The following is a 56,038-nucleotide window of genomic DNA, read 5'->3' as shown; positions in this document are numbered from 1 at the left end:
GAGAACATGATCGTCATGCAGGAGATGGGGCGGTCCCTGGTGGTCGAGCCCTATCTCGGCACGGTGGTGATCGGCGGCGGGTTCCTGAAGCACTCGGGCCATGCGGGCGCCGAGGCCCTGATCGGCCAGATCATTTCCGGCGAGGCGATCTTCGCCTTCGCCTATGCCGAGCCGCAGGCGCGCTACAATCTCGCCGACCTCAAGACGACGGCGAAGAAGGACGGGGCCGGCTGGGTGCTGAACGGCGCCAAGGCCGTGGTGATCGGCGCCCCCTACGCCAGCCACCTGATCGTCACCGCGCGGACCGGCGGCGGCCAGCGCGACCAGGAAGGCGTCAGCGTCTTCATCGTCGAGAAGGCCGCGGCGGGCGTCTCGACCCGCGACTATCCGACGGTCGACGGCTTCCGCGCCTCGGAGGTCGTCTTCGAGAACGTGAAGCTCGGCGCCGACGCCCTGGTCGGCCCCGAAGGCCAGGCCATGCCGCTGATCGAGAAGGTGGTGGACGAGGCGGTGGTCGCGACCTGCGGTGAGGCCTGCGGGGTGCTTAGCAAACTGCACGAAGGCACGCTGGAGTACACGCGCCAACGCAAGCAGTTCGGCCAGCCGATCTCCGCCTTCCAGGTGCTGCAGCACCGCATGGTCGACATGTTCATTCAGGTCGAGCAGGCGGTCTCCATGACCTACATGGCCACCATCAAGCTCTCCGACGACAAGCAGCGCGCCAAGTCGGCGGCGGCGGCCAAGGTGCAGATCGGCAAGGCCTGCCGCTTCGTCGGCCAGAACGCCATCCAGCTGCACGGCGGCATGGGCATGACCGACGAAATGGCCATCGGCCACTACTTCAAGCGCGCCACCATGATCGAGAGCGCCTTCGGCTCCACCGACCACTTCCTGGCCCGCTACGAGTTCCTGAGCCTGGGGCAGGCGGCTTAGTGCTATAGGCCTGCGTTCGTCTCGCGCGGCCATCCGCCCGGCGGGATCGAGCGGAGAGATATCTTGGGAAAAGAAGCCACGGTCCAGGCGACGTTCGCCGAAGGCCCCGACGAGGGCCGTCTGCAGTACGAGCCGCCGAAGCTGCTGTTCCGGGGCGCGCAGCGACGGGTGTTCGAGGGCGAGGCGTTGCAGGGCGTGACAGCTGATGGCGCCGATCTCGTGCTGGCCGACGGCTCGCGCTTCACGCTCGGCGAAAAGCAGGCGGCGAGCTGGGTCGACGCGATCCTCAATCCCAAGGGCCGGATGGACAAGATCGGGGTGAAGCCCGGCATGCGCGCCGCCGTCCTGGGCGTCGCGGACGGCGCCCTTTCGGCGGAATTGAGCGAGCGCGGGGCGCAGCCGGTGACCGAACTCGCGGACCTGGACCTGTTGTTCTACGCCGCCGACAGCGCCGAGGAGCTGGCCCGCGTCGAAGCGCTCGTCCCTATGCTGGCCGAGAAGGGCGCGCTGTGGATCGTCTCGCGCAAGGGCAAGGCGGCCACGTTGAAGGACGTCGAGGTGATGGCCGCCGCCAAGGCCCATGGCCTGGTCGACAACAAGGTGGTCAGCTTCTCCGACACCCACACGTCGCTGCGCTTCGTGCGGCGCCTGACCTAGATTCATGAGCGAGGACCGGACACCCGAGGACCTCGCCTCGATCATCCCGCCGCTGCTGGCGGCGCTGGAGGCCCTGGGCCTGGTCGCCCGCTACCTGACCCCGCCGGACCTCTCCGGCGTGCTGGCGGCGGTCGGCGAGCCGGAGGCGCCGCTGCGGGCGGCGATGGGCGGCCTCTCGGACTGGCCGGTGGAACTCGTGTTCCTGCGCGGGCGGCTCGACTCCGCCTGTGGCCATGTGCTGGAGGCTTTCGCGGGTCTGCGCGCCGCGGAGGCCGCCGGCGGCGACATGGGCGCGATCTTCCGGGCGCTGCGCGGCCTGCCCCGGGCGCAGGAGGCGCTGTATCCGTTCGCCGCCGGCCTGCCGCCGGTGAGCCGCTTCTTCCTGTCGCCCGCCCTGCGCGGCGACGCGGCCTTGGTCGCGCGGCTGGCGGATGCGCCGGAGCGCGGCGACACCGGCGTGATGCACATTGGCGAGCCGGGCGCCCGCGGCGGGGTCTCGCTCTATGTGCCGGAGACCTATTCCCCGGACAGCCCATGCCCTCTGGTGGTCGCCCTGCACGGCGGCGCGGGCAGCGGGCGATCTTTCCTGTGGAGCTGGCTACGCGACGCCCGCGGCCAGGGCGCGATCCTGGCCGCGCCCACCGCCATCGGCCAGACCTGGGCCTTGACGGGCGAGGACCCGGATACGCCGAACCTGGCGGCGATCGTGGAGGCGGTGCGCGGGCGCTGGCATGTCGATCCCACGCGCCTGCTGCTGACCGGCATGAGCGATGGCGGCACCTTCAGCTATGTCAGCGGCCTGGAACCGGGATCGCCCTTCACCCACCTGGCGCCGGTGGCCGCCGCCTTCCATCCCATGCTGGCCCAGATGGCCGATCCCGACCGGCTGAAGGGCCTGCCGGTCCACATCGCCCACGGGGCGCTCGACTGGATGTTCCCGGTGGAGATGGCGCGCGGAGCCGAGCGCGCGCTCGCGGCGGCGGGGGCTCAGGTGACCTATGTCGAACTACCCGACCTCAGCCACACCTACCCGCGCGAGCTCAATCCGCAGATCCTGGGCTGGCTGGACGAGACCGCGCGGCGCTAGTCGGCCGCCGCGCGGGTCCGTGGCGGCCGATGGCTGGTCAGGCGGTGACGTCGAGCAGATTGCTGCTGGACGAGGCGGCGGCGGTCGCCGTGGTGTCGGTCGTGGCCGTGCTGTCGGCGGACGCCTGCGCCGGCTGAGAGCTCGCGGCCGGCTTGGCGCCGTGATGGTGGTGATGGCGATGCGTCTTCTGGATCCCGTCACTGGTGGTGGGATCCTGAACCGGCGGCGCGGGCGGCGTAGGCGGAGTGCTGGAGATGGACGACACTGACATTTGAAAGCTCCGTAAAGTTGACGACCCCCGAAAGCATTATTCAATCAAAATAATAATGGCGGGTTATTGTAATGTATCCGTAGGATGTCCCGAATACTGACCAAACAACTCATTTCGTAACCTTAGAAACATTCGCGACGGATTTCGGGGTTGGCGGGGAGGGGCTGACGCGGTCCTGTCGCATCCAGCGGCGGCGCACCGGCGAAGGTGACCGCGCGCACGACGCAGCTTAAGGGCAATTCTCATGTCCCTGCGCGACTTCGGGCTGCTCACGCTGGTCTGCCTGGTCTGGGCCTCGAACAACATCGTCTCGAAGTATGTGGTGAGCCATCTGGGCTTGCCGCCGCTGTTCTATGCGGCGGTGCGGTTCGGGATCGTGGCGGCCGCGACCCTGCCGTGGCTGTTGCCGATGCCGCGGCCCCGCTGGCGGCTGCTGGCGGTCGCCTCGCTGATGGGCGGCGGCAATTTCGCCCTGCTGTTCCTGGGCCTGAAGACCTCGACGCCGTCGGCGGCGGCGGTGATCGGCCAGATCGGCGTGCCGATCACGACGCTGCTTTCCATGGTCATGCTGGGCGAGAAGATCCGCTGGCGGCGCGCGCTCGGTATCACGCTGACCTTCGCGGGCTGCCTGGCGGTGATGTACGACCCGCGCGGCTTCGCGCTCTCGCCCGGGCTGCTCTACGTGGTGGCCTCCGCCTTCGCGGGCGCCTTGGGCGCGGTGATGATGAAGCAGATCGAGGGCGTGAAGCCGCTGCAGTTCCAGGCCTGGGTGGGTTTCGCCTCGGTCCTGCCGTTGGCGGCGCTTTCGGCCTGGCTGGAACCGGGGCAGGTGGGCCAGGCGCTGGCCGCGGGATGGCCGTTCGCCGCCGCCGTGCTCTATTCGGGGCTGGTGGTCTCGGTGGGCGCGCACACCGGCTACTACTTCCTGATCGGCCGCTATGAGGCGAACCTGATCTCGCCTTTGACCCTGATGACGCCGCTCGCGACGATTGCCCTGGGCGTCGCGATCTTCCACGATCCGTTCGGCCTGCGGATGGCGGCGGGCACGCTCCTGGCGCTCACCGGCGTCCTGATCATCGCGGTCCGAAGGAACCACGTCATGCCGCTGCTGCTCGCCATCCGGAACCGCGCCCAATGAGCCTGGACTTCATCGAAGCGCCCAGTCCGAACTTCGACGCCCGCGTCGGCGTGCCGGACATCCTGGTGCTGCACTACACCGGCATGAAGACCGGCCCGGAGGCGCTCGACCGCCTGCGCGATCCCAACGCGCCCCGGGTGAGCTCGCACTACGTCGTCGAGGAGGACGGCCGCATCTTCCGCCTGGTGCCCGAGGAGCGGCGCGCCTGGCACGCGGGCGTCAGCTACTGGAAGGGCGAGCGCAACATCAACGGCGTCTCCATCGGCGTGGAGATCGTCAATCCCGGCCACGAGTTCGGCTACCGGCCGTTTCCCGACGCGCAGATCGCCGCGGTCATCGCGCTGACGGCCGACATCCGCAGCCGTTGGCAGATTCCCGACGACCGCATCGTCGGCCACTCCGACGTGGCGCCCGCGCGGAAGGACGATCCGGGCGAGCTGTTCCCCTGGAAGCGGCTGGCCGAGGCCGGCCATGGACTCTGGGTGGAAGCGCCCGCCGCGCCCGGCCTGCCGCTGGCGCTGGGCGTGGAAGGCGTCGAGGTCTTCGCCCTGCAGGCCGGCTTCACGCGGCTCGGCTACGACCTGCCGCCGTCCGGTAAGTTCGACGAAGCGACGCAGCAGGTGGTCACCGCCTTCCAGCGCCACTGGCGCCAGGAGAAGGTCGACGGCGTCGCCGACGGTGAGACCCGCGCGCGGCTGATCGCGCTCTTGAGGCTCGCGGGCTGATGCATCCGGGAGGACTCTACAGGGTCACCGATGAGGCGCCCTTGCTGGAGTGGCTGCGGCGCCATGCCTTCGTGACGCTCTGCGCCGCACCGGCAGGCCGCCCGCTCGTCGCGCACGCGCCTGTCGTGGTGGGTGGCGCGGGCGAAGATCTCACGCTCGACTTCCACCTGGCTCGCGGCAATGCGATCGCGCCCTATTTGGCGGACGGTTTCCAAGCCTTGGCGGTTGGCCTGGGGCCCGACGCTTATGTCAGCCCCGACTGGTACGAGAGCGTCGACCAAGTCCCGACCTGGAACTATCTGACCGTCGAGGCCGAGGGGCGGGTCGAGGCGCTGGACGAGTCCGAACTGGTGCGCCAACTCGACGAACTTTCGGCGCAGGAGGAGGCGCGGCTGGCGCCGAAGCCGGCGTGGACGCGGCATAAGATGTCGCCGGGGCGGTTCGGCGGAATGCTGCGTGGCATCATCGGCGCGCGGATGGTCGTCGAACGGCTGGAGGGGACGTTCAAGCTCTCCCAGAACAAGACCGAGACCGACCGCCAAGGCGTCATGGCGGCGCTCGGCGACCACCCAGTGGCCGCCCTGATGCGCGCCGCAATCCCGCCACCTTGATGAACGGCGCGAATTCCTAGCCCTCAGATCGGGTTCAGCAGCTGAGCTGCATCTTGTGCGGGCTTGGCGACGGCTACGGCCCGCCGCGCAAGCGGAACCTGATCAAAGGAACTGCGACATGACCTTCAAGACCACCGCCATCGCCCTGATCCTGGGCGCGACCGCCCTGGGCGCCGCCGCCACCGCGGCCTCGGCCCAACCGCTTGCGCCGCCCGCCCGCGCCGAGATCGCCACCCACCGCGCGCAGATCAACACCGAAGAACGCCGCGGCGAGATCAGCCGCGTCCAGGCGCACCGCATGCGCGTCGTCGACCGCCACATCGCGCGGCGCGCGCGGATGCACGGCGGCCACCTGACCCGCGTCCAGGCTCATCGCCTGCACCGCCAGGAAGTCCGTCTGCGCCGCCACGAGAGCTAGGATGCGGCGACGCCGGGCCGCCTCTTCCCCCGGAGGCGGCCCGGCCCTTCGCTTGACCTCCGCGCCACGAACCCTCAGGTTCCGCGCGGACCAGACGGCCGGGCGATCGCGGCTCCCGCAAGGGGGTCGAGGAAAGTCCGGGCTCCACGACGACATGGCGGCGGGTAACGCCCGCCGGGGGCGACCCCAGGGATAGCGCCACAGAAAGCAAACCTCCCTCCTTCGCCTAGGCATCGGAGGGGAAGGGTGAAAGGGTGGGGTAAGAGCCCACCGCGCGGCTGGTAACAGTCGCGGCATGGCAAGCCCCGCCAGGAGCAAGACCGAATAGGGACCGTGCGTCCTCCGTAGCCTTGGCGAAGGAGGATAGGGCTGTCGTAGGCCTGAGCGGTCCGGGTAGGTCGCGAGAACCGTCCCGCGAGGGGCGGTCCAGAGGAATGATCGCCAATGTCCGGGACTTCGGTTCCGGGCGGCACAGAACCCGGCTTACAGGCCGTCTGGTCCATCGCCTCAATGGGACGCAATGACACCGCGCCGCCGGCTACGGCCCAGTTCGTTAACAGCTGTGGCAGAAGTTCGCTGTATGTTCTGTGGATAACAATATCCGGTTAACCATACTTGCCTGCGACTCGTTGGTTTCTCTAACAAAAGGTCAATTGGAGTCATTTACTCCCAATTCATCCCATGTTACCCCGTTCGTACTTCGCTAACCAAACCCGGACGTTGGGGCGGCCGGTTGGAGGGCGAGGCGCGGGACCGCTGGCGGGGCGGTTGGTTTTGGGGCTTGGGCTGTGTTTCTCTCCACCTTCGAGAAACAGCTGGACGGAAAGCGGCGCATCGTGGTGCCGGCGGATTTCCGCGCCCAGACCGCAGGGCCCTTTGACGGCGTCTTCTGCTTCCCCTCCATCGAGGCCGACTGCATCGAGGGTGGCGGCAAATCCTTGTTCGACCGTTACGTGGGCGTGATCGAGGAGCTGGAGTTCGGCGACCCGATCCGCAGCGCCCTTGAGGTCTCGGTGCTGGGCGGCATGGCCCAGCTCTCCTACGACACCGCCGGGCGCATCACGCTTCCGGAAATCCTCTGCGAGCAGTTCGGCCTGACCGACTGGGTCGTGGTGGTGGGGCTGGGCGACCGCTTTCAGATCTGGAGCCGCGAGGCCTTCCAGGCGCACCGCGCCGCCCAGCGCGAGGTGGCCCGCGAGGGCCTGGCGACGATGCGCGCCCAGCAGCGCGCCGCGAAACTGGCTGCGGGATCAGCCGGATGAACGCACCGCATGTGCCCGTCCTGCTCGACGAGGTCGTGGATGCGATGCAACCCCGCGCCGGCAAGCTTCTGGTCGACGGCACCTTCGGGGCCGGCGGCTACAGCCGCGCCCTGCTGAACAAGGGCGCCAGCGTCATCGCCTTCGACCGTGATCCAAGCGCGGCGAAGTTCGCCGGCGGCCTGCCCGCCGACCGCTTCCGCCTGGTCGAGCGCCGCTTTTCCGAACTGGACGAGGAGACCGGCCTCGCTGCCGTCGACGGCGTGGTGCTCGACATCGGCGTCTCCTCCATGCAGCTGGACGAGGCCGAGCGCGGCTTCTCCTTCATGCGCGACGGCCCGCTGGATATGCGCATGGCGGCCGAGGGGCCCACGGCCGCCGACCTCGTGAACGAGGCCGACCCCGCCGAGATCGCCCGCATCCTGTTCGTCTATGGCGAGGAGCGCGAAAGCCGCCGGATCGCCCGCGCCATCGCGCGCCGCCGCGACGAGCAGCCCTTCACCCGCACTCTGGAACTGGCCGAGTTCATCGAGAAGACGCTGGGCGGCCGGCGCGGCGCCAAGGTGCATCCGGCCACCCGCTCCTTCCAGGCGATCCGCATCGCAGTGAACGAGGAGCTTTCCGAGCTGGAGGCCGGGCTGGCTGCCGCCGAGCGGGCGTTGAAGACCGGCGGCCGCCTCTGCGTCGTCACGTTCCATTCGCTGGAAGACAGAATCGTGAAGACCTTCTTCGCGGTGCGGGCGGGCAAGACTCCGGCGGGATCGCGCCATGCGCCGCCGCTGGCCACCGCCGCGGCGCCGAGCTTCCAGCTGCTGTTCAACGGCGCCCAATCGGCGTCGGAGGCGGAGCTGGCGGCGAACCCCCGGGCGAGGTCCGCGAAGCTGAGGGCGGCGGTGCGCACCGACGCGCCGGTGTGGAGGGCTGCAGCGTGAATTGGCTCAATCGCAGGGTCCGCGGATTCCGCCTGGTCGACCTCATCGCGCTTGGCCTGCTGGCCGTGTTGATCCTGGGCGTCTACCTGGCCAAGACCATGGCCGGCGGCGAGCGGGCGAAGATCGCCGCTGTCGAACGCCAGATCGGCGAGGAAAAGGCCCGCGTGCGCCTGCTGCAGGCCGAGGTCAGCCACCTGGAGCAGCCGGCGCGCATCGAGCGTCTGTCGGAGACCTATCTTGGCCTGGCGCCGGTCTCCGAGCGGCGCGTCGCCGATCTGGACGCCCTGCCGGAGTTGGCGCGCAAGCCCATCGCGCCCTCGGCCAAGCCGATCGACGTGACGCCTGACCCCATGGCGCTGGCCCCGGCCGAGCCCGCCGCGCCGCTGGCCGCTCCGACCCAGGTGGCCGCGCGATGAGCCTGGGCCAGCTCAGCTTCGGGCCTTCGTGGTTCTCGCGCCGCCTGGCCGGAATGATGTGGCGTTTCGAGCACGCCTTCGAGCGCGCCCGCGCCTCCGGCCGGGCCGAGGACGACACCCGCATCCGCATCTTCTTCGTCCTGATTCTGTTCAGCCTGGGCTTCGTGGTGCTGGCGATCGGCGCGACCCGCGCGGCGCTGTTCTCAAAGGCCGGCGAGGGTGACGGCTATTCGACGCCGATCGGGGCGGCGCGGGCCGACCTGGTCGACCGCAATGGCCAGATGCTGGCCGCCGACCTCCTGCACTATGGCCTCTACATCGACCCGCGCGAGATCTGGGACGCCGGCGAGACGCGCCGCGTCCTGGCCGCCAACCTGCCGGACCTGACGCCGGAGCGGCTGGAAAAGGCCTTGCGCGCCGGGCGCCGCACCTTCGTGATCGGCGGCCTCACGCCGGAGGTCCGCGCCCAGATTCACGACCTCGGCCTGCCGGGCGTAAGCTTCGAGCCGGAGCAGAAGCGGGTCTATCCGCTGGGCTACACCGCCGCCCACCTGGTGGGCTTCGCCGACACCGGCGGCCAGGGCCTGGCCGGCGCGGAAGCCGCCCTGAACCAGGAGGTCCGCGAGGCCGCCGCCAGCAATGGCGCGGTGCCGCTCTCCATCGACCTGCGCATCCAGGCGGCCCTGGAAGACGAGCTCTACAAGGCCACCGCCCAGTTCCATCCCAAGGGCGCCGCGGGCGTGGTGGTCAATGTCCACACCGGCGAGATCCTGGGCCTGGCGAGCTTCCCCACCTACGACCCCAACAAGCCGGGCGCCTATAGCCTGAGCGCGCGCCAGAACCGGGCGGCCAACGCGATCTATGAAATGGGTTCGACGTTCAAGGGCTTCACCATCGCCACCGGCCTCGACCTCGGCATCGCGACGCCCACCTCGACCTTCGATGCAACCCACCCCTTCATGGTCGGCAACCGCCCGATCACCGACTACCACGCCACCCACGCCGTCCTGACCCTGGTCGAGGTGTTCCAGCACTCCTCCAACATCGGCACCGCGCGGCTGGGCGAGTCCATCGGGCCGGAGCGGCTGCATGCCTATTTCGACAAGTTCGGCCTGACCCAGCCGGCGAAGACGGAGCTGCTGGAATCGGCGCGACCGCTGACGCCGCGCATCTGGAACGAAGACGCAATCGCCTCAACCTCCTTCGGGCACGGGATCAACGTCACGCCGCTGGCGGTGGCCCGGGCCTATTCCGGCCTGATGAACGGCGGAGAGCTCCTACCGCTGACGATCAAGAAGCTGCCGGCCGGCACGGTGGTGCATGGCCCGCGGATGGTGTCGGAGCAGACGGCGCTCACCTTGCTGCAGATAATGCGCTCAAACGTCAGCTGCACCTGCGGCTCGGGCAAGTCGGCGAACATTCCGGGGCTGAACGTCGGCGGCAAGACCGGCACCGGCGAGAAGTGGGACCCGGCGATCAAACACTATTCGAACACCCGGCAGGTTTCATCCTTCGCCGCCGTCTTCCCGACCGACGGCCCGCTCACCGCCCCGCGCTACTTCGTGCTGGTGCTGCTGGACGAGCCGCAACGGACCGCGACCAGCGGCGACCCCACCGGCGGCATCGTCGCCGCGCCGGCCGCGGGCCGCGTGATCGAGCGGATCGCGCCGATCCTGGGCATCCAGAAGCGCGCCGAGACCAATCCCTTCCCGCCGCCCGACTCCCAGGCCGCCCCTGACGTGGGAGAGGAGCATTGACCATGCGCCTGTCCGACCTCGTGAAGCGCGACCTGTCGGTCGACCCGCAGATTCAGGGTGTCACCGCCGACAGCCGCAAGGTGCGGCCCGGCTGGCTGTTCGCGGCGCTCCCGGGCGCCAAGGTCGACGGCCGCAGCTTCGCGCCGCGCGCGCTGGAGCAGGGCGCCGCCGCCATCCTGGCCGGCCGCGAGATCGAGGGCGTCTCGGCGCCGCTGGTGATCGCGTCCGACCCGCGCCGCGCCTATGCCCTGGCCGCCGCCGCCTTCTGGGGCGCGCAGCCGGCGACCTGCGTCGCGGTGACCGGCACCAACGGCAAGACCTCGGTGGCGGGCTTCTGCCGCCAGATGTTCGCGTCCGCCGGCTTCAAGGCCGCCTCTATGGGCACGCTGGGTGTCCGCGTCAGCGCGCCGGGGATCGCGGACGAGCAGGTGACCCCGCCGGGGCTCACCACCCCCGACGCCGCCGACGTCGCCGAGCTGATGGCGCGCGTGGCGCAGTCCGGCGTCACCCACCTCGCGTTGGAAGCCTCCTCGCACGGCATCGATCAGCGGCGCCTGGACGGGGTGAAGCTGACGGCGGCTGGGTTCCTGAACCTGACCCAGGACCATCTGGACTATCACGGCACCATGGGCGTCTACCGCGCCGCCAAGCTGCGCCTGTTCGAGACCCTGCTGACGCGGGGCAAGACCGCGGTGCTGAACGCCGACAGTGACGCCTACGCAGCGTTCGCCGGGACCGCCGTCAGCGCCGGCCAGGGCGTGATGAGCGTCGGCGAGGCGGGGCAGGGGCTTCAACTGCTGGACCGCCGCCTGCTGCCCAATGGCCAGGCGCTGAAGATCGCCCATTTGGGCAAGACCTATGACGTGACCCTGCCGCTGGCCGGCGCGTTCCAGGCCTCCAACGCGCTGGTCGCCGCGGGCCTGTGCATCGCCGCGGGGCTCTCGCCCGAGCAGGCCTTCGCGGGGCTGGAAAAGATCGAGGGGGCTCCTGGCCGGCTGCAGCGGGTCGGGACCGGTCCGCGGGGGGGCGAAGCCTATGTGGACTACGCCCACACGCCGGACGGGCTGGAGACGGTGCTCAAGGCCCTGCGTCCTCACGTGCGCGGCAAGCTGATCGTGGTGTTCGGCGCCGGCGGCGACCGCGACCGCGGCAAGCGCCCGCTCATGGGCAGGATCGCCGCCGACCTCGCCGACCTCGCCATCGTCACCGACGACAACCCGCGCAGCGAAACCCCCGCCGCCATCCGCGCCGAGATCATGGCCGGAAACGCTGGCCTCAAGGAAATCGGCGACCGGCGCGAGGCGATCCGCGCCGCCGCCGCCGAGCTCTCCGAGGGCGACATCCTGGTGGTCGCCGGCAAGGGTCACGAGCAGGGCCAGACCGTGGGCGACGTGGTCCATCCCTTCGACGACGTTTCCGAAGCCGCGGAAGCTCTCCATGGCTGAGCCGCTCTGGACCTCTGCCGAGATCGCAGCGGCCACCGGCGGCAAGCTCCGCGGCGACGCCTTCGTCGCCAGCGGCGTCTCCATCGACACCCGCTCCATCGAACCTGGCGACCTGTTCGTGGCGCTGGGCGGCGTCCGCGACGGCCACGAGTTCGTAGATGAAGCGAGGGGCAAGGGCGCGGCCGGCGCGCTCGCCTCGCAAGCCGTGTTGGGCTCGGCGGTGATGGTGGACGATACGCTTGCGGCCTTGGAGCGGCTGGGCGAAGCCGCCCGCGAGCGCGCGCCCAAGGCCAGGCGGGGCGCCGTCACCGGTTCGGTGGGCAAGACCAGCGTGACGCAGGCGATCATGGCGGGGCTGAAGCTGGCCGGCCGGGCGCACTCGTCGGTCAAGTCCTACAACAACCACATCGGCGTCCCGCTGACGCTGGCCCGCATGCCCAGCAACACCGAGCGCGCGGTGTTCGAGATCGGCATGAACCACGCCGACGAAATCCGCCCGCTGACCCGCATGGTCCGGCCGCACGCCGCGGTGGTGACCACCGTCGGGCCCGTCCACACCGAGAACTTCCCGGACGGCGAGACCGGCGTCGCCCACGCCAAGGCCGAGGTGTTCGAGGGCCTGCAACCGGGCGGCGTCGCCGTGCTGAACGCCGACGACCGCTGGTTCGGCCTCTTGAAGACCGAGGCGGAGAAGGCCGGCGCCGAGGTCCGCACCTTTGGCCGGGCAGAAGGCTGCGACGCGCGGCTGATCGATTTCCAGGGCGATGAGGGTCATGCTGTGGTGCAGGCCCGCTGGCACGGCCAGGGCCTGGACTTCCCGATCCTGCAGACCGGCCAGCACTGGGGCCTGAATTCCATGGCCGTGCTGCTGATGCTGGAAGCGCTCGACGTCAGCCTGAGCGACGGCCTGGCCGCGCTCGGCAGCTTCGAGCCGCTGGAGGGCCGGGGCGCCGAGCGCACCGTGACCCTGGCCCAGGGCGGCTTCACGCTGATCGACGAGAGCTATAACGCCAACCCCGTCTCCATGGCCTCGGCCATCGCCACGCTCGGCGCCCGCAAGACCGCCGGGCGGCGGATCGTGGCCCTGACCGACATGCTGGAGCTGGGCCCCCATGCGCCCGGCTACCACGCCGCCCTGGCCGAGCCGCTGAGCGACGCCAAGGTCGACCTGGTGTTCGCCGCCGGCCCTCTGATGCAATCGCTGTGGGACGCCCTTCCGTCGACTCGGCGCGGCGGCTACGCCGGGACAGCGGCGGAGTTGGCGCCGCTGGTCGCGCGGACCGCAGAGCCCGGCGACGTGGTGATGGTGAAGGGCTCGAACGGATCGAAGGCGGGGCTGATCGCCCAGGCCTTGCGCTCGCTCGACGTCCGGCCAGGGGAGGCCGGCTGATGTTCTATTGGCTCTATGAGCACTTCTCGATGGGTGGCCACAGCCACGTGACCATCCTGAACCTGCTCCGCTACCTCACCTTCCGCACCATGATGTCGGTGCTGACCGCCCAGGTGGTCGTCGTGGCCATGGGCTCGCGCTTCATCCGCTGGATGCAGGCCAAGCAGGGCAAGGGCCAGCCGATCCGCGCCGAGGGCATCCAGCGCCACATCGTCGAGAAGGCCGGCACGCCGACCATGGGCGGGGTGATGATCCTCGCCGGGCTGGGTGTCGGCACCCTTTTGTGGGCGGACCTCTCGAACATCTACGTCTGGGCGGTGCTGTTGGTGACCGCCGGCTACGGCCTGCTGGGCTTCCTCGACGATTATTCCAAGGTCACCAAGCGCTCGACCGACGGCATCTCCGGCAAGGCGCGCCTGGTCATGGAGAGCGCTATCGCCATGGCCGCGATCGCGCTGATCATCCTCTTCGCCGCCAAGCCGCCCGAGGCGCCGAACCTGCTCACCTCGGTGGCCTTCCCGCTGCTGAAGGGCGTGGTGGTGAATCTGTCGTGGTTCTACCTGGTGTTCGGAGCCTTCGTGATCGTCGGCGCCGCCAATGCGGTCAACTTCACCGACGGCCTGGACGGCCTGGCGACCGTGCCGGTGATGATCGCCGCCGCCGCCTACGGCCTGATCGCCTACCTGGTCGGCAACTTCATCTACGCCAACTACCTGCAGCTCCACTTCGTGCCCGGCGTCGGCGAGATCGCCATCTATCTGGGGGCCATGATCGGCGCTGGCCTGGGTTTCCTTTGGTACAACGCGCCGCCCGCCCGCATCTTCATGGGCGACACCGGCTCGCTGGCCTTGGGCGGCGGCCTGGGCGCGGTGGCCGTGGCCACGCGCCAGGAGATCATCCTGGCCCTGATCGGCGGCCTGTTCGTCGCCGAGACCCTGTCGGTGATCATCCAGGTCGCCTGGTTCAAGCGGACCGGGCGCAGGATCTTCCTGATGGCCCCGATCCACCACCATTTCGAGAAGCTCGGCTGGTCGGAGTCGACCGTCGTGATCCGCTTCTGGATCGTCTCGATCATGCTGGCCCTGCTGGGCCTGGCCACCCTGAAGCTGCGGTAGGGGAGGCCAGGCGCACGCCATGATCCCGGTCCGCGGCTTCGAGGGAAAGACGGTCGCCGTGTTCGGGCTCGCCCGCACGGGCCTCGCCGCCGCGCGGGCGCTGGTGGCCGGCGGCGCGCAGGTGGCGCTGTGGGACGAGAAGCCGGAAAGCCGGGCGGCGGCGCAGGCCGAGGGCCTGCCGCTGGTCGACCTTGCCACCGCCGACTGGTCGCAGTTCGCAGCCCTCATGCTGTCGCCCGGCGTGCCGCTGACCCATCCGGCCCCGCACTGGACCGTGGAGAAGGCCAAGGCCGCCGGCGTCGAGATCGTCGGCGACATGGAGCTTTTCGCGCGCACCGTGAACGCCGCGCCCGAGCACAAGCGCCCGAAGATCGTCGCGGTCACCGGCACCAACGGCAAGTCGACCACCACCGCGCTGATCGGCCACGTCTGCGCCCAGGCCGGCCGCGACGTGCGCATCGGCGGCAACATCGGCGTCGGAGTCCTCGACCTCGAGGACATGCACGGGGGCGCGGTCTACGTGCTGGAGATGAGCTCCTACCAGCTCGACCTGACCTCCAGCCTGCACGCCGATGTCACCGTCATCCTCAACATCTCGCCCGACCATCTGGAACGGCACGGGACGATGGAAAACTACGTCGCCGCCAAGCGCCGGATTCTCGCGAACCAGGGCAAGGGCGACACCGCGGTGATCGGCGTCGACGACGCCTGGGGCCAGCAGATCTGCACCGAGATCACCGCCGCCAACCGCCGCACCATCGTGCCGGTCTCGGCGTCCAAGGCCATGGGCCGCGGGGTCTATGTGCTGAACGGCCTGCTCTATGACGCGATGGGAGAGCGCGCCCAGGAGGTCGCCGACCTCAACCGCGCCCGCTCGCTGCCGGGCCGCCACAACTGGCAGAACGCCGCCGCCGCCTATGCCGCGGCCAAGGGCCTGGGCATCGATCCGCAGGAGGCCGCCGAGCACCTGCTGACCTTCCCGGGCCTGGCGCACCGGATGGAGACGGTGGCGACGCTGGGCCGCGTGCGTTTCGTCAACGACAGCAAGGCCACCAACGCCGACGCCGCGCGTCAGGCGCTCTCCAGCTATCCCAAGTCCTACTGGATCGCCGGCGGCCGGGCGAAGACCGGCGGCATCGAGCCGCTGGAAGACCTCTTTGGCCGCGTCGCCAAGGCCTATCTCATCGGCGAGGCCTCCGCCGATTTCGCCAAGACCCTGAAGGGCAAGGCGCCGGCCGTCGAATGCGGCGCGCTCGATGTCGCGGTGGCCCAGGCCTACGCCGACGCGTCGAAGGCCGGCGGCGACGCCATCGTCCTGCTGTCGCCCGCCTGCGCCTCCTTCGACCAGTACCCGGACTTCGAGGCGCGCGGCGAAGCCTTCAGAGCCGCCGTGCAACGACTCACGCATGCTGCCAAAGGTGCGGCATGACCGTGGCCACGCCCGATCAGCCCCGCACGCCGTCTTCGCGCGCCCAATCGTCTCGCGCCCAATCTTCGCGCGCCCAAGCCACCCACGCCTTCGCCCGCTCCGACCGCTCGCCGGTGGGCGTGTGGTGGTGGACGGTGGATCACTGGATCCTGGGCGCCGTCGCGCTGCTCATCGCCATCGGCATGGTCATCGCGTTCGCCGCCAGCCCGGCGGCGGCGGCGCGGATGAACATCGGCGACCCCTTCCACTTCGCGGTGCGCCAGTGCGTCTTCGCGGCTGGAGCGGCGATGATCCTGATCGTCGTCTCGATGCTCGACGTGAAGAACGTCCGACGAAGCGCCTTCTTCATCTGGCTGATCGCCATCGCCATCATGGTGGCGTTGCCCTTGCTCGGCCACAACGCCAAGGGCGCGACGCGCTGGGTGGAGTTCGGCGGCTTTTCGCTGCAGCCGTCGGAGTTCATGAAGCCTGCCCTGATCATCCTGGTCGCCTGGATGTTCTCCGAGGGCCAGAAGGGCAATGGCGTGCCCGGCGTCTCCATCGCCTTTGGGCTCTATTTCGTCTCGATCGCTCTGTTGCTGATCCAGCCGGACATTGGCCAGACGGTGCTGATCACGGTGGCCTTCGGGGCGGCGTTCTGGATGGCCGGCGTGCCGATGTCCTGGGTGATGGGCCTGGGCGCGGCGGCGGTCGCGGGCCTGGGCTCGACCTATTTCCTGTTCCCCCACGTGGCCAGCCGGGTCGACCGGTTCCTGTCGCCGGACAAGGCCGACACCCACCAGGTGGACGCCGCCAAGGTGGCCCAGGCGGCCGGCGGTTTCTTCGGGCGCGGCCCGGGCGAGGGCGTGCTCAAGCGCGCCATCCCCGACGCCCACACCGACTTCGCCGCCTCGGTGGGCGCCGAGGAATTCGGCCTGGTGTTCCTGATCCTGGTGATCTCGCTGTTCTGTTTCGTGGTGGTCCGCGGGCTCTACCGGGCGATGAAGCTCAACGACCCCTTCGAGCAGGTGGCGGCCGCCGGCCTCTTCGTGCTGGTCGGGCAGCAGGCGATCATCAACATCGCGGTGAACCTCGACCTGATCCCGACCAAGGGCATGACCCTGCCGTTCATCAGCTATGGCGGCTCGTCCATGCTGGCCATGGGGCTGACGCTCGGCATGGCGCTGGCGCTGACGCGGCGCCGGCCCGGCGCCTATACCGTCGGCGAAGGCCTCGCCAAGGCCGGCGCGTTCGCCTAAGCGAACCCATGCGCCAGAAGCTTCATGCGTAAGACAGCCGTTCTCGCCGCCGGGGGCACTGGCGGACACCTGTTCCCCGCCCAGGCGCTGGCCGAGGTGCTGATCGCGCGGGGCTGGTCGATCGTGCTGGCCTCCGACGAGCGGGTGGCGGGCCTGTCGCAGGACTTCCCGGCCGAGCGCCGCATCGGGCTTTCCGCCGCCACCTTCCGCCGCGGCGACCCGATCGGCATGGCCCGCGCCGGGATCGCCGTGCTGCGGGGCGCGATGCAGGCCCGCGCCCTCTACCGCGAGATCGGACCGCGCGTGGTGGTGGGCTTTGGCGGCTACCCGTCCGCCCCGGCCCTGGTGGGCGCGCTGATCGACAGGCGACCGACGGTGATCCACGAGCAGAACGCGGTGATGGGCCGCGCCAACCGGATGCTGGCGGGCCGGGTGACCCGCGTCGCCTGCGCCTTCCCGACCCTCCTCAAGGCGCCAGCCGACGTCGCCGGCCGCGCCACCGTGGTCGGCAATCCGGTGCGCCCGGCGATCCGGGCGCTCGCCGATCTGCCCTATACGCCGCCGGGCGCGGAGGGGCCGATCCGCCTGCTGGTCACCGGCGGCAGCCAGGGTGCGCGCCTGCTCTCCGAGCTGGTCCCGGAGGCTATCGCCGCCCTGCCGGACGGCCTGCGCCAGCGGCTGATGGTGCAGCAGCAGACCCGACCGGAATCCATGGAGGTCGCGCGGCGCACCTACCGCAACGCCGTGGTCGACGCCGAGATCGCGCCGTTCTTCCGCGACATGGCCAGCCGCCTGGGGTCAGCCCACCTGGTGATCGGCCGCTCCGGCGCGGGCTCGGTCTGCGAGTTCGCGGTGGCCGGCAAGCCCGCGATCCTGGTGCCGCTGGCCATCGCGCTCGACGACGACCAGGGCCAGAACGCCAAACTGCTGGCCGACGCCGGTGGCGCGGAGGTGGCGCGCGAAAGCCAGCTCACCGTCGAGAGCCTGTCCGGCGCGCTGGAGAAGCTGCTGACCAACCCCGCGCGCCTGGCGCGCATGGCCGCGGCCTCCCGCGCCGTCGCGATCCCCGACGCGGCCGAGCGCCTCGCCGACGTGGTCGAGCAGACCGCCGGGGTCTAGGCGATCGCCGCGCGACGCCGCCGCAGCGCCGCGCCGGCCAACCCGAAGCCCGCGATCATCAGCGCCCAGGCCGAGGGCTCAGGAACCGTGACGTCGTAGCCGATCGCCTGCAGGGCGGTCACCTCGGGAGAGCCGAGGTTCAGGTGCAATTGCGGCTTGCCCGGGCAGCCGAACGCGTCCTGGACGTTCTGCGGGCCGCTGCAGCTTGTCTTCCAGTCCGCATAGTCGGAGCCGCCGCCCACCTGGTTGAAGTCCTGGACGTCGGTATTGCCGCCATCGTAGGAGAAATACGACTTGGCGTGGGGATCGGTGGTGAAGCTGGCGACGCCAGGCGCGCCGTAGCGATAAAGGTCCTCGGCGCCCATGTAGGTCAAATTGCCGCCGAAGGGATGCGCTCCGAAGGGTTGAGAGACGAAGGTGCCGGGGCCGCCAATGCCGAGCACCTCGTCCACCTCATGCTGGATCACGTTGTTGGCCGGGTAGAGGCCGCCGTTCGGGGTGTTCGTGAAGTCCATGATCGCCGTGTTGAGCGAGACGACGCCGTCGAACGTTCCATCGCCCGCAAGGCCGTCGGCCCCCAGGAAGCCGGGCGCGTCATAGCCAAGCGCGCGGAAGCCGGCGGCGGTCGCGATAATGATGTCGGCCTTGTTGCCGGCTGCGAGGTTTGCGGGCTGGAGCGCGGTCGACAGGACGGTGTTTTGCGGATTGCTGAGCGAGTTGCCCGTCAGGCCGCCGAAAACGTAGTCCGAGTAGCTGTCGAAGTAGAGAGCCGTATTGCTGCTGCCCAACCCACCGCCGGTCTGGAAGTCGATGCTCACTGTCGCTGGGTTGGTGAACACGCTGTAGAAGCTGACGGCGTTGTTAATCGCGGCCTCGACCGCGGCCGCGTTCGACAGGCTCGTGATCGACGAGTCGAAGGTGGCGTTGATCGTCAGGGCGTGGCCCTGGCTTGCCGCCGCGAGCAGTGCCGAGGCCGCGACGGCGCCGAGCAGGCGCTTACGGTCAAAGAGCCGAGTCCGGGACATCTGCTGCCCTCCCCAAAAGCGGTGTGAGCGGAACCCCCCGATCACCCCAAAACAAGCGGCCGCGCACGGCCCGTCGAACGAGGGAAACGGCAACTGTCGGCGCCAATCCGCATCCGCCGCGCAGCCCTCGACCTGGGGTAGTGTCGCCCGGTCTGAAATATTGTCAATTCTGTTACCGTCACAGGCGAATTCGGCCCATTTGATACGTGTTTGCAACGGCGTCGACCTGCGCCAACGACGGTGCCGCCGAGCTCGCGAGCGGCTATGATCCGCCGTCGGGCCGTTCGGCCTCGGGGAGAGCGTCCATGAGAATCACCGCGGCGGCCCTGGTCTCATGGCTGTGTCTGGCCGGCCCCGCGGCCGCCGCGCCGCTGGCCGCCTGGGTGCAGATGACCGGGGCCGGCGCCCAGGTCCGCGCGGTCGCCGAGGGCGAGGCCTGTCCGGTCCTGGAGGTGGACGGCAAGGCCGCGCGCATGACGCTGCGCGCCGCGCCGAGCGAGGCCTTCGCCAACAGCGTCTGCGAAGCCGCGTTGCCGAGCGGGGTGAAACACGCATCGGTTGCAGGTCAGGCCCTGCCGCTGCCACGGACCCTGCCGCAGCGGATCGTGATCCTGGGCGATAGCGGCTGCCGGCTGAAGGGTAAGGTGATCCAGAACTGCAACGACCCGGTCGCCGGCTGGCCCTTCGCCCGGGTGGCCAACCTGGCGGCGGCCCAGAAGCCTGACCTGGTGATCCACGTGGGCGACTACTACTATCGCGAGACGCCGTGCCCGGCCGGGGCGGCGGGCTGCGCGGGCAGCCCCTACGGCGACCGCTGGCCGTCGTGGAAGGCCGAGCTGTTCGACCCGGCGGCCGGTCTGCTGGCCGCGGCCCCCTGGGTCTTCGCGCGCGGCAACCACGAAGACTGCCAACGGGGCGGCGCGGGCTGGTTCCGCCTGCTGGACGCCGACCTCAAGGTGAGGGCCTGCCCCGCGCACAGCGACACCTTCTTGGTGGACATCGGCGGCGTGAGCCTGGGCGTCCTAGACAGCGCCGACCCCGACGACAGCAAACCGGTCCCCGCCGAGGCCGAGGCCTTCGCGCACGACCTGAAACCGCTGGCGGCGGCCAAGCAGCCGGTCTGGCTGATCACCCACCGGCCGCTCTGGGAGATTTTCCGCACCGGCCCGGCGCTGACCGACACCGGCGGCAACGTCAACGAGCGCCAAGCCGTCAAGGCCCAGGGGCTGGGCAAGACCGAGACCATCCTCGCCGGTCACCTGCACACCTTCTACAGCTTGGATTTCGGGGCCGGACGGCCGAGCGAGCTGGTGGTCGGCACCGGCGGCGACGTGCTGGACTCAGACAAGGCCTCGTCTGTGGTCCAGGCGACGATCCCGGTGGACGGAAGCCAGGCCCAGGCCTTCGGCATGGACCGCTTCGGCTATTTCGTCCTCGACCGGCAGGGGCGCGGCGACGACTGGATCGGCGTCTTCCACGACCTCACCGACAAGCCGATCGCCCGGTGCGCGCTGCACGCCGGGCGTCTGACCTGCGCGGCGGTCTAAGCCGGGGCGAAAGCCGCGCGCCGGCGGCGGAGCGCGGCGCCGGCCAAGCCGAAGCCCGAGATCATCAGCGCCCAGGCGGCCGGTTCCGGCACGGCGCCCAGTTGCGCCTGGAAGGTCGCCGTCTCGGCCGTGGTGCGGAAGCTGAAGGCGCCGGCGGTGGTGTTGTAGCTGGCGCCGAGGTTCTTCTGGGAGATGCCGGTCAGCGAGAAGTTGCTCTGCAGGTCGTAGCCGCCAAGCGGGCCGCCGACGTACAGGAGGGCGAGGCCAGTCGTGATGTCGCCCATGCCGATGTTGGGGCCGTTGTTGTTGGCGTACAGCAGGAAGTCGTCGGTGAACGCAGCCGACCCCAGGCCCGCGACGTCGACGCTGATCGGCAGGTGGCTGATCTGGTAAGCCCCGACCACGTCGGTCGTGTCCGCCGTTCCGGTGAAGGTCACCAGGGCGTCGGAGAAGACGTCGGCGCCGAGCATGCCGCTGGCGTTCACCGTCTCGATGAAGGTGATCGGCGTCGCCTGCGCCGATTGGGCGGTCAGGCCGAGTGCGCCGGCGATCGCCGCCAGCGCGATTGAAATTCTACGCATCTTGGACTCCACGCGCGGTCGCCCCCAGGCGTGCGCTTCGGGCGGCAACCTGACAGGCCGCGCTCGCATAACAACGGTTCACACCCAGGATGCGAAGTTTTCGCCATTCCGAGGACGTGCGAAAAACGCTAGCACCGGACCATGACCCGCCGCCCCGTGCCTTTCGACATCGGCCCCGTGCACTTCATCGGCATCGGCGGCATCGGCATGAGCGGCATCGCCGAGATCATGCTGCGCATCGGCTATCAGGTGCAGGGCTCCGACGCCAAGGCCAGCGCCAACACCGAGCGGCTGGAGAAGCTGGGGGCCAAGGTGTTCATCGGCCATGACGCCGCCTATGTGGATGGGGCTTCCGCCGTCGTCTATTCCACCGCGGTGAAGGCCGACAATCCGGAGATGGTCGCCGGCCGCGAGCGGCGCCTGCCGCTGGTGCGCCGCGCCGAGATGCTGGCTGAGCTGATGCGGCTGCAGTTCTCCGTCGCCGTGGGCGGCACGCACGGCAAGACCACCACCACCTCGATGGTCGCCTGCCTGCTGGACGCCGGCGGGCTCGATCCTACCGTCGTCAACGGCGGCATCATCAACGCCTACGGCACCAATGCGAAGGTCGGCGCCGGCGACTGGATCGTGGTCGAGGCGGACGAGAGCGACGGCACCTTCCTGAAGCTCAAGTCGACGGTCGCCATCGTCACCAACATCGACGCCGAGCACCTGGACCACTGGGGCGACTTCGAGGCGGTGAAAAAGGGCTTCCGCGACTTCGTGGAGAACATCCCCTTTTACGGCTTCGCGGCGGTCTGCACCGACCACCCGGAGGTTCAGGCGATGGCCAGCCGGGTGGAGAACCGGCGCCTGGTCACCTATGGCGTCAATCCGCAGGCCGAGGTCCGGGCGGAGAACCTGACGATGGGGCCGGATGGCTGCCACTTCGACGTGGTGATCCATCCGCTCCCCCAGGCCGGCAAGGATGGAACGGCGATCCGCTACGACGGCCTGCACCTGCCGATGGCCGGCCACCACAACGCGATGAATGCGCTGGCCGCCATCGCCGTGGCGCGCGAGCTGGGCGTGAAGCCGGAGGACATCCGCAAGGGCCTGGCGGGCTTTGGCGGCGTGCGGCGGCGCTTCACCACCACGGGCGTGGCGAACGGCGTGCGGATCATCGACGACTACGGCCACCATCCGGTGGAGATCGCTTCCGTGCTGAAGGCCGCGCGCGCGGTCACCGACGGCCGGGTGATCGCGGTCGTGCAGCCCCACAGATACTCCCGGCTGAACGACCTCTTCGACGACTTCTGCCACGCCTTCAACGACGCCGACGTGGTGATCGTGGCCGACGTCTATGCGGCCGGCGAGGCGCCGATTCCGGGCGTCGACCGCGACGCCCTGGTGGAGGGCCTGCGCCGCTACGGCCATCGCCGCGTGCTGGCCCTGGAGACGCCCGCCGACCTGCCGCGGATCGTCGGCGAGGAGGCCAGGGCCGGCGATCTCGTGGTCTTGCTGGGGGCCGGCGACATCACCGCCTGGTCCTATGCCCTGCCGGATCAGCTGACAGCCCTTTCGGCGGCGAACGGGGCTGCCGCGGAATGACCTGGCGCGACCGGCTGCCGGAGGTTCGCGGCAAGCTGATCCGCGACGAGCCGCTTGGCCCCTTCACCTGGTTCCGGGTCGGCGGCCCGGCCGACGTGCTGTTCCTGCCGCAGGACGAGGACGACCTCGCGCAATTCCTGAAGGGCCTCGACGCCAGCGTGCCGGTCACCCTGCTGGGCGTGGGCTCCAACACCCTGGTGCGCGACGGCGGGGTCGAGGGCGTGGTGATCCGGCTGGGCAAGGCGTTCGCGGCCACAGAGCCTCGCGATGGGAGCCGCATCTTCGCCGGGGCCGCGGTGCTGGACGCTCTCCTGGCGCGCGAGGCGGGCAAGGCCGGGATCGCCGGGCTGGAGTTCTATCGCGGCGTGCCGGGTTCGGTCGGCGGCGCCCTGGTCATGAACGCTGGCTGCTACGGGTCGGAGACCAAGGACGTGCTGGTCGAGGCCTATGCGCTGACGCGCGACGGGCGACGCCTGACGCTCAGCAACGCCGACCTTGGCTACAGTTACCGCAGGTCGGCCCGCGCGGCGGCCGAGCCGCTGGTCTTCCTGGGCGGCCTGTTCCAGGGCCGGCCCGACGACCCCGCCGCCATCGCCGCGCGCATGGACGAGATCACCGCGCGCCGCGAGCAGACCCAGCCAATCCGTGAGAAGACCGGCGGCTCGACCTTCAAGAACCCGCCCGGCCATTCCTCCTGGAAGCTGGTCGACGACGCCGGCTGGCGGGGCAAGCCTTATGGCGGGGCGATGTTCTCACCGCTGCACGCCAACTTCCTGATCAACACCGGCGAGGCCACCGCCGCCGACCTGGAGGGCCTGGGCGAGGCGGTCCGGGCCGACGTGCGCGCCAAGACCGGCGTCGATCTGGAATGGGAGATCAAACGGATCGGGCGCGCTTGACCCGGTCTGCCGTCTCGGTCACCGGCGTGTCATCCTCGCCGAACCCTCTGTCCCTGAGTCGAAGCCGATGACCGCACCCCTTTCAGGCGTCCATGTCGCCGTCCTCCTGGGCGGGCTCTCGTCCGAGCGGGAGGTGAGCCTGGTCTCGGGCCGCGAATGCGCCGACGCGCTCAAGCGCCTGGGCGCCAGGGTCTCCAGGGTCGACGCCGGCCGCGACCTCGCCCAGGTGCTGACGAAGCTGAAGCCCGACGTCTGCTTCAACGCCCTGCACGGCGAGTGGGGCGAGGACGGCTGCGTGCAGGGCGTGCTGGAGACGATCGGCGTCCGCTACACCCATTCCGGCGTGCTGGCCTCGGCGCTGGCCATGGACAAGGCCAAGGCCAAGGCTGTCCTCTCCGCCGCTGGCGTCGCCGTGCCGGGCGGCGGCCTGTTCAACCGCTTCGAGGCCGCGGCCGACCACGTCATGGCGCCGCCCTATGTGGTCAAGCCGAACGCCGAGGGCTCGTCGGTCGGCGTGTTCCTGGTCTTTGAGGGCGCCAACCGTCCGCCGCAGGAGCTCATCGCGCCCAGCTGGACCTTCGGCGAGGAGGTGATGATCGAGCCCTACATCGCCGGCAAGGAGCTTTCGGTGGGCGTGATGGACGGCAAGGCCATGACCGTCACCGACATAATTCCGCGCACCGGATTTTATGACTACGAGGCCAAGTACGCCGATGGCGGATCGACACATGTCGTGCCCGCGCCCATCCCGCCGCATGCTTTTGAAAAGGCGCTGAAACTCGCCGAGATGGCGCACGCCGCGCTCGGTTGTCGCGGGGTCACCCGATCCGACCTTCGTTACGACGATGTTAACGATGTTCTTGTCCTCTTGGAGGTGAACACCCAGCCCGGGATGACGCCCACTTCGCTCGTGCCTGAGCAGGCGGCTCTGCAGGGCGTGGATTTCGACCGGCTGGTGCTTTGGATCACGGAGGACGCGTATGGCGGCGGCGGTGCGGGGAGGGTCGCGCGTACAGGCGAAGTCCCCGGCTAGAGCGCCCCAGAAGGCGGCGCGCTCAGGTCCGGCCGCCGCACCGGCCAGGGCCGCGCGCCGGGCGCCCAAGCCGGCCCGCGACCATCACGGCCCGTCGGCGAAAGTCGTCCTGATCGGCGCCGCTGCGATCCTTGCCCTCGCCACCGTCGGCGCGCTCGCCACCGGCCACCGCGGCCAACGCCTGGCCGAGGCCATCGGAAGCGGCGTCGACGCCCGCTTCGGCGCCGCCGGCTTCCGGCTGAAGACCATCGAGGTGCAGGGCGCCTCGCCAATGGCCACCGCCGACATCGTCAAGGCGGCCGGCGTCTACAAGAACCAGCCGATCCTGGGCCTCAACCTCACCGACCTACGCAAGAGCGTGGAGAGGGTCGGCTGGGTGAAGGAGGCGCGCGTCGTGCGCCTGCTGCCCGACACTCTGGTGGTCGCGGTGGTGGAGCATCGCCAGCTCGCCGTCTGGCAGCACGCCGGGCGCCAGTTGGTGATCGACGACCACGGCCAGGTGATCAAGGAAGCCGATCCGGCGCGCTTTGCGACCCTGCCGCTGGTGGTGGGCGACGGCGCCGCGGCCCACGCGCCGGAGATCCTGCCGGTGATCGCCCAGCGCCCGCGCCTGATCGGCCAGATGGACGCGCTGGTCCGCGTCGACGACCGCCGCTGGGACGTGCGCATGAAGGACGGTTCGCTGATCCAGCTGCCCGCCGACAATGTCGAAAGCGCGTTGATGCATCTGGAGCGCCTCGACCAGCGTTCGCGCATCCTCGAACTCGGCTTCGACCGCATCGATCTGCGCAATCCCGACGTGGTCTCGGTCCGCCCAAGGCCCAACCAGGCGCTGCCTGTCCAGACGCAACAACCCTCGCCGACCGCGGCGGGGCAATGACCCAGATGGAAGCCTAGTCGATGTTGAAGTTGGCCACCCGCGCGGAAGCGCCCCCAGAGCGGCAGGCCGAGCGCCGCAAGTCCCAGGGGCCGGTCCCGGCCAGCGGCGATAGGCGCGATGGCCGCGACGGGCTGAAGGCGGCCCTGGTGCGCCCGCCGGTGGTCGCCGCCGTCGACCTCGGCGCCTCCAAGGTCACCTGTTTCATCATGAAGCCCGAGGGCGTCCACAAGGGCGACCGGACGCTCACGACGGCTGGGGTTGGGTACGTCCAATCGCGCGGCGTGCGCGGCGGCTCCATCGTCAACCTCGACGAGGCCTCGGAAGCCATCGCTCAGGCCGTCGAGCGGGCCGAGAACGTCGCCGGCGTCAACGTCCAGAGCGTGACTGTCGCCACCGCCGGCGGCCAGCTCACCTCCAACCGCGTCGCCGGCCGGGTCTCCATCGGCGCGCGGCCGATCAGCGACCACGACCTGGTGCGCGCGATCAGCAATGCGCTCGCCCAGATCAAGCTGCCGGGCCGGCGCGCCGCCCACATCCTGCCGATCTCCTGGTCGGTGGACGGGCAGGGCGGGGTGCGCGACCCGCGCGCCATGTTCGGCCGCACGCTCGGCGTCGAGCTGCTGGTCGTCTCCGTCTCGGAGGCCGTGTTCCAGACCCTGGGCGCCTGCGTCGAGCGCGCGCACCTGCAGTTCGAGGGCGTCGTCGCCGCCCCCTTCGTCTCGGCGCTCGCCGCGCTGGAAGAGGACGAGATGGATCTGGGCAGCGTCTGCATCGACATGGGCGGCGGCTCGACCTCCGCGGCGGTGTTCACGGCCGGCTCCCTGGTTCACGTGGAGACCGTGCCGGTCGGCGGCCAGCACGTGACCCAGGACATCGCCCGCGGGCTTTCCACCTCCATCGCCGGCGCAGAGCGCATCAAGACACTGCACGGCAGCGCCATCGCGTCGGCCAACGAGGACCGCGAGATGATCGAAGCCCCGCCGCGCGGGGACGATCCCGGCGCGGGCCCGGTCATCGCGCCGCGTAGCCTCCTGAAGGGAATCATCGCGCCTCGCGTCGAAGAGACCCTGGAACTGCTCCGCGACCGCCTGAAGAACTCCGGCGCCCCGGTCGAGCCGGGCGCGGGCCTGGTGCTGACCGGCGGCGCGAGCCAGCTGGCCGGCGTCCGCGAAGTCGCCGTCCGCGTCTTCGACCGCCCGGTGCGTCTGGGGCGGCCGCGCCGCGTGCCGCACCTGGCCGACGCCGCGAGCGGGCCCGCCTTCACCGCCGCCGCCGGCATCCTGCACCGCGCCGCCTTTGGCCCCCGCGAGGCGGTCAGCGCCAAGGCGCTCGCCTCGGCGAAGCTGCGCCGCGAGCCGCTGGACCCGCGCGCCAACCCGGTCGCCAAGGCGGCGAGCTGGCTTCGGGAAAACCTCTAGCGTCTAGCCGACTGCAGGCCGCGATCCGGCGCCGCGGCGCAGGGCGGCGCCCACGAGGCCAAAGCCCGCCAGCATCAGACCCCAGGCCGCGGGCTCGGGAACCCCGCCTGGCGGGGCGTCGAAACTGCCGGCGACATGGACGCCGCCGGTAAAGGTCTCGCTGTAGGCTTCGAAGCTGGCCTCAAGGCCGAGGGTCGAGGCGTCGAATACCTTCACATGCGGGTCCGCGCCCGCGCCGGCCCCGACGATGATGCTGTCATGGCCGTCGAACAGCCCGCCCGCCACCGAGACACCGCCCAGGAAAGTCGGCGCAAAGGCGTCGAAGCTGTCGAGCGGGGCGAGCGTGTCGGCGTCGTAGACCTTGACCTGCGGCCCGCCGCCGGCGCCCGCCCCGACGATGATCGCGTCCTTTCCGTTCACTTCGCCGAAGGCCACCGAGACGCCCCCCGTAAAGCCCGGGTCGAAGGCGTCGAAGCTGTAGACCGGCGCCAGGGTCGCGGCGTCGAACACCTTGACATGCGGCCCGCCGCCCGCGCCCGCGCCGACGATGATCACGTCCTTGCCGTTCACATCGCCGGAGGCCACCGAGACGCCGCCTGTGAAGCCCGGGTCGAAGGCGTCGAAGCTGGCGAGAACGTTGAGGCTGCCGGCGTCGAAGACCTTCACGTGCGGGCCGCCGCCGACGCCCGCCCCGGTAATGATCACGTCCGTGCCGCCGAAATTGCCGGTGGCCACCGAGACCCCGCCGGTGAAAGATGGCGCGTAGGCGTCGAAGCTCTTGAGGAGGGTCTGGCCACTCGCGTCGAAGACATTGACGTGCGGGCCGCCGCCGGCGCCCGCTCCGGTCACGATCACCGACTGGCCTCCCTCGGTCCCCGCCGCCACGAACGCCCCGCCCGTGAAGCTGGGTGCGTAGGCGTAGAACGAGGCGTCGGCCGCCAGGCTGGGCGTGGCGAAGCTCTTGACCTGCGGGCCGCCGCCCGGTCCCGCGCCGGTGATGATATCCGCCGCCAGGGCGCCGCCGGCGGCCAGCGTCAAGCCAGCGGCCAGGGCCGCGACAACAACTCGCTTCATAGCCATCCTCCGTCGCCCGGGACGGAACCTGGCCCCCTCAGCGGACGCCGTTTGTGGCGAAAAACCTCACACGCGGGCAGTTGCAGCGCACGTCAGCGAGTTGCATGCAGGCGGTCCGCAGCCCGGCGATCTGGCTTGGGGGAGACCTCCCGGCCTGCGCCGAACCGACGCCTTTCACCGCGCCTCTGTCCCGACGCGGGGTCAAGAGCCTAACCTGCCCTGAAACGCCGGCGTTCCTGCAGCGCGGCAGTGGGAGGTTTCGCCATGTCGGGCGCCTACGAACACATCCTTTGCGAGGTCGAGCAGGGGATCATGCAGATCACCCTGAACCGGCCCGAGAAGCTCAACGCCTACACCGCCACCATGGGCGCCGAGCTGGCTCGGGCCTTTGACGCGGCCGACCTGGACGACGAGGTGAGGGTGGTCTTGGTCACCGGCGCTGGCCGCGGCTTCTGCGCTGGCGCCGACATGTCCGCGGGAGCCGACGCCTTCGACACAACCTCGGCGGAGGGGTCGGTTTCGTTTGGCGATGTCTCGCAGGGGCGCCAGGGGCGAGCGGGCGGCGCGGGGATGGTGGGGGCGATCTTCGAGTGCCGCAAACCCTCCATCGCCGCCTTCAACGGCGCCGCGGTCGGCGTCGGCCTGACGCTGACGCTGCCCATGGATATCCGCATCGCCGCCGACACGGCGAAGTTCGGCTTCGTCTTCGCCCGCCGGGGCCTGGTCCCCGAGGCCGGCAGCGCCTGGTTCCTGCCGCGTCTGGTGGGGCTGCCTCAGGCGCTGCGCTGGTGCCTCGACGGGGCGCTGTTCTCTGCGGGCGAGGCGCTGACGGGCGGCCTCGTCAGCGAGGTGGTCTCCGCCGACGAGTTGCTGCCGCGCGCCCGGGCCATCGCACGCTCTATCGCCGACAACACCGCGCCGATCTCAGTGGCCATCACGCGCCAGATGCTGTGGCGCCTGTCGCCGGAGCCGGCGCCCTGGCCGGCGCTGAAGGTCGATGGTGCGCTCGCCATGGCCCTGGGCGCCACTGACGACGTCCGCGAGGGCGTCTCGGCCTTCCTCGAAAAGCGGCCGCCGGTCTTCCCGGGCCGGGTTTCTTCAGACATGCCCAAGGGTTACCCGTGGTGGGACCGATAGGGCCGCCTTTCCCGACTCAAGGCGGTCGTCCACAGTCTTGAGGCGAGTCACCTTGCCGCAGGCGCGCGCCTGATTCGGCTTACGCCTTGTGACGCAAGGATATTTTTCCTCACCGCAGCGCTCGACCCCGGCCCGACTCACGGTATGCGGTTAACGCTCGATTAAGGATGTGGGCGCGTACTTAACGCTTCCTTACGAGGGCGCTTCGGTCGGTTAACCGGGGCGCGTCGGGCCGCAGAATCGGGAAGGACGCAGGGGTCCCATGAGCATCTCTCTCTCAGCGCCACGCGCGACGGAACTGAAGCCGCGCATCGTGGTGTTCGGCGTCGGCGGGGCCGGCGGCAATGCGGTCAACAACATGATCGAGGCGGGACTGGAAGGCGTCGAGTTCGTCGTCGCCAACACCGACGCCCAGCAACTGGCCTTCGCCAAGACCGACCGCCGGGTCCAGCTCGGCGTCCTGGCGACGCAGGGTCTGGGCGCCGGCGCCCACCCCGAGATCGGCATGAGCGCGGCCGAGGAGAGCATCCCGGAGATCGGCGAGCACCTCGACGGCGCCCACATGGTGTTCATCACCGCCGGCATGGGCGGCGGCACCGGCACCGGCGCCGCGCCGATCATCGCCAAGTGCGCCCGCGAACGCGGCATCCTGACGGTGGGCGTGGTCACCAAGCCTTTCCACTTCGAGGGCCGCCACCGCATGCGCCTGGCCGATGCCGGCATCGGCGAGCTGCAGCGCTACGTCGACACCCTGATCGTCATCCCGAACCAGAACCTGTTCCGAGTCGCCAACGAGCGGACCACCTTCGCCGAAGCCTTCGGCATGGCCGACCAGGTGCTGCACTCGGGCGTCCGCTCGATCACCGACCTGATGGTCCTGCCGGGCCTGATCAACCTCGACTTCGCCGACGTGCGCACGGTGATGACCGAGATGGGCAAGGCGATGATGGGCACCGGCGAAGCCACGGGCGAAGACCGCGCCCTGATGGCCGCCCAGAACGCCATCCAGAACCCGCTGCTGGACGAAGTCTCGCTGAAGGGCGCCAAGGCCGTGCTGGTCAACGTCACCGGCGGTCTCGACATGACCCTGCTGGAAGTCGACGAGGCGGCCAACGCCATCTCCGAACAGGTCGATCCGGAAGCCAACATCATCTTCGGCGCCGCCTTCGACCCGTCGCTGGACGGCATGATCCGCGTCAGCGTGGTCGCCACCGGCATGGACGGCGCCTCGATCGCCGCCATCGAGCCCAAGCTCGAGCGCCGGCCGATGACCGCGCCGCCGCTGATGATGCCGGAACGCGCCGCTGCGCCCGAGCCCGCCGCGGCCCCGGCCTACGCGTCGTCGCCGGAACCGGTCGCCGAGCCCGTGCTCGCCGCCGAGACGGTCGAGGAAGAGCAACCCGACCTCTACGCCGCGCCCGTGGCCGCGACCCCGGCCGCGCCGGTGGTGGTCCAGCCCGTGGCCCGTATCGTCGATCCGGCCGCCGCCGAGACCGAGGACGAGCCGCTGTTCGCCGAGCCCGCCTACGAGGAGCGCAAGCCGCGCGGCGGGTTCCTGTCGATGTTCGGTTCGCGGCCGCGCTACGACGCCCCGCAGCCGGCGCCCCAGGCGGCCCAGCCGCGTCCGGCGCCCAGCCGTGGCGGCGCGGCCACAGCGGAGGCCATCGAGCCCGAGCAGGAGGCGCATCAGGGCGAGGATTTGGAGATCCCGTCGTTCCTGCGGCGTCTCGCGAACTAACTGAAAATCTTAACGAACCACAGAGCGCCGCGGCGGCCTTGAAGGGCTTCCGCGGCGCTTCTGTTTTCGGACTCCGTTAACCGAAACATTGCGAAACAGGGATTGTTTTGCTGCGGCGCACCACTTTGCTTAACCGCAAGACTGGGTTCGCGTGTAGGGCGAACGCCTGAGTTTCCAGGGGAAGGCTTCAGCGTGGCGGCAGACGGTTTCCAGAGCGGCGCCTTCCAGCACACCGTCAAGAGCCCGGGGCTGTTCGCCGGCGTCGGCGTCCACACCGGCGCATACACCCAGGTCGCCGTCCGCGCCGGCGACACCGACAGCGGCATCGTCTTCGTCCGTACCGACGTCCTAGACCGCGACAACCGCGTTCCCGTTTCGCCGGAAGCGGTCTGCAAGACCCAGCTTGGCACCGTCATCGAGAACGCCGCCGGGGTCACCGTCGCCACCATCGAGCACCTGATGGCCGCGCTGGTCATGAGCGGCATCGACAACGCGGTGGTCGAGCTCGACGGGCCGGAAATGCCGATCATGGACGGCTCCTCCTGGCCGTTCCTGCAGATCCTCGACCGCGCGGGCCGTCGTCCGCAGGCCGCCGCGCGCCGCTTCATCGAGATCATCGACACCGTCGAGGTCATCGACGGCGACAAGCGCGCGGCGCTGAAGCCGGCCCTTCAGTTCGAGGTCGCCTTCGCCATCGAATTCCCCACCGCGGTGATCGGGCGCCAGGAAATCGACCTGGCCATGGACGAGAACGCCTTCCGCCGCGAGCTCGCCGACTGCCGCACCTTCGGCTTCCTGCACGAGGTCGAGGCCTTGCGCGCCATGGGTCTCGCGCGGGGCGGCACCATGGAGAACGCCGTGGTGATCGAGGGCGACCGGGTGCTGAACCCCGAAGGCCTGCGCCGGCCCGACGAGTTCGTGCGCCACAAGGCGCTGGACGCCATCGGCGACCTCTATGTCCTGGGCGCGCCGATCCTCGGCCGCTTCGAGGGCGAACTCGCCGGGCACAGCATCAACAACGCGCTCGTCCGCGCGCTCGCCGCCCGCCCCGACGCCTACCGCATCGTCACCTTCGCCGACGAGATCGCCGTCGCGGTCTGATCACTGCGACCCTGCCGCCGTTTGCGCGCCACAGTTGGTAGTGTAGATACCGACTCCTCGCGTGGGGGCGCGCGTTCGGTTCATTTGAGGTGTCGGTGTCCTTGGTACGAAATAAGTGGGCTCGCCCCAATTCACTGACCAAGGCGGCTCTTGTCGCTGTCGTCTGCGCCCTGGCCGTCGCCGGGTGTTCCAGCGGGGCGAAGAAGGCCCCCAAGACCAAGCTGGCCTATGAAGAGCGCCCGGTGGAGCTGCTCTATTCCACCGGCGCCGACCGGATGGACAAGCACCTCTGGAACCAGGCCGTCGACTACTTCCAGGAGGTCGAGCGCCAGCACCCCTATTCGGAGTGGTCGCGCCGGGCGATCCTGATGCAGGCCTTCGCCCACTATCAGGCCAACGACTATGACGATGCGATCGGCGACGCCGACCGGTTCATCTCGCTCTATCCGGGCAACCAGGCCGCCGCCTACGCTCACTACATCAAGGCCATCTGCTACTTCGAACAGATCGTCGACGTGGGCCGCGATCAGGCCGCCACCGGCCAGGCGCTGGACAACCTGCGCGAAGTCACCTCGCGCTATCCGCACACCGAATACGCGCTGGATGCGCGCCTGAAGATCGACATGGTCAACGACCAGCTGGCCGGCAAGGAAATGACCATCGGCCGCTGGTACCTGCGCCAGAACGACACGCTCGCCGCCATCGGCCGCTTCAAGACCGTCGTCGAGCGTTATCAGACGACCAGCCACGCGCCCGAGGCGCTCTACCGGCTAGTCGAGGCCTATCTGTCGCTTGGCTTGCTGGACGAGGCCAAGCGGGATGGCGCCGTGCTGGGCTATAACTACCCCGGCGACCAATGGTACATCGACGCCTACAACCTGCTCACATCGAAGGGCCTGCGCCCGTCGTTGGTGCCGGTGGTGGCCTCCAAGCGCAGCGTGTTCCACCCGGCCTACACCAAGGACAAGATCCACACGGTGGCTCCGCCCACCAATGTGCCGGATACGACCGCGGCCTCGCTCGCCGCCAAGCCGGTCAAGGCTGACACGCCAGCGCCCCCGGCCGCCCCTGCCGCCACGGCCGCCGCGGACACGACCACCGCCACGCCGGCGCCGAAGAAGAAGAGCTTCTTCCATATGCCGCACATCTCGATCCCGTTCGTCGGCGGCGGGGACAAGGGCAACCCGACTGCGCCGGACACTGTGCCGACGCCGACGCCCGGCCTCTAGCCGAAGCCAAGACACCCGGGCGCGGCGCGATACGCCGCGCCCCCTTGGATATGAGAACAAAGAGTGATCAACTGTGGCGCGGCCGCACTTTCGCGGCCGGCTGATTCTGTGGCGTGTTGGCTGGCATGTTGATCGGGCTCTGGATCCGCGACGTGGTGCTGATCGAGGCCCTGGACCTGTCCATCGGGCCGGGCCTGACCGTGCTGACCGGTGAGACCGGGGCCGGCAAGTCGATCATCCTGGACGCGCTGGGCCTGGCGGTCGGCGCGCGGGCCGAAGCCGGGCTGGTGCGCCGCGGCGCGGCCCAGGCGGCCGCCTCGGCGGTCTTCGCACCCGCGCCGAACCATCCGGTCTGGGACCTGCTGGAGGAAAAGGGCCTCTCCTACGCCCGCGACGAGGACCTGGTCCTGCGCCGCACCTTGAGCGCCGACGGCAGGAGCCGCGCGTTCGTCAACGATCAGGCCACCGGCGTCGGCGTGCTCAAGGAGGTCGGCGAGGCCTTGCTGGAGGTGCACGGCCAGCACGAGACCGTGGGCCTGTTGGACGCGCGCACCCATCGGCCGTTGCTCGACGCCTTCGGCGGGATCGACGCGCGGGGCGTGGCCGAGCGCTGGAGGGCCTGGCGCGAGGCGCGCGAGGCGGTCGAGGCTCTGCGCGCCGAGGTCGCCCGCTCCGACGCCGAGACCGAGGAACTGACGCTGCGCCTGGCCGAACTCGACCGCCTCGACCCACGCGAGGGCGAGGAGACGGAGCTGGCCGAGGAGCGCGCCATCCTGGGCGCCTCGGAAAAGGCGCTCGCCGACATCGCCGCCGCGCGCGAGGTGTTCGAGGGCCTGACCGGCAAGGTCGCCGGCGCCGCGCGCTCGCTCAGCCGGGCGCACGAGCGCGCTTTGCTGGCCGGCGCGACGGAGACCGGCTCGGCGGTCAGGCGGCTGACGGAAGCCTCGGCCGCCATCGAGCGCGTGCTGATCGAAGCCGCCGAGGCGGAAGCCGCCGTCGACGCCGCCGCCCAGGCCTTCGATTTCGAACCCGACCGCCTGGAAAAGGCCGAGGAGCGTTTGTTCGACCTGCGCGGCCTCGCCCGCAAGCTGCATGTGCCGGTGGAGGAGCTGCCGACGCTCCGCGCCCGCTTCGCCGAACGCCTGCGCGCCGCCGAGACCTCGGAGGACGCGCTCCGGGCCGCGGAAGCCGCGCTGGCCGCCGCGCGCGAGGCCTATCTCGACGAGGCCGGCAAGCTCACCGCCGCCCGCACCGCCGCCGGAGCGCGGCTGGCGATGGCCGTGACGGCGGAACTCGGCCCCTTGAAACTCGACAAGGCCCGCTTCCAGGTCGCTGTGACAGCTCAGCCTGAGGACAAGGCCGGGCCCACCGGCCTCGACCGCGTGGCCTTCGAGATCGCCACCAACCCCGGCGCGCCGTTCGGCGACCTGGGGGCCATCGCGTCCGGCGGCGAGCTGGCCCGCTTCGCGCTGGCGCTGAAGGCGGCGCTGGCCGGCCGGGGCGGCGGCCCGCAGCCCCTGATGATCTTCGACGAGGTCGACCAGGGTGTTGGCGGCGCCGTCGCCGACGCCGTCGGCCTGCGCCTCAAGCGCCTCGCGGCGGAAGCCCAGGTGCTCGTCGTCACCCACAGCCCCCAGGTCGCGGCCCGCAGCGACGCCCATTGGCGGATCGCCAAGGCCGGGGAGGGCGAGCGCCTGCGCACCACCCTGGAAGACCTCTCGCCCTTAGACCGAGAGGAAGAGATCGCCCGCATGCTCGCCGGCGCCGAAATCACCGACGCCGCGCGCGCCGCGGCCCGGGCCCTGATGGAGGCGTAATTTTCCCTCCCCGTGCCGGGGAGGGTGGCGAGCGAAGCGAGACGGGTGGGGAAGCATGGGCCAGCGTGCTGAGTCAGCAGCTGAACGCGAGTTCCCTACCCTGGCCGCTAGCGCGGCCTGTTCCTCCCCATTAAGGGGAGGGGAATGATCCCCGTCGCCGACCTCACGCCCGACCAGGCCGCCGCCGAGCTGGCGCGGTTGGCCGAGGAGATCGCGGGCCACGACATCCGCTATCACCAGCAGGATGCGCCGACGATTTCGGACGGCGACTACGATGCGCTCAAGCGGCGCAACCTGGACATCGAGGCGCGGTTTCCCGACCTCATCCGCGAGGACTCGCCGTCGCTGAAGGTCGGCGCGGCGCGGGCGGCGCAGTTCTCGGCGGTGACTCACGGCGTGCCGATGCTTTCTCTCGACAACGCCTTCGCCGACGAGGAGGCCGTCGAGTTCGATGCGCGAATCCGACGTTTCCTGCGGCTCGGCCCCGACGAGACCGTCGGCTACACCGCCGAGCCCAAGATCGATGGCCTGAGCTGCTCGATCCGGTACGAAAACGGTCAGCTCGTGCAGGCCGCCACCCGGGGCGACGGGCGCACCGGCGAGGACGTCACCGCCAACGTCATGACCATCGACGATATCCCCAACCGCCTGAAGGGCTCCGGCTGGCCGGAGATCATCGAGGTGCGGGGCGAGGTCTATCTGGGCCACGACGCCTTCGCCGCCCTCAACGCCGCGGCCGCTGCGGCCGGCCAGAAGACCTACGCCAACCCGCGCAACGCCGCGGCCGGGTCGCTGCGCCAGATCGACCCGAAGATCACCGCCGCGCGGCCGCTCGCCTTCTTCGCCTACGCCTGGGGCCTGCTCTCCGAGCCGTTCGCGGAGACGCAGTGGGAAGCTCTCCAGAAACTGAAGGCCTGGGGCTTTTCCACCACCGCTGATAGCCGCCGGGTCGAGAACGCCCAGGGCCTGCTCGACGCCTACGCCCACATGGAGGCGCAGCGGCCCAAGCTCAGCTTCGACATCGACGGCGTGGTCTACAAGGTCGACCGGCTGGACTGGCAGCAGCGGCTGGGCTTCGTCACCCGCACGCCGCGCTGGGCGATCGCGCGCAAGTTCCCGGCGCAACAGGCGCGCACCGTGTTGGAGGCCATCGACGTCCAGGTGGGCCGCACCGGGGCGATCACCCCGGTCGCGCGCCTGCATCCGGTCACCGTCGGCGGCGTGGTCGTGGTCAACGCGACCCTGCACAACGCCGACGAGATCGCGCGCCTCGACGCGCGCATCGGCGACACCGTCATCCTGCAGCGGGCCGGCGACGTGATCCCGCAGATCGTCAGCGTGGTGGTGGAGGAGCGTCCCAAGGGCAGCGAACCCTTCGCCTTCCCCACCCGCTGCCCGTGCCCGCTGCACACCGAGATCGCCAAGGAGACCACGGCGGCCGGCGCCGAGACGGTCGTGCGCCGCTGCACCGGCGAGTTCGCCTGTCCCTTCCAGAGGCTCGCCCACCTGCGCCACTTCGTGTCCCGCCGCGCCTTCGACATCGAAGGCCTGGGCGAAAAACAGATCGTTCTCTTCACCGAGAAGGGTTGGCTGGAGTCGCCCGCCGACATCTTCCGGCTGAAGGACCGGCGCGCTGAGATGCTGGAGATGGAGCGCTTCGGCGAGACCAGCGTCGGCAACCTGCTCGAGAGCATCGAGGCCCGCCGGCGGATCGACCTCGACCGCTTCATCTACGGCCTGGGCATCCGCCACGTGGGCGAGACCACCTCACTGGCGCTCGCGCGACACTTCGAGACCGCCCACCGCTTCGTCGAGACGTCCAAGCTCGCCGCGACCCAGATGGCCGGCGCCGTCTTCGCCGAGCTGTCAAATCTCGACGGCCTCGGCCCCACCGCGGTGTCCGCCGTGCTGGAGTTCGCGCGGGCCGGGCAGGGCGTGCTGGCGCCGCCGGACCTGTCGTTCGACAGCCATCTTCGCCTGGCCATCCCCAAGCTGAACTCGAAGGCCCGTGCGGCGCTGGAGGTCCGGTTCGGCGACTGGGCGGCCTTCGAGACGGCGGCGCGGCAGGCGGCGGCGGAGACCCCCGGCGAAGCCTTCAACGAGGTGGCGTCGGTGGACGCGGTGGGCGTGGTCGCCGCACGGATGATCGCCGAGTTCTTCGGGGAGGATCACAACCGCGCGCTGGTCGACGACCTGATGGGCCAGCTGACGGTCATCGACGCCGAGCGGCCGAAGACCGACACGGCCGTGGCCGGCAAGACGGTGGTGTTCACCGGCGCCCTGGAAAAGATGACCCGCGACGAGGCCAAGGCCCAGGCCGAGGCTCTGGGCGCCAAGGTCTCGGGCTCGGTGTCGAAGAAGACCGACCTGGTGGTCGCCGGCCCCGGCGCCGGCTCCAAGCTCGCCGACGCGCAGAAGCATGGCGTGCAGGTGATCAGCGAGGAGGAATGGCTGGCCCTGGTGGGCGGCTAGATCGCCTTCTTCCAGAGGTTCTTCGCCACGGGCGCGATCGGTTCGTCCGCCGCCAGGCCGTAGAGCCAGCCCTGGGCCATGTCGACGCCGGCGCGGCGCACCTCGTCCTCGACCGCCGAGGTCTCGACCATTTCAGCCAGCGTCCTGATCTTCAGGTCGCGGCACATCTCGACGATGTGCTTGATGAAGGTCGTGCCGCGGCCGCCGAACTGCAGGTCGCGGATGTAGCGGCCGTCGATCTTCAGCACGTCGAAATGCAGCTGCTGCAGATAGGCCAGCGAAGCCGACCCCGCGCCGAAGTCGTCCAGGCAGACCTGGCAACCGGCGCCGCGCAGGGCCTGCAGGTGCCGGTCGGCGAGCGGCAGGTCGTCGATGGCCGCGCTCTCGGTGAGCTCGAACATCAGCCGCCCACTGAGGTCCGGCTGGCGCGCTACCAGGCCCAGGACGCGGTCGATGTAGGCGGCGCTGACGATGGTGCGGCCGGAAACATTGACGGCGAGGCTGAGCGCCGCGTCCCGCGCCATCTCGGCGGCGGCCTTTTCGAGGATGGCGAAATCCAGCGCCTCGATCAGGTCCATCTCCTCGGCCATGCGGATCTGCGGGAACGGGCTCTTGTCGTCGCCGAAGCGGACCAGCACCTCGTAGTGGTGCAGCGCGCGGCTCGCCAGGTCGACCACCGGCTGATAGGCCAGCTGGAAGTCCTTGCCGCTGATCGCCGTGCCGAGCGCGCCGGCCTGGGCGAGCGTGTGGTCCATGGCCGCGTTCAGCGCCTCGGCGAGGTTGCCGGGCGCGGGCCAGCCGGAACCTTCGCGCGAGAAACCGTCGAGCGTGTAGCGCAGCGCCTTCATCATCTGCGCCGGACGCTCGGTCCCGGACATGGAGACCGTCCCGGCCGACGGCGTGATCGGACTGTCGGTGACGCCCCGCAGGAGCTGGTTCAGGCGCGCGGCCAGGATCTGCGGCGACTCGCCCCGGGCCCGGACCAGCGCGAAGCGGTCGTGCTCCAACTCGGTGGCTGCCGCGCCGCCCCAGGATTGGGCGCGCAACAGGGCTGCGACGCCGGCGTCGAGCTCCTCGCGGTCCTCCGGCGAGCCCTCGCTGCGCGCGGCGCTGAGGCCGTCGAGCTCGACGAGCGCCAGCTCGAGTTCGCGCACCGCGCCGGTGGTGATGCCCATCAGGTCGCTGGCGAGCGCCTCGAAGGCGGCGCGGTCGGGCAGGCGGCCGGCGAACTGGGCCGGCTCGTAGCGGGCGCGGGCCAGCGCGCAGGAAATGGCGCCGCCGTTTTCCGGCAGGCGCAGCGCCGTCAGGCTCGCGGCCCGCTCCGGCGCTGCCAGGCGCACGATCACCGGGCTGCAGCGGCGGCCGGTTTCCAGGCCCTCGATCAGCATCGCCAGCATCCGCTGGTCCGCTGGATCGATGAAGTCGCGCCAGGCGTGGCCGGCGATTTCGGTCTCCGCCGCGCCCGACAGGGCCTCGCTCGCGCCCAGCGCGAACGCGATCTGGCCGTCGGGCGCAATCTCGATCAAGAGATCGGCGCTGGCGAAGGCGAAACCCAGCAGTCGGCGCGCTTTCAGCGGCAAATCGCACGTCCTCCCAGACGATAAACTATCCGCACGGCCTTAATTCAGCGTTTCTCCAGACGGTTGCATTGACATCAATTCGATATTTAGCTAAATGTCACCTCATGAACGCCGTGTTCAAAGCCCTCTCCGACCCGACGCGCCGCCACGTCCTGGAACTGCTCCGGGACCGGCCGATGACGGCCGGCGAGCTTTCCGACCACTTTCCAGTCTCCAAGCCCACCATGTCGGCCCACTTCGCCGTCCTGCGCGAGGCCGATCTGGTGCACGTCCATAAGGACGGCAAACTGGTCATCTACGCTCTCAAGCTCTCGGTGCTGGAAGATGCGCTGCTGGGCTTCGTCGGCGCCTTCAGCGCCGTTACGGCGGCCACGACGCCTGCCGAGCCCGCCGTTCTCAAGAAGGGAACCCCCCGATGAAAATTCACCGCAACACTGCCGTCGCCCTGATTTTCGCCGGCGGCTACATGGCCGGCGCCTTCGGCCTGAAGCTCGCGGAGCGGGCCGGTTACCTGTCGCACGACACCGTGGTGCGCGCCCTCGCGGTGTTCAGCGGGGTCGTGCTCGCCATCTATGGCAACTTCCTGCCCAAGACCGTTGGACGGGTTCGCAATCCGGCGCAGGCGATCCGCATGCAGGCCGCGCTGCGGGCCGCCGGCTGGGCCTTCATGCTGGGCGGCGCCGGCTATGCGGTGACCTCGCTCCTGCCGCTTCCCGACGCGGTGCCGCTCGCGATCTTAGGCTCCGCCACCGCCTATGTGTTCGGCTATTCGGCCTGGGCCTTCATGGAGACCGACAAGCCCAAGGGCGGCTCACCGCAGCCTCGCCCTTAGGACAGGCGAGGGGCCTCCGCCGGCGGGGGCGGCGCGGCGGGTTCCTCGCGGTCTTCGGGCCGCAACGCCGGCTCGGGCGGGTCGCGTTCGGTTGCGGCGGTTGGGACGCCACGGTCCGGCGCGGCGGCCGCCTGTTCAGCCGTGGGCTTGTGGCCGATGCCCAACACCCGCTTGCCGGCGCGGACGGTGGCGCTGCCGACCGGGCCGCCGACGAAGCTCGCCGCGATGCCGCCGATCGGACCGGCGACCGCGGTCCCGGCGACCTGGGCGGCCAGGCTGCCGGCCACGCCGCCTGCGGCCTCGTCCAGCTTGACCTTCGGCTTCGGCTTCGGTTCCGGCTCGGGGGGCCGCAGTTTGTCGCCCCAGGGTGAGACGTCGGGCGGCGCGGCTTCGGCGGGCGCGGGGCGGTCCTCCGGCGCGGCGGGTTCCACGCGCGGGGGAGCGGCCTGGTCGGGCGGCGCGTCGAGCCGAGGGGCCGGCGGCGCTTCGCTGGGCGGCGGCTGTTCCTCGCCCGGCGGGGTGTCGTGGATGCGGGTGACGGGCTGGGCCATGGCGGGCGCCGCCAGGGCGGCGGCAAGGCCCGCGATCAGTACGCTACGCATCGCAAATCTCCTTCGCCCAACGGGTGAAGGCTGCTGAACGCCTGGCCGGCCCCTAGGTTCTGGCGCCGCTGCCCGGACTCGCGCGATGCTTCCGGTCCTTGGAGGAGCGCTTGCCATGGCCGGACCCGCATCGAACCCGGCCAGATGGATGCCCGACGTCGTGGTGGCGCGCCCGCGGCTGTTCGTCTCCATCCTGATCGGCCTGATCGTCGGCCTGGGCTGCCTGGCTTTCCCGCAGATGAACGTCTCGACCCGTTGGATTCTCGGCTGGGACGCGCTCTCGATGACCTTCCTGGGCACGATGTTCGTCAGCATGATCAGCCATAGCCCGACCGAAATCCGCGCCCGCGCCGCCCTCGACGACGAGGGCAAGGGCGTGATCCTGGGCCTGGTGCTGATCGCGGCCTCGGCCAGCGTCTGGGCCGTGGGCGTTGAGCTTTCCATGGCCAAGGAGGCGCACGCCGCGATGAAGGTCGTGCATATCTCGCTCGCCTTCGTCACCGTAGTGGCGTCGTGGCTGATGGTGCAGATGATCTTCGCCCTGCATTACGCCCACGAATACTACGGGGTCGACGAGGACGATGGCGCGCGCGACGCCATGGGCATCGAGTTCCCGGGGACGCTGGACCCGGACTATTGGGATTTTCTGTACTTCGCGGTCGTCATCGGGGTGGCCTGCGCCACGGCGGACGCGAACATCACCTCCAAGGGGCTGCGGCGGCTCTCCACCGTCCACTGCCTGGTGGCTTTCGCCTTCAACACGATCATCGTGGCCCTCACCATCAACCTGACGGCGGGGTTGTTCTAGAGCGGTCACAACCTTCCCCGCGGGAGCGGGGAAGGCGCTGAAGGGTGCTTAGTCGTTGACTCGCAGGTTGGTCGCCGAGGTCTTGCCGCTGCGGCGGTCGGCTTCCAGGTCGTAGGCCACGTGCTGGCCTTCGTTCAGGCCGCGCAGGCCCGCCTGTTCCACCGCCGAGATGTGCACGAACACGTCCTGGCCGCCGTCTTCGGGCTGGATGAAACCGAAGCCCTTGGTCGGGTTGAACCACTTCACCGTGCCCGCGCCGGCGCCGGCCGGGTCGCCCGCCGGGCGTCCGCCGCCACCGCCGCCGCCGAAGCCGCCGCCGCGCGGACGGTCGAACCCGCCGCCACCGCCGCCGCCGCCGCGTGCTGGCGCTTCACCGTGTCCGGTGACCACCAGTTGGCCAGCCGAAAGTTTGCCGGACCGTCGGTCCTGCTCAAGTTCGAAACTGACCAGATCGCCTTCATTCAGGCCCCGAAGGCCCGCCTGTTCGACTGCTGAGATATGGACGAAGACGTCGCTTCCGCCGTCGTCCGGTTGGATGAAACCAAAGCCCTTAGCGGTATTGAACCACTTGACCGTGCCGCTCGCCATTCGCCTGACCTAACCGAGATAGAGTCTTACGCCCGCAAAAACGCGGGTCGTCCGGCCGTCGAATTTGACGATCCGTGCAAGCTATGTAGCGGGCGAAGAGCCAGTAGGCCAGCGGCGCCGTGACAGAACAGCGCAATCAGCCTATTTCAGCGGCCTTCGAATCCCACCCTGCAAGGCGCGAAGACCTCCCTTGAACAGTATTTGTGTCTATTGCGGCTCGGCCCTAGGCGTTGATCCGGCGTTCCAAGACGAGGCGATCATCGCGGGCAATCTGATCGCCAAGCAGGGCCTCACGCTGGTCTATGGCGGCGGCAAGGTGGGGTTGATGGGTGCCGTGGCCGATGCGGCGCTGGCGGCCGGAGGCAAGGTCGTGGGCGTGATGCCAGCTGATCTGGTCAATCAGGAAATTGGCCACAAGGGACTGACGGAACTGAAGATTGTCAATTCCATGCACGAGCGGAAGTGGGCGATGGCCGAGCTTTCCGACGGCTTCCTATGCCTGCCTGGAGGCCCGGGGACCTTCGAGGAGATCTTCGAGCAATGGACCTGGGCGCTGCTCGGCTTTCACGCCAAGCCCTGCGGCTTCGTCAATGTCGGCGGCTATTACGATCCATTGCGCTCTACGGTCCAACAGATGGCCGACAAGGGGTTCTTGGCTCAAAAATATGTCGACATGCTGATCTACGCCGACACCACGGCCGCCGCGCTTCAGGCGTTTGGCTCCTACGTCGCCCCAGCTCCCAAGTGGGGCGTAGCCCCCGTCGAGCAGCGTTACTGACGCCGCCTAAGGGCTGGCCCGGCGCGGCCTGCATCCTCGGATGGGCGAAAAGAGCGCTATGCAGCGGACAAGGTTAGGTGTTTATTAACCATCATGGACCCGAATTTTGTCGTTCTGCTGATGCTTGTGGGCGCGGCCGCGGCCTTCGGATTTGTCGTGGCCTTGTTTTCGAGCGAGCAGGTTCGCCAGCACGGACTGGGCGGCGCGCTTATTCGCGCCTTCACCGGCGGTGGCTATAAGCCTTACGGCCACTGACTTGGCGCCTGGCCCCAAGAAAACAGCCCCCGGCCTGGGCCGAGGGCTGCAAAATCTGTGGCTGACTTAAGCGACTAGCCTTCGCGATCGTAGCGGATCTGGGCGGCCAGGCGGTCGAGACGTGCTTCGAGTTCGTCGCGATCGCGATCGCTCAGATAGCCGCCGCTTGTCCGATTGTATTCATCGCGACGGATGTCATTTAGGGCGCGCTCCGCATCCTTGCTTTCGCGCTTGGAGAGCCGACCGTCAGCGCGGCTGCGTTGGATGCGCTCATCCATCCTGGCGATGCGATCTTCGATGCTTAGCCTGTCGTGGCCGACGTAGGTGGCGTTGGCGCTATAGCCGCCGACATTCGGGGGCGGACCATCGATCCAGGCGCCCTCGCGGTCGTAATAGCCGTAGGCGACCGAGCGATCGGCGCGGTTGTCATGCCAACGGCCTTCATTGTCATAGAATCCATAGGCGTGGGCGCAGTCGCGCGGGCCGCGCGAGGCCTGGTTGCCGATGACTGCGCCGCCAACGCCGCCGATGATCGCGCCAGTGCCTTTTTCGCCGTGGCCGGCGACGGCGCTGCCAAGGAGCGCGCCGGCGACCGCACCTAGGGCCGTACCTGCTGCGCGGTTAGCGCTGCGCTGCTCGCAGGTTTCCTGCGCCATGGCCAGTGAGGGTATGAGTGCGACCGCAGCGACGCCAGCGGCCACCAAATGCTTACGCATGAACTATCTCCTTTGGTGTGGGATTAGTCCCTCGCCATTGGACTGAAAACGTTATCTAGCGGCTAAGGTTCCGAAATCGGCCGGCGCCGGCTAGGGTCAGGGATCATCAGGGGAGCTAAGAATGCAGGGTCTACGGGGTCTGGTTGTCGGTGTTTTGGCGGGCCTGGCGGCCTCAACGGCGGCGCAAGCTGCGCCTTCGCTCGAGCCGCATGATTTCACCATCAAGGACTTCCATTTTCGGTCCGGAGAGACCCTGCCGGAGCTGAAGCTCCACTATTACACCCTGGGTCAACCGAAGAAGGACGCCGCGGGTCACATCACAAACGCGGTCCTGATCTTGCATGGCACCGGCGGCTCCGGCCGCCAGTTCGCTGCGCCGCAGTTCGCCGACGTGCTCTTTGCGCCAGGCGGACTGCTCGACCCGGCGAAGTATTTTCTGATCATGCCCGACGATATCGGTCACGGGGCCTCGTCTAAGCCCTCCGACGGCCTTCACATGCGCTTTCCGCACTACGATTACGCCGACATGGTCGAAGGCGAGCACGCGGTGGTGAGCCAGGCCCTGGGGGTTCAGCAGCTTCGCCTGGTGATGGGCACCTCGATGGGGTGCATGCATACCTTCCTTTATGCTGAGATGTATCCAGACGGCGCGCGCGCAGCGATGCCATTGGCCTGTCAGGCCCTGGCGCTTGGGGGACGTAACCGACTTTGGCGCGAGATGGCGGTCACCTCGATCAAGGCCGATCCAGCCTGGCAAGGCGGCGACTACACCAGCGAGCCCCAGCTTGGGTTACGCGGTGCGGAGAACCTGCTGCTCCTGGCCGGCCAGTCGGCCTGGCCGATGCAGGTCGCCATGCCCAGGGGCGAGCAGGTCGACGCCTGGTACGCCGCACAGATTCCTGAGCGCATCAAGACCGCCGAGGCCAACGACCTGATCTATCAGTTGGAAGCTTCGCGCACCTATGACCCTTCGAAGGACCTGGAGAAGATCAAGGCGCCGCTGACCTGGGTGAATTCGTCTGATGACTTCATCAATCCTCCAGAGCTGGGCCTCGCCCAGGTTGAAATCAAACGCATCAAGGCCGGGCGCTTTGTCCTCATTCCGTTCGGACCCGACACCCATGGCCACGGCACCCATACCTGGGCGGTGTTCTGGAAGAATGATCTTGCCGAGCTTTTGAACCGCTCAGGCGGTTAGGCGGGCCTGGGCCTCAAGACGTCGTGCTCACCGACCATGTGGCGTCCTGGATCTCAGCATGGGCTTCCAAATGGCTGGTGATCGCATCGAGGTCGTCGGCGTTGGCCGTAGTCGGCACCAGGGTCGCGGCCAGTTCGACGATTTCGTCGCCTTCTGAGACCACCTCGATCTCGCGAACGGGGTAGTGGTAGCGCTCAAGCTCATCATAGATGAGGTCGCGCGCGCTGGGCGCTTCGGCCGGCGCGCAGGTCACATGGATCTGATAGAGCGCCTCGGTCTCGCCAGGCTTGATCGGCCGGCGGTTGACGTAGTCGACCAGGGGGCGAAGCAAGGTGTTGCCGCCCAACACCAGGGCTGCAACCGCGGCGGCCTCGCCAAGCAGCCCTGCGCCGGCGAAGGCGCCGACTGCGGCGGTGCTCCAAAGCGTGGCGGCCGTATTGAGGCCGCGGACCTGGGTTCCTTCTTTCATGATCACGCCGGCTCCCAAAAACCCGATGCCGGTCACCACATAGGCCACGATATTGGCTTCGCCGCCCGGGCCGGCCAGCCGATCACCCAGGTGGACGAAGGCCGCGGTGCCGACCGAGACCAGGACCATGGTCCGAAGGCCGGCGTTGCGTTGGCGGATCTGCCGCTCGAGCCCGATCAGGCCGCCCAAGGCGAACGCTGCGACCAATCGAACGATCGTCGTCAGGACCGGGGCGAGGTCTGGGCTCAACATCTGCGGTCGTCCCCCAGTTTGAGGCGATAAGCCCTATAGTAGCGGTTTTCTATCGGACGTAGCTGGCGCCATTGATGTCGATGACCGCGCCGGTCATGGAGGCGGGCGCTTCCAGGGCCAAATAGGCCACGCAATTTGCGATTTCTTCTGGATCGGCCACTTTTCCAAGCGGGATATCGGCCAGCAGTTTGTCGCCCCCGCGGCTCGCCAAATAGTCCTCGGCCATGCCGGTCATCGTAAAACCTGGGCAAACGCCAAAGGCCAGGACGCCTTCGCCTGCATAACCGCGCGCGATCGACTTGGTCATGGCGACCATGCCGGCCTTGGAGGCGGCGTAGTGCCAGTGAAGCGGGCTATCGCCGCGATAGGCGGCCCGGCTCGCGACATTGACGATGCGACCGCCCTGGCCGCGCTCGCGCCAGTGCAGCACCGCGCGTCGACAAAGATCGGCCGAGGCTTGCAGGTTGATCTGCAAGGTCCTGCCCCAGGCTTGGCTCCAGGCCTCGTCTGGGGCTTCCAGGGCTATGGGCTCGAAGACGCCGGCGTTATTCACCAGGACATCGATGCGCCCCTCGAGCTGGTCGAGCGCGCGCTCCCAGAGCCGGTCGGCCGCAGCAGGCTGGGCGAGGTCGGCGCCCACCACCCGATCGGCGTCGCTGCGGCCATGACCTATGAAGCGCTGGCCGCGCTCATCCAGCGTCTCAGCGATCGCCTTGCCGATCCCGCGCGTGGAGCCGGTGACCAGGATGTGGGGGCAAGGCTTGGTCATGGCGCGTTCGCCCTATTCTTCTGCCACGCCACCGGCATCGGATCGCGGCCGTCTTCGGCTATGAAGCGCTCGATGCGGGCGCGAAGGATCGGCAGCGGGACGCTGCCCAGTGAAAGCACCGTGTCGTGGAAGGCGCGAATGTCGAACTTGGGACCAAGGGCGGCTTCGGCCTTGGCGCGGGCCTCGGTGATCGCCATCATGCCCAGGTAATAGCTCAGCGCCTGACCGGGCCAGGAGATATACCGGTCAACCTCGATCTCGATGTCATGATCGGCCAAGGCGGTGTTGTCGTGCAGATACCGAATGGCCTGAGCCCGCGTCCAACCCTTGTGATGAATGCCGGTGTCCACGACGAGACGGGCGGCGCGCCACATCTGGAACGTCAGCATTCCGAAGCGATCGTAGGGGGTGTCATAAAGGCCCATCTCGACGCCAAGCCGCTCGCAATAGAGCGCCCAGCCCTCGCCGTATGCTGAGATGTAGACGTCGCGCCTGAAGTCAGGGAGAGCCTCCTGCTCTTCGGCCAATCCGCCTTGCAGTGCGTGGCCTGGGGCCGATTCATGCAAGGTGAGGGCGGTGAGATTATAGAGCGGCCTTGAGGGCAAGTCGTAGGTGTTCAGAAGATAGGTTTTGGCCCCGCCGCGGGCTGACGTGTAGAAGGGCGCGATGTCGGGCGCCACCGGCTCGATCCCAAAACGACTGCGGGGCAGCCACCCGAAGAAGGCCGGAAGCTTGCCGTCGACCCGCTTTGCGATCCACGCCGCGCGGTTGAGGAGCTCCTGTGGGGTTTTCACATAGAACTGGGGGTCGGTCCTGAGGAAGTTCAGGAAGGCCGGGAAATCCCCCTGAAAGCCGGTCTCCTTCATGACCACCAGCATCTGGGCGTGGATCTTGGCGACTTCTGAGAGCCCAAGCTGGTGGATCGCCTCGGGATCCATGTCGAGGGTCGTGAACTCTTTGATCTGAGCGCGGTAATAGGCCTTGCCGTCAGGAAGGTCCTCGGCCGCCAGCGCAAGGTTGGCGTGGGGAATATAGTCCTCACGCAGGAAGCTCAGCAAAGACCGGTAAGCCGGCTGCACCTGGCCCTCGATCGCAGCGCGGGCCTGGGCGCGTAAGGCTTCCTGCTCGGCTGGGGGCACCGATGCGGGCATGGCTTTGAAAGGCTTCCAGAAGGGCGTTGCTTCAGCGCCCTTGGCCTCGGCGATCATCGAGACCGAGACGTCGCGACCGCTAAGCGTCGCCCTTGGCGGGGTGAACCCGCGTTTCAGGCCTGCGCGCATATTCACCGTCTGCTCGGCGAAATAGCGCGGTATGTCGTTTAGTTGGGCGATGTAGTTTTTATAGTCCTTCGTCGAGTGAAATGTCCGCGAGGCGGTAAAGCCCAGGTTGGCCCAGAACGATGAGTCCGAATTGAATGGCTTTTCGTATTCGCGGAATGTCTGCTGCGCGATCAGGGTGTCAAGCTGGTCGCGGTAGACTTCGAAGTTGACCGCTTCGGCCTGCGAAAGGTCAGCCTTGTCGACGCCGTCAAGGCGATGGCGAACATCTTGCCAGTAGGCCAGCCTTCGCGCCTGATCGGCGGCGTCGACGCGCGGCAGATGGTCGGGAAGTGCAGCTTCACCACGCTCATTTCCGGGGAACTCGCCTTTACGCCAGGCCCATTCGGTTTTGTAGATCGCCTGGAAGCGCGCATCGCTATCCCCAGGCGCCGCAAAGGCCGCGGGGGCTGCGACCAGGGCGAAGCTGAGGGCGGCCAAACCGGCGAGCCTTTTTACCTGCATTGCGCTCTTCTCCAATCGGGCGAAACCACAATGGCCTGGGCCTGGGCCGACCTGACCGGTAACGAATTTCGCAACGCGGTAAAGGCCAAGCCTGGGCTTTGACGCTACGGCGCTGCGCGCGGTGCAGCCTCGAACTGCGCGACGCCGTCGCTGATGCTGTAGTAGTCGCCCTTGTCGGCGATGAAGATGTGCACAGCAAGCTCGGTTTGGGTCGGCGTGTCGAACGCCCCCATGGCGATGGCGGTCACGTCCTTGGACTGGTTATCCCAAAAGAGCGAAGATCCGCAGACCGCGCAAAAGCCCCGCCGCACCTTCTCCGAGGACTGGAACCAGGTGATGTGCTCTTCGCCCTGGATCATCACGGCTGATCTGGCGACATCGGTCGATGCAAAGACGTGTCCGGAATGTTTGCGGCACATGGTGCAATGACACGCATCGGGCCCTGGCAAGGCTCCTGAGACCTCAAAGGTGATTGCGCCGCAGAGGCAGGAACCCTTGTGCATACCAACGTCTCCAGGAAACTCGACGAACCGGGCCTTTGGCGAGGGTGATAGCGATCCGGCGCAGAGAAGTCATCCCGCCGACCGGGCCGTTAATTTGAGCTCCTGCGATTTGCTGGAATTGAACAAATCCACGCCGAGCGCAGGCCAAAGCCGGAGGCGATGACGCCTCGGACGCGCGTGCAGATGAATTTTCACCCTGCGCGGACGGCCCTTCTGGCCGGCGCGGCGCTTTTTGCTGTTCCGGCCGCGACAAGCCCGCCGATTCGCAGCTTCGATGGCGAGCTGAAGCCCCGCACCCAAGTCCGCACGACGTTCAACACCAGGCGCCTAGCGTCCAGGCAAAAGGGGTGTGATCGTCGTCCCGGCGAATTGGACGGCGCCGACTTGGGGACAATCAGGGCTCAACGTCTCACCGTACCCGCGGCCCGGCTCAAACACCCGACACCTTGGCCGGCATGCCTGCCGTGACCCGAACTTGATGTCCTCATAGAGGTCATCAGCCGAGCCACGGCCGACACGCGCTTGGCTAAAGCGAGGCTGGCGCGATCAGAGAACCCGAGGCGCGGGGTGCGCGCGCATCACCTTTGGTGTGAGCAGGCGACGTCGTATTGCGCAACCGAGGCGGTATTGCCTGAGTTCTGCGGTTGCTGCCCGGCATAAACCGTTCCGGCTTTTCCGTTCGGATTGAAGGGCGAACCTGGCGAGGCGGCCGCGCCGCCAGGCGTCAAGGGCGCAGTTGCGCTGCCACATGTTTGGTTGGGTTGACCGGTCGTAGCCGGGCCCCGAAGCGTGGTTGATGTCTGTGGGGCGGAGGCGGAGGTTGTCGCCGCCGGAGCACCGCGCGCAGCCGAGGCCGGTCCAGACGGCGGATGTCCCGCGGCAAGCGCCGCAGCTGGGATCGCCATAGAAAGACACGCAACCAACAACGTCGAAGGTCTATTCATATTCATTCCTCCTTGGACCCGGCCTCCACGAACGTGCGCCTCCTCGCAGACTGGCTGCCAGGCGGACGTCGACGGCGCAGCCTGCGAGCATCGCTGGCTTGAGCCCGACCCCGGCCTTACGAGGCGACAAACGTAAAACGACCAAGTGTCCTTAAAGCGCCCTCAGCCTTCCCGGCTCGCCTTACGTGTCAGGCTTGGAAAGGTTCCTTCAAAGTTGAGCTGACGCGCCGATAGGCGCCGTAAGGTTCTGCTGAGCAAGGACTTCAATGGGCTTCCGGGACAGGGGTTGCAAAGCCCAGCGTGGGCGCTCGTGAGCGCCCATGAGGTCCTGAAATGCATTGCACAGCTGGACCAGGCGAGCTTCGAGGTTTTGCGGCGCGCCCGCGAAGTCAGTGAAGGCGCCTTTGCGTCGCCGACCCTATGGGACGGTGCTAGGGGACAGTTCTAGTCGGGCAAGTCCTTGCGCGGGATAGCCGCCACCTCTTCGGGGGTGAGCTTGCGCAGCGACTTTGCGATGATCGGCTCGCGAAAGCCGTGATCGTTCAGGGTCAGGTCGAGGTCCAGCGGTGAGCAGATCCAGTCTGATCCGCGAACCTCGTCAACAAGGACGACGTCTAGGTCTTTGCGCACGTGGCTCCCCTTGGGGAGGCCCACTTGATAGATGTCATGCTGGCCGACGCGAATATAGAGGAAGGACCCATCGCCAGGCGCGCTCCAACCTTGCCAGGTGCTGCTGGCGAAACAGGGAGCTTCCGACTTTTTATCAGGCGCGGCGTTGGCGGTTTGCGAGGTGATCGCGGCGACCATAAGGCCTGCTGCGATCGGAAGAAGACGGATGACCATCAGCAACCTCCGGGTCATGACTGCAAGATTTCATCCTAGGATACCAGAAAAGCCGGATCTTCCGATATCAAACTCCGTTTCTCGGGCAAGACACCGGTTTAGCGCCGCGCGGCGCAGGTTGATTGCACAACGGTGGTTGCCCTTGGCGCAATCATCGCGCACAGGACGGCCATGGCCCGCAGGCGACCCGACCGCGCTCAAACTCTAAGAAGCCGCCGCATCTGGTGGGATCGCCACGGATCGTTTGCGCGTGGCATGATCGCTGGGACCATTGTAACCCTGCTCGCCACCTGGCTCGTACACACCGTGCTTGCGCATCTTTGAGTTTGAGCGGTCGGCCAAGACGCCGACGGCTTCAACGCCCGGCCTGTCGGTCAGGAAGGCTGATCGAGCTTCACCTTTACGGGCCTCTGAGAGACGGGCAAAAAAGCATCCACGGACCCACGACGTCAACAAGCGGTCCGGCAAGTTGAGAACCTGGACTTGCCGGCCCCGCGAAGCCCACGGATCAGCCTTTGCGGACCTCGAACCTCCTAGCAGGGCTGGCCCTGGCGTTCATCGTTGCGACGCAAGCCGCCGCTGGCCCGCGAACGCTTGAGGCCGGGGCGGTCGCCGCACCGGATCGCTATGGCGCGCTGGCCGCCCAAGAGGTGCTGAAGGCCGGCGGAAATGCGGTCGACGCCGGCGTCGCCGTGGCCTTTGTTCTGGCCGTCACCTATCCGGAGGCCGGCAATCTGGGCGGCGGCGGGTTCATGACCCTCTACGTCGATGGCAAGCCCTATTTCCTCGACTATCGCGAAACCGCGCCGGGCAGGGCCAGTGCGGGCATGTATCTCGACGCCAAGGGTCGCCCGATTGTCGAGGCGAGTTTGGTGGGGCCGTTGGCCGCCGGGGTCCCCGGGACGGTGCGCGGCATGGCTGAGGCGCATCGACGTTTCGGAAAACTCTCCTGGGCGCAGGATTTGGCGCCGGCCATCCGCCTGGCGCGCCAGGGCTTCAGCGCGCCGCGCGACGAGATAAGCCTGCGCGACGCCAACAGCCGAAATTTCGCCAAGACCAACTTCAACCGCTATTTCGGGCAGATGGCTGCGGGGCGCACATTCCGCCAGCCCGAACTCGCCGCCACGCTTGAGCGTATCGCGAGAGAGGGCGCCAAGGACTTCTACGAGGGCCGAACCGCCGGGCTGATCGTAGCCCAGATGGGCCGCGGGCCTGGCCAAGGCTTGATCAGCAAGACCGACCTCGCCGGCTATAAGGCGGTCTGGAGAGCGCCGCTTGAGGGCGAATGGCGCGGGTTTCATCTGATCACCGCACCGCCCCCAAGCTCTGGCGGCATCGCGCTTTTGCAATTGCTGGCGATGAAGGCGGATGACGCTGCGCTCTTCAAGGGCGTCGCACTGAATAGCGCGCAATATTTGCACCTGATCTCGGAGATTGAAAAACGCGTGTTCGCCGACCGCGCGGAATATCTCGGTGACCCGGATTTCTGGAGAGTCCCGGTCGCTGCGCTGACCGATCCTGCCTATATGGCCCGCCGCGCCCGCGAGGCCGATCCGGCCAAACCCTCGGTGCTGGCCAGCGCGAAACCGGGTCTGGGCGCTGAAAAACCCCAGACCACGCACTTTTCCGTCGTCGACCGCTGGGGCAATGCGATCTCCAACACCTACACCTTGAACGGCGACTATGGCTCAGGGGTGATCGTCGAGGGCGCAGGCTTCCTGCTGAACGACGAGATGGACGACTTCTCCGTAAAGCCCGGCGCGCCCAACCAGTTCGGCGTGGTCGGCGGTGACGCGAATGCAATCGCGCCCTTCAAGCGACCGCTCTCGTCGATGACGCCGACCATCCTGACCAAGGACGGAAACCTGGCGATGGTCATTGGCACGCCGGGGGGCTCGCGTATCTTCACCTCGATCTTCCAGGTGCTGGCCGACGTATATGATTTCCACCTGCCTCTGGCCAAGGCCATGGCGGCGTTGCGTTTTCACCACCAGCTGCTGCCGCAGAACACCATCTTCACCGAGCCCTACGCATCACTTCCACCCGCCTTGGCGGCCCAGGTGAAAGCCCGCGGATACCGGGTGGAAAAGCAGGGCTTCAACGGCGACATGGAAGCCGTTCAGGTGGTTGGCGGTCTTCCGCAGCCGGCCTCTGACCCACGCGCGCGCGGCGTCTCACTGGTCGTGCGCTAGCTTCAAAGCAAAGTAAGCCGCCAAGCGCGGCTGCTCCAGCTCTTGGGGCCCTATAGAGCGCTCCGTGCCTGCTGCTCACTGCCAGACGCGATTGTAGATCGACGTCCGCCAAACCATCGGCAGCGATCCAGGTGAGGGATTGCCGGGGGCGTGGGGATCGGCCACGACCCCACGCTCGACAAGTTCGCGCGTGACGCGGCCGAAGAGCTCATGCCAGATCTGGGTGTAGAGGGCCTCGTAAGGGACGCCCTGACGCAAGGCCGTAAGGCCCGTCAGGTCCGCGCGCATCGCGGCGTAATGGCCTTTCGTCCAGCGATCCAGGATAGCGCGGTTCTCAGCGAGGGCCGCGCTCAGCATCGCTTTATCCTGCCGGTCGAGCACCGGCGCCGTCAGCGTCCAGCGACCGTCACGCCCATGTGCGACGTAGCCGGTGACAGCCAAGAGCTGAAGGTCGCGCTCCAGGCCAGCGAGATCGCCGGTCCCCGGCGTTGTCGCAAGCGTCGTGGCAAGCTTCTTGGCGTCTTGCGGCTGAGCCCGCAGGGCGAACAGTATTGGGCCAAGCTGACGCGCAAACTCTGCGGTGAGAACATTCGTCTCGCCAAACTGCAGGTCGTCATGCAGTCCGATCGCCTCAGCAGCGGCCCGGACGGGAGCCGTCATCTGATCTGGATGGGTGTCGAGGAGATCTGGGAAGTTCATCCGCGGATCGCTCATCGGGTCGCCGAACGAGGCGAAGGCGTAGTCAACCGGATTTGGGTTGAGGTTCGCGGCCCCGGCGGGGAAGGTCGTGCTGCCCCAATAGTAGCCGCGGTAGTCGTAACTGGCCTGCTCTTCCGACGCCCAGAAGCTGTACTTCCAGTCCGGGCCCTCAACCAGGATCGGCTTTCGGTAGCCGGTGTCGAACAGCAGATCGAGCCCCTGCCAATTCAGTCCAACGCCCACGATCAACGCAAACGCCAGCCGTTTTGGGTCGACGGTGGGGACGTTGTACGCTGCGAAAATCGAATTTAAGCGGGGCGCATCGCCGACATAGGCGGCGACCAGGCTTGGCGCGTATCGCGCGACCATGCCGTGGATCAGCTCCATATCGGCCGCGGTGAAGTAACTGAACCCCAAGCGCACGAGGTCGCCGTCCGGACGGATCAAGCGCACCCGGATCAGGTCGTCGAGCGTGGCGCCGGAACCGGCCAACTGCGCCTCGGCTTTGGCGCGCGGCATCGGCGCTGCTTCCAGGTCATAGATCAAGCCGCGCACCGCCTTGTCGCCAAAATAGGTGCGCGCGAGGTCCCGTGGCGCGTGCGGCAGGCTTCCGGCATAACCGCTCATGAATTTTCGGTCCTGGCCAAACGCCGGCGGCGCGCCAATGCAGGCCAACGCCAGCGCGCCGATCAGGGTGGCCCGCCAAATTGCAGTCACCCGAAAAATGCAAGGCATGGAAACTCCGAGGAAGGGGGAAGCCATAGGAAAGCGCAAACGGAAACGGTGATGCGCTGCGGTGCGGGTCTCGGGAATGCTGCTCTCCGCCTAAACCTAAACCACGAGGCATTCGAGATGCCCCATGCAACCCGAGTGGAAGGGGGGCGTCGCGCCTCGATTTCGGCCCACCCGACTTCGACGCGCATTTCCCCACAGGCCAGCACCGAATATCGCGGGGATTAAAAAGCGTTGGCAAGTGGCGCGCGAAGGTCACCGCCTCGGCGAGGCAGATTCCCGCTACTAACTGCCTGTTGGCGGGCGTCTTCCACCTTTCGCTTTGTCCGCCACCCATTCGAAGGACGGTTGTCGCCTTGGGCGAAATTCGAGATCCGCCGGAGACGCCTTGGGGGCCCTCACTCAGTCGTGCGTATTTTGCGCGCCCGGCTTAGCCAGCGCCGCTCCCATATGGGCGGGTGATTACTTCCAAGTAGTGGCCGTCGGGATCGGGGAAGTAGACGCCGCGGCCGCCATCGTTGTGATTGATCTCCCCTGGACGGCGGCGCATCGGATCGGCCCAATGGTCGAGCGAGCGTTCGCGGATGCGACCCAGAACAGCATCGAAGTCGGCCTCATCGATCAGGAAGGCGTAGTGCTGTGGCTGGATCGAGCCCTCGGCGTCGGCGAAGTCGAGCGAGACGCCGTTGTCGAGTTCCACGACGTCGAAGTGGCCGAAGCGGGTGGGCGCCGGGCGACCCAGTATCTGGGCCAAAAACGTTGCGGACTTCGCCTGGTCGGTCGACCAGACGATTGTATGGTTGAGCTGAGCGGTCATGGTTCGGCCTCCGTCGAGTGCGCCCAAACATCAGCTAGTCAGGGGCTATTCCCCATTCAACCGATCCCCGCCGAACGATCGCAACGAAAGTCCCTGGATTCGGCGGCCTGCGGATCGCTCCGAGCCAGGGTAGTCCCAATCCTGGAAGCGCTTCAGGTATCCAGGCTCTTGCGAAGATTGGCGCGCTGAGCGCCGCGGCGGTGGCCGTAGCATGGTCCCGCAACGCGACCTGGAGCGATCCAATCAACCGATGGCGAAGAAGACCGCGAGCGCCCTTGTCACTGCCACGATGGCTTCAGCGTCGAGGTGTCCTATCGCTCCACCGACTTTGTCGCGTTTCACTGACATTGCCTTATCCACCATCACTTGGGAGCGCTTTCTCAATCCGTTGGTCGTTGTCGGCTCGATCGTCGTGCGGATCAGAGGCGCATCCACCAGCGTCCCCGACAGGAGCAGCACCGTCACCGTGGCAGTCTCGTCGAACTGGTCGGATTGAATGATCAGGGCGGGGCGCGGTTTTCCAAAATCACCGGGCAGGGCGATTGTCACGAGGTCGCCTCGCTTCACGCCTCCCCCTCGGGACTAAGATCAACAAGGGCGGCGTCCATGAAAGCATCAAGATCGTGATCTGCCGCGTCAGCCGCTGCCACGATCCGCGATTGCCGCCGACACTCCTCCGCGAATCCCGGTCGCCGGATGTCAGGCACCCATATCTGGATCGGTCGCAAACCGGCCGCGCGCAGCGTGTCGCGGCGCTTCTGGACTCTCTGATTTATGGGCGTCGGCAACGTAGAATTTCCTCGATACCTGTTACATGTAACATAGGCGTAATTCGCGAACTTGCAAGCGGCGGGCCACATCCTTCTGGTCGCCGCTGTTCTGCGACCAGGTCGTCGCGGTGCTCGAACCAAAGCAGCCGACGCGTCAAGTGCTTGTGGCGGCGCGGCTCTCGAGCCACATAGTCTCAGTCGGGCAATGGCCGCTTGGCGTCGCTCGCCACAGGCGGCGGATAAAGCGCCGCCTCCAGCGCCTCATCAGTCCAGTCCTCCAGCGGGCGGGCTCCGTCCAGCCCGGCGCGGTCGGCCCGCTGAAGATAGGTCCGAACCGTCGAGCGGGCCAACCCGACCCAGAGGCGATCGCCGACAGGTTCTCCCCAAACAGCGCCCTCAGCCGCAAAACTTCTCTGATCCGCCGCATCT

At 68.4% G+C, this 56,038-nt stretch carries 51 protein-coding genes, 1 other RNA gene and 4 pseudogenes (1 of these 56 cut by a window edge); 37 read left to right on the top strand and 19 right to left on the bottom strand.

Annotation, left to right across the window (positions count from 1 at the left end):
- From VKQ35_RS09230 to VKQ35_RS09220, 3 genes are all read left to right on the top strand, one after another.
- Positions 1 to 933, top strand: the 3' portion of a protein-coding gene (locus tag VKQ35_RS09230; RefSeq protein WP_324360791.1) for an acyl-CoA dehydrogenase family protein. The gene continues 210 nt to the left of window position 1, outside the view; 933 of the gene's 1,143 nt are visible here — the last part of the coding sequence; its start codon lies beyond the left edge, outside the window; the stop codon is at positions 931 to 933.
- Positions 934 to 996: 63 nt separating this feature from the next.
- Positions 997 to 1,590 carry a DUF3052 domain-containing protein gene (locus VKQ35_RS09225; RefSeq protein ID WP_324360789.1) on the top strand — a complete coding sequence of 198 codons (594 nt, stop codon included), beginning with the start codon at positions 997 to 999 and terminating at the stop codon, positions 1,588 to 1,590.
- Between the two features lie 4 nt (positions 1,591 to 1,594).
- Entirely contained in the window at positions 1,595 to 2,677 is a 1,083-nt protein-coding gene (locus tag VKQ35_RS09220) for a hypothetical protein (RefSeq protein WP_324360787.1), read from the top strand.
- Between the two features lie 37 nt (positions 2,678 to 2,714).
- On the opposite strand, the gene VKQ35_RS09215 is transcribed toward VKQ35_RS09220, so the two are convergent.
- On the bottom strand, positions 2,715 to 2,948 hold the full coding sequence (locus VKQ35_RS09215; RefSeq protein ID WP_324360785.1) for a hypothetical protein: 234 nt from the start codon (positions 2,946 to 2,948) through the stop codon (positions 2,715 to 2,717).
- Between the two features lie 244 nt (positions 2,949 to 3,192).
- Here VKQ35_RS09215 and VKQ35_RS09210 point away from each other — a divergent pair, with 244 nt between their 5' ends.
- The 15 genes from VKQ35_RS09210 (at position 3,193) to murG (ending at position 17,940) form a co-directional block, all read left to right on the top strand.
- Positions 3,193 to 4,086, top strand: coding sequence for a DMT family transporter (locus tag VKQ35_RS09210; protein ID WP_324360783.1), 894 nt, complete (start codon positions 3,193 to 3,195; stop codon positions 4,084 to 4,086).
- On the top strand, positions 4,083 to 4,811 hold the full coding sequence (locus VKQ35_RS09205; RefSeq protein ID WP_324360781.1) for an N-acetylmuramoyl-L-alanine amidase: 729 nt from the start codon (positions 4,083 to 4,085) through the stop codon (positions 4,809 to 4,811). The genes VKQ35_RS09210 and VKQ35_RS09205 overlap by 4 nt, the downstream gene beginning before the upstream one ends.
- The gene (locus VKQ35_RS09200) at positions 4,811 to 5,422 is read left to right on the top strand and encodes an FMN-binding negative transcriptional regulator (protein WP_324360779.1); all 612 of its coding nucleotides are present in this window, start codon (positions 4,811 to 4,813) and stop codon (positions 5,420 to 5,422) included. Before VKQ35_RS09205 ends, VKQ35_RS09200 begins: the two co-directional genes overlap by 1 nt.
- Before the next feature lie 118 nt (positions 5,423 to 5,540).
- Entirely contained in the window at positions 5,541 to 5,840 is a 300-nt protein-coding gene (locus VKQ35_RS09195) for a hypothetical protein (RefSeq protein ID WP_324360777.1), read from the top strand.
- Positions 5,841 to 5,930: 90 nt separating this feature from the next.
- An RNA gene (gene rnpB / locus VKQ35_RS09190) (RNase P RNA component class A) lies at positions 5,931 to 6,342 on the top strand.
- A 286-nt stretch (positions 6,343 to 6,628) separates the two neighbouring features.
- A complete protein-coding gene (locus tag VKQ35_RS09185) occupies positions 6,629 to 7,102 on the top strand; it encodes a division/cell wall cluster transcriptional repressor MraZ (protein WP_324360775.1) in 474 nt (157 codons plus the stop codon).
- Positions 7,099 to 8,031, top strand: coding sequence for a 16S rRNA (cytosine(1402)-N(4))-methyltransferase RsmH (gene rsmH, locus VKQ35_RS09180; protein WP_324360773.1), 933 nt, complete (start codon positions 7,099 to 7,101; stop codon positions 8,029 to 8,031). Before VKQ35_RS09185 ends, rsmH begins: the two co-directional genes overlap by 4 nt.
- Positions 8,028 to 8,447, top strand: coding sequence for a cell division protein FtsL (gene ftsL / locus VKQ35_RS09175; RefSeq protein ID WP_324360771.1), 420 nt, complete (start codon positions 8,028 to 8,030; stop codon positions 8,445 to 8,447). Before rsmH ends, ftsL begins: the two co-directional genes overlap by 4 nt.
- Positions 8,444 to 10,204 (top strand): penicillin-binding protein 2, encoded by a 1,761-nt coding sequence (locus tag VKQ35_RS09170; protein ID WP_324360769.1) that lies wholly within the window; start codon positions 8,444 to 8,446, stop codon positions 10,202 to 10,204. Before ftsL ends, VKQ35_RS09170 begins: the two co-directional genes overlap by 4 nt.
- Positions 10,201 to 11,649, top strand: coding sequence for a UDP-N-acetylmuramoyl-L-alanyl-D-glutamate--2,6-diaminopimelate ligase (locus VKQ35_RS09165; RefSeq protein WP_324360767.1), 1,449 nt, complete (start codon positions 10,201 to 10,203; stop codon positions 11,647 to 11,649). Before VKQ35_RS09170 ends, VKQ35_RS09165 begins: the two co-directional genes overlap by 4 nt.
- A complete protein-coding gene (locus VKQ35_RS09160) occupies positions 11,642 to 13,039 on the top strand; it encodes a UDP-N-acetylmuramoyl-tripeptide--D-alanyl-D-alanine ligase (RefSeq protein ID WP_324360765.1) in 1,398 nt (465 codons plus the stop codon). Before VKQ35_RS09165 ends, VKQ35_RS09160 begins: the two co-directional genes overlap by 8 nt.
- Positions 13,039 to 14,154: a phospho-N-acetylmuramoyl-pentapeptide-transferase gene (mraY, locus tag VKQ35_RS09155; RefSeq protein WP_324360763.1), complete on the top strand. Its 1,116-nt coding sequence runs from the start codon at positions 13,039 to 13,041 to the stop codon at positions 14,152 to 14,154. Before VKQ35_RS09160 ends, mraY begins: the two co-directional genes overlap by 1 nt.
- A 19-nt stretch (positions 14,155 to 14,173) precedes the next feature.
- Positions 14,174 to 15,583, top strand: coding sequence for a UDP-N-acetylmuramoyl-L-alanine--D-glutamate ligase (gene murD / locus VKQ35_RS09150; RefSeq protein ID WP_324360761.1), 1,410 nt, complete (start codon positions 14,174 to 14,176; stop codon positions 15,581 to 15,583).
- Positions 15,580 to 16,821, top strand: coding sequence for a putative lipid II flippase FtsW (ftsW, locus tag VKQ35_RS09145; RefSeq protein WP_324360759.1), 1,242 nt, complete (start codon positions 15,580 to 15,582; stop codon positions 16,819 to 16,821). The genes murD and ftsW overlap by 4 nt, the downstream gene beginning before the upstream one ends.
- A gap of 24 nt (positions 16,822 to 16,845) precedes the next feature.
- Positions 16,846 to 17,940: an undecaprenyldiphospho-muramoylpentapeptide beta-N-acetylglucosaminyltransferase gene (gene murG, locus VKQ35_RS09140; protein ID WP_324360757.1), complete on the top strand. Its 1,095-nt coding sequence runs from the start codon at positions 16,846 to 16,848 to the stop codon at positions 17,938 to 17,940.
- On the opposite strand, the gene VKQ35_RS09135 is transcribed toward murG, so the two are convergent.
- A complete protein-coding gene (locus VKQ35_RS09135) occupies positions 17,937 to 19,181 on the bottom strand; it encodes an NF038122 family metalloprotease (protein ID WP_324360755.1) in 1,245 nt (414 codons plus the stop codon). The two genes, murG and VKQ35_RS09135, sit on opposite strands and share 4 nt — an antisense overlap.
- Before the next feature lie 89 nt (positions 19,182 to 19,270).
- Between VKQ35_RS09135 and VKQ35_RS09130 the strand changes: the two genes are divergently transcribed.
- Positions 19,271 to 20,512: a metallophosphoesterase gene (locus VKQ35_RS09130; protein WP_324360753.1), complete on the top strand. Its 1,242-nt coding sequence runs from the start codon at positions 19,271 to 19,273 to the stop codon at positions 20,510 to 20,512.
- Here the strand turns inward: VKQ35_RS09130 and VKQ35_RS22045 are convergent.
- A pseudogene (locus VKQ35_RS22045) lies at positions 20,509 to 20,610 on the bottom strand (PEPxxWA-CTERM sorting domain-containing protein); the annotation flags it as partial. The gene VKQ35_RS09130 and the pseudogene VKQ35_RS22045 overlap by 4 nt on opposite strands.
- A gap of 624 nt (positions 20,611 to 21,234) precedes the next feature.
- On the opposite strand from VKQ35_RS22045, the gene murC reads away from it, so the two are divergent.
- The 5 genes from murC to ftsA all read left to right on the top strand — a co-directional run bounded on the left by murC (position 21,235) and on the right by ftsA (position 26,913).
- Positions 21,235 to 22,683, top strand: coding sequence for a UDP-N-acetylmuramate--L-alanine ligase (gene murC / locus VKQ35_RS09120; RefSeq protein ID WP_324360749.1), 1,449 nt, complete (start codon positions 21,235 to 21,237; stop codon positions 22,681 to 22,683).
- Entirely contained in the window at positions 22,680 to 23,582 is a 903-nt protein-coding gene (gene murB / locus VKQ35_RS09115) for a UDP-N-acetylmuramate dehydrogenase (RefSeq protein WP_324360746.1), read from the top strand. The genes murC and murB overlap by 4 nt, the downstream gene beginning before the upstream one ends.
- A gap of 67 nt (positions 23,583 to 23,649) precedes the next feature.
- On the top strand, positions 23,650 to 24,615 hold the full coding sequence (locus tag VKQ35_RS09110) for a D-alanine--D-alanine ligase (RefSeq protein WP_324360744.1): 966 nt from the start codon (positions 23,650 to 23,652) through the stop codon (positions 24,613 to 24,615).
- On the top strand, positions 24,563 to 25,495 hold the full coding sequence (locus VKQ35_RS09105) for a cell division protein FtsQ/DivIB (RefSeq protein WP_324360742.1): 933 nt from the start codon (positions 24,563 to 24,565) through the stop codon (positions 25,493 to 25,495). The genes VKQ35_RS09110 and VKQ35_RS09105 overlap by 53 nt, the downstream gene beginning before the upstream one ends.
- 20 nt (positions 25,496 to 25,515) lie before the next feature.
- Positions 25,516 to 26,913, top strand: coding sequence for a cell division protein FtsA (ftsA, locus tag VKQ35_RS09100; protein WP_324360740.1), 1,398 nt, complete (start codon positions 25,516 to 25,518; stop codon positions 26,911 to 26,913).
- A gap of 3 nt (positions 26,914 to 26,916) precedes the next feature.
- Here ftsA and VKQ35_RS09095 read toward each other — a convergent pair whose 3' ends face one another.
- Positions 26,917 to 27,987, bottom strand: a complete 1,071-nt coding sequence (locus VKQ35_RS09095) for a PEPxxWA-CTERM sorting domain-containing protein (RefSeq protein WP_324360738.1) — start codon at positions 27,985 to 27,987, stop codon at positions 26,917 to 26,919.
- Between the two features lie 264 nt (positions 27,988 to 28,251).
- On the opposite strand from VKQ35_RS09095, the gene VKQ35_RS09090 reads away from it, so the two are divergent.
- From VKQ35_RS09090 to ligA, 6 genes and pseudogenes are all read left to right on the top strand, one after another.
- Entirely contained in the window at positions 28,252 to 29,124 is an 873-nt protein-coding gene (locus tag VKQ35_RS09090) for an enoyl-CoA hydratase-related protein (RefSeq protein WP_324360736.1), read from the top strand.
- A 262-nt stretch (positions 29,125 to 29,386) separates the two neighbouring features.
- On the top strand, positions 29,387 to 30,862 hold the full coding sequence (ftsZ, locus tag VKQ35_RS09085) for a cell division protein FtsZ (RefSeq protein ID WP_324360734.1): 1,476 nt from the start codon (positions 29,387 to 29,389) through the stop codon (positions 30,860 to 30,862).
- A 192-nt stretch (positions 30,863 to 31,054) separates the two neighbouring features.
- Positions 31,055 to 31,963, top strand: coding sequence for a UDP-3-O-acyl-N-acetylglucosamine deacetylase (lpxC, locus tag VKQ35_RS09080; protein WP_324360732.1), 909 nt, complete (start codon positions 31,055 to 31,057; stop codon positions 31,961 to 31,963).
- Between the two features lie 101 nt (positions 31,964 to 32,064).
- Positions 32,065 to 32,952, top strand: a pseudogene (locus VKQ35_RS09075) (outer membrane protein assembly factor BamD); the annotation flags it as partial.
- Positions 32,953 to 33,317: 365 nt separating this feature from the next.
- Positions 33,318 to 35,009, top strand: a complete 1,692-nt coding sequence (gene recN, locus VKQ35_RS09070) for a DNA repair protein RecN (protein WP_324360730.1) — start codon at positions 33,318 to 33,320, stop codon at positions 35,007 to 35,009.
- Positions 35,010 to 35,153: 144 nt separating this feature from the next.
- Positions 35,154 to 37,481: an NAD-dependent DNA ligase LigA gene (ligA, locus tag VKQ35_RS09065; protein WP_324360728.1), complete on the top strand. Its 2,328-nt coding sequence runs from the start codon at positions 35,154 to 35,156 to the stop codon at positions 37,479 to 37,481.
- Here ligA and VKQ35_RS09060 read toward each other — a convergent pair.
- Positions 37,478 to 39,061, bottom strand: a complete 1,584-nt coding sequence (locus tag VKQ35_RS09060; protein ID WP_324360726.1) for an EAL domain-containing protein — start codon at positions 39,059 to 39,061, stop codon at positions 37,478 to 37,480. The genes ligA and VKQ35_RS09060 overlap by 4 nt on opposite strands.
- A 104-nt stretch (positions 39,062 to 39,165) precedes the next feature.
- Between VKQ35_RS09060 and VKQ35_RS09055 the strand changes: the two genes are divergently transcribed.
- Complete coding sequence (locus VKQ35_RS09055) at positions 39,166 to 39,480, top strand: autorepressor SdpR family transcription factor (RefSeq protein ID WP_324360724.1); 315 nt, start codon at positions 39,166 to 39,168, stop codon at positions 39,478 to 39,480.
- On the top strand, positions 39,477 to 39,893 hold the full coding sequence (locus tag VKQ35_RS09050) for a hypothetical protein (RefSeq protein WP_324360722.1): 417 nt from the start codon (positions 39,477 to 39,479) through the stop codon (positions 39,891 to 39,893). Before VKQ35_RS09055 ends, VKQ35_RS09050 begins: the two co-directional genes overlap by 4 nt.
- Here the strand turns inward: VKQ35_RS09050 and VKQ35_RS09045 are convergent.
- Positions 39,890 to 40,495 carry a hypothetical protein gene (locus tag VKQ35_RS09045; protein ID WP_324360720.1) on the bottom strand — a complete coding sequence of 202 codons (606 nt, stop codon included), beginning with the start codon at positions 40,493 to 40,495 and terminating at the stop codon, positions 39,890 to 39,892. The genes VKQ35_RS09050 and VKQ35_RS09045 overlap by 4 nt on opposite strands.
- Before the next feature lie 115 nt (positions 40,496 to 40,610).
- Here VKQ35_RS09045 and VKQ35_RS09040 point away from each other — a divergent pair, with 115 nt between their 5' ends.
- Positions 40,611 to 41,303 (top strand): DUF1345 domain-containing protein, encoded by a 693-nt coding sequence (locus tag VKQ35_RS09040; protein ID WP_324360718.1) that lies wholly within the window; start codon positions 40,611 to 40,613, stop codon positions 41,301 to 41,303.
- A 48-nt stretch (positions 41,304 to 41,351) separates the two neighbouring features.
- Here the strand turns inward: VKQ35_RS09040 and VKQ35_RS09035 are convergent, their stop codons facing one another.
- Positions 41,352 to 41,549, bottom strand: coding sequence for a cold-shock protein (locus tag VKQ35_RS09035; RefSeq protein WP_293372453.1), 198 nt, complete (start codon positions 41,547 to 41,549; stop codon positions 41,352 to 41,354).
- Positions 41,550 to 41,693: 144 nt separating this feature from the next.
- Positions 41,694 to 41,891 (bottom strand): annotated as a pseudogene (locus VKQ35_RS09030) (cold-shock protein); the annotation flags it as partial.
- A gap of 190 nt (positions 41,892 to 42,081) precedes the next feature.
- On the opposite strand from VKQ35_RS09030, the gene VKQ35_RS09025 reads away from it, so the two are divergent.
- Positions 42,082 to 42,669 (top strand): TIGR00730 family Rossman fold protein, encoded by a 588-nt coding sequence (locus tag VKQ35_RS09025; RefSeq protein WP_324360716.1) that lies wholly within the window; start codon positions 42,082 to 42,084, stop codon positions 42,667 to 42,669.
- 93 nt (positions 42,670 to 42,762) lie between these two features.
- Complete coding sequence (locus tag VKQ35_RS09020; protein WP_324360714.1) at positions 42,763 to 42,924, top strand: hypothetical protein; 162 nt, start codon at positions 42,763 to 42,765, stop codon at positions 42,922 to 42,924.
- 74 nt (positions 42,925 to 42,998) lie between these two features.
- Here the strand turns inward: VKQ35_RS09020 and VKQ35_RS09015 are convergent, their stop codons facing one another.
- The gene (locus VKQ35_RS09015; protein WP_324360712.1) at positions 42,999 to 43,640 is read right to left on the bottom strand and encodes a glycine zipper 2TM domain-containing protein; all 642 of its coding nucleotides are present in this window, start codon (positions 43,638 to 43,640) and stop codon (positions 42,999 to 43,001) included.
- Between the two features lie 121 nt (positions 43,641 to 43,761).
- Between VKQ35_RS09015 and VKQ35_RS09010 the strand changes: the two genes are divergently transcribed.
- The gene (locus VKQ35_RS09010) at positions 43,762 to 44,838 is read left to right on the top strand and encodes an alpha/beta fold hydrolase (protein ID WP_324360710.1); all 1,077 of its coding nucleotides are present in this window, start codon (positions 43,762 to 43,764) and stop codon (positions 44,836 to 44,838) included.
- Between the two features lie 13 nt (positions 44,839 to 44,851).
- Here the strand turns inward: VKQ35_RS09010 and VKQ35_RS09005 are convergent, their stop codons facing one another.
- From VKQ35_RS09005 to VKQ35_RS08985, 5 genes are all read right to left on the bottom strand, one after another.
- The gene (locus tag VKQ35_RS09005; protein WP_324360708.1) at positions 44,852 to 45,559 is read right to left on the bottom strand and encodes an MgtC/SapB family protein; all 708 of its coding nucleotides are present in this window, start codon (positions 45,557 to 45,559) and stop codon (positions 44,852 to 44,854) included.
- 49 nt (positions 45,560 to 45,608) lie between these two features.
- Positions 45,609 to 46,328, bottom strand: coding sequence for an SDR family oxidoreductase (locus VKQ35_RS09000; protein WP_324360706.1), 720 nt, complete (start codon positions 46,326 to 46,328; stop codon positions 45,609 to 45,611).
- Entirely contained in the window at positions 46,325 to 48,109 is a 1,785-nt protein-coding gene (locus tag VKQ35_RS08995) for a DUF885 domain-containing protein (protein WP_324360704.1), read from the bottom strand. The genes VKQ35_RS09000 and VKQ35_RS08995 overlap by 4 nt, the downstream gene beginning before the upstream one ends.
- Positions 48,110 to 48,213: 104 nt before the next feature.
- Entirely contained in the window at positions 48,214 to 48,612 is a 399-nt protein-coding gene (locus VKQ35_RS08990; protein ID WP_324360702.1) for a GFA family protein, read from the bottom strand.
- A 1,388-nt stretch (positions 48,613 to 50,000) separates the two neighbouring features.
- A complete protein-coding gene (locus VKQ35_RS08985; protein ID WP_324360700.1) occupies positions 50,001 to 50,399 on the bottom strand; it encodes a hypothetical protein in 399 nt (132 codons plus the stop codon).
- Between the two features lie 515 nt (positions 50,400 to 50,914).
- Here VKQ35_RS08985 and ggt point away from each other — a divergent pair.
- Positions 50,915 to 52,591, top strand: a complete 1,677-nt coding sequence (ggt, locus tag VKQ35_RS08980) for a gamma-glutamyltransferase (protein ID WP_324360698.1) — start codon at positions 50,915 to 50,917, stop codon at positions 52,589 to 52,591.
- 75 nt (positions 52,592 to 52,666) lie between these two features.
- Here ggt and VKQ35_RS08975 read toward each other — a convergent pair whose 3' ends face one another.
- The 5 genes and pseudogenes from VKQ35_RS08975 to VKQ35_RS08960 form a co-directional block, all read right to left on the bottom strand.
- The gene (locus tag VKQ35_RS08975; protein WP_324360697.1) at positions 52,667 to 54,052 is read right to left on the bottom strand and encodes a hypothetical protein; all 1,386 of its coding nucleotides are present in this window, start codon (positions 54,050 to 54,052) and stop codon (positions 52,667 to 52,669) included.
- 400 nt (positions 54,053 to 54,452) lie between these two features.
- Entirely contained in the window at positions 54,453 to 54,839 is a 387-nt protein-coding gene (locus tag VKQ35_RS08970; protein ID WP_324360696.1) for a VOC family protein, read from the bottom strand.
- A 243-nt stretch (positions 54,840 to 55,082) separates the two neighbouring features.
- Positions 55,083 to 55,406 (bottom strand): type II toxin-antitoxin system PemK/MazF family toxin, encoded by a 324-nt coding sequence (locus VKQ35_RS08965; protein WP_324360695.1) that lies wholly within the window; start codon positions 55,404 to 55,406, stop codon positions 55,083 to 55,085.
- Positions 55,403 to 55,699 carry an antitoxin MazE family protein gene (locus tag VKQ35_RS22040; protein ID WP_414692328.1) on the bottom strand — a complete coding sequence of 99 codons (297 nt, stop codon included), beginning with the start codon at positions 55,697 to 55,699 and terminating at the stop codon, positions 55,403 to 55,405. The genes VKQ35_RS08965 and VKQ35_RS22040 overlap by 4 nt, the downstream gene beginning before the upstream one ends.
- A gap of 104 nt (positions 55,700 to 55,803) precedes the next feature.
- Positions 55,804 to 56,038 (bottom strand): annotated as a pseudogene (locus VKQ35_RS08960) (hypothetical protein); the annotation flags it as partial.

Source organism: Phenylobacterium sp., from assembly GCF_035309685.1.
GTDB lineage: Bacteria > Pseudomonadota > Alphaproteobacteria > Caulobacterales > Caulobacteraceae > Phenylobacterium.
The sequence above is the reverse complement of the archived record's forward strand: the minus strand, read 5'-3'. Positions and strand labels throughout refer to the sequence as shown.

Coding starts and splice junctions, on each gene's coding strand:
- VKQ35_RS09220 (WP_324360787.1), top strand. CDS start 1,595: ATGAGCGAGGACCGGACACCCGAGGACCTCGCCTCGATCATCCCGCCG.
- VKQ35_RS09215 (WP_324360785.1), bottom strand. CDS start 2,948: ATGTCAGTGTCGTCCATCTCCAGCACTCCGCCTACGCCGCCCGCGCCG.
- VKQ35_RS09210 (WP_324360783.1), top strand. CDS start 3,193: ATGTCCCTGCGCGACTTCGGGCTGCTCACGCTGGTCTGCCTGGTCTGG.
- VKQ35_RS09205 (WP_324360781.1), top strand. CDS start 4,083: ATGAGCCTGGACTTCATCGAAGCGCCCAGTCCGAACTTCGACGCCCGC.
- VKQ35_RS09200 (WP_324360779.1), top strand. CDS start 4,811: ATGCATCCGGGAGGACTCTACAGGGTCACCGATGAGGCGCCCTTGCTG.
- VKQ35_RS09195 (WP_324360777.1), top strand. CDS start 5,541: ATGACCTTCAAGACCACCGCCATCGCCCTGATCCTGGGCGCGACCGCC.
- rsmH (WP_324360773.1), top strand. CDS start 7,099: ATGAACGCACCGCATGTGCCCGTCCTGCTCGACGAGGTCGTGGATGCG.
- VKQ35_RS09170 (WP_324360769.1), top strand. CDS start 8,444: ATGAGCCTGGGCCAGCTCAGCTTCGGGCCTTCGTGGTTCTCGCGCCGC.
- VKQ35_RS09160 (WP_324360765.1), top strand. CDS start 11,642: ATGGCTGAGCCGCTCTGGACCTCTGCCGAGATCGCAGCGGCCACCGGC.
- mraY (WP_324360763.1), top strand. CDS start 13,039: ATGTTCTATTGGCTCTATGAGCACTTCTCGATGGGTGGCCACAGCCAC.
- murD (WP_324360761.1), top strand. CDS start 14,174: ATGATCCCGGTCCGCGGCTTCGAGGGAAAGACGGTCGCCGTGTTCGGG.
- ftsW (WP_324360759.1), top strand. CDS start 15,580: ATGACCGTGGCCACGCCCGATCAGCCCCGCACGCCGTCTTCGCGCGCC.
- murG (WP_324360757.1), top strand. CDS start 16,846: ATGCGTAAGACAGCCGTTCTCGCCGCCGGGGGCACTGGCGGACACCTG.
- VKQ35_RS09130 (WP_324360753.1), top strand. CDS start 19,271: ATGAGAATCACCGCGGCGGCCCTGGTCTCATGGCTGTGTCTGGCCGGC.
- murC (WP_324360749.1), top strand. CDS start 21,235: ATGACCCGCCGCCCCGTGCCTTTCGACATCGGCCCCGTGCACTTCATC.
- murB (WP_324360746.1), top strand. CDS start 22,680: ATGACCTGGCGCGACCGGCTGCCGGAGGTTCGCGGCAAGCTGATCCGC.
- VKQ35_RS09110 (WP_324360744.1), top strand. CDS start 23,650: ATGACCGCACCCCTTTCAGGCGTCCATGTCGCCGTCCTCCTGGGCGGG.
- VKQ35_RS09105 (WP_324360742.1), top strand. CDS start 24,563: ATGGCGGCGGCGGTGCGGGGAGGGTCGCGCGTACAGGCGAAGTCCCCG.
- ftsA (WP_324360740.1), top strand. CDS start 25,516: ATGTTGAAGTTGGCCACCCGCGCGGAAGCGCCCCCAGAGCGGCAGGCC.
- VKQ35_RS09095 (WP_324360738.1), bottom strand. CDS start 27,987: ATGAAGCGAGTTGTTGTCGCGGCCCTGGCCGCTGGCTTGACGCTGGCC.
- VKQ35_RS09090 (WP_324360736.1), top strand. CDS start 28,252: ATGTCGGGCGCCTACGAACACATCCTTTGCGAGGTCGAGCAGGGGATC.
- ftsZ (WP_324360734.1), top strand. CDS start 29,387: ATGAGCATCTCTCTCTCAGCGCCACGCGCGACGGAACTGAAGCCGCGC.
- recN (WP_324360730.1), top strand. CDS start 33,318: ATGTTGATCGGGCTCTGGATCCGCGACGTGGTGCTGATCGAGGCCCTG.
- ligA (WP_324360728.1), top strand. CDS start 35,154: ATGATCCCCGTCGCCGACCTCACGCCCGACCAGGCCGCCGCCGAGCTG.
- VKQ35_RS09055 (WP_324360724.1), top strand. CDS start 39,166: ATGAACGCCGTGTTCAAAGCCCTCTCCGACCCGACGCGCCGCCACGTC.
- VKQ35_RS09050 (WP_324360722.1), top strand. CDS start 39,477: ATGAAAATTCACCGCAACACTGCCGTCGCCCTGATTTTCGCCGGCGGC.
- VKQ35_RS09045 (WP_324360720.1), bottom strand. CDS start 40,495: ATGCGTAGCGTACTGATCGCGGGCCTTGCCGCCGCCCTGGCGGCGCCC.
- VKQ35_RS09040 (WP_324360718.1), top strand. CDS start 40,611: ATGGCCGGACCCGCATCGAACCCGGCCAGATGGATGCCCGACGTCGTG.
- VKQ35_RS09020 (WP_324360714.1), top strand. CDS start 42,763: ATGGACCCGAATTTTGTCGTTCTGCTGATGCTTGTGGGCGCGGCCGCG.
- VKQ35_RS09015 (WP_324360712.1), bottom strand. CDS start 43,640: ATGCGTAAGCATTTGGTGGCCGCTGGCGTCGCTGCGGTCGCACTCATA.
- VKQ35_RS09010 (WP_324360710.1), top strand. CDS start 43,762: ATGCAGGGTCTACGGGGTCTGGTTGTCGGTGTTTTGGCGGGCCTGGCG.
- VKQ35_RS09005 (WP_324360708.1), bottom strand. CDS start 45,559: ATGTTGAGCCCAGACCTCGCCCCGGTCCTGACGACGATCGTTCGATTG.
- VKQ35_RS09000 (WP_324360706.1), bottom strand. CDS start 46,328: ATGACCAAGCCTTGCCCCCACATCCTGGTCACCGGCTCCACGCGCGGG.
- VKQ35_RS08995 (WP_324360704.1), bottom strand. CDS start 48,109: ATGCAGGTAAAAAGGCTCGCCGGTTTGGCCGCCCTCAGCTTCGCCCTG.
- VKQ35_RS08990 (WP_324360702.1), bottom strand. CDS start 48,612: ATGCACAAGGGTTCCTGCCTCTGCGGCGCAATCACCTTTGAGGTCTCA.
- VKQ35_RS08985 (WP_324360700.1), bottom strand. CDS start 50,399: ATGGTCATCCGTCTTCTTCCGATCGCAGCAGGCCTTATGGTCGCCGCG.
- VKQ35_RS08975 (WP_324360697.1), bottom strand. CDS start 54,052: ATGGCTTCCCCCTTCCTCGGAGTTTCCATGCCTTGCATTTTTCGGGTG.
- VKQ35_RS08970 (WP_324360696.1), bottom strand. CDS start 54,839: ATGACCGCTCAGCTCAACCATACAATCGTCTGGTCGACCGACCAGGCG.
- VKQ35_RS22040 (WP_414692328.1), bottom strand. CDS start 55,699: ATGTGGCCCGCCGCTTGCAAGTTCGCGAATTACGCCTATGTTACATGT.